This window comes from Streptomyces parvulus (genome assembly GCF_014648855.1).
GTDB classification, from domain to species: Bacteria; Actinomycetota; Actinomycetes; order Streptomycetales; family Streptomycetaceae; genus Streptomyces; species Streptomyces parvulus.
On record NZ_BMRX01000013.1, the window covers coordinates 166,631 to 222,057 of the forward strand.

At 73.7% G+C, this 55,427-nt stretch carries 53 protein-coding genes (2 of these 53 running past the window's edge); 24 read left to right on the forward strand and 29 right to left on the reverse strand.

Annotated features, from left to right (window positions below; genetic code table 11):
- Window positions 1–1,304 carry the 5' portion of a dihydrolipoyl dehydrogenase family protein gene (locus IE108_RS25835; protein ID WP_064731017.1) on the reverse strand. Its footprint begins 133 nt before the window's first position, so the window shows 1,304 of its 1,437 coding nt (coding positions 1–1,304); the start codon lies at window positions 1,302–1,304; its stop codon lies beyond the left edge, outside the window.
- A 119-nt stretch (window positions 1,305–1,423) separates the two neighbouring features.
- On the opposite strand from IE108_RS25835, the gene trxA reads away from it, so the two are divergent.
- Entirely contained in the window at window positions 1,424–1,813 is a 390-nt protein-coding gene (gene trxA, locus IE108_RS25840; RefSeq protein ID WP_064731016.1) for a thioredoxin, read from the forward strand.
- 8 nt (window positions 1,814–1,821) lie between these two features.
- Here the strand turns inward: trxA and IE108_RS25845 are convergent, their stop codons facing one another.
- Both IE108_RS25845 and IE108_RS25850 read right to left on the reverse strand, forming a co-directional pair.
- Window positions 1,822–2,856, reverse strand: a complete 1,035-nt coding sequence (locus IE108_RS25845) for a LacI family DNA-binding transcriptional regulator (RefSeq protein ID WP_079163754.1) — start codon at window positions 2,854–2,856, stop codon at window positions 1,822–1,824.
- Between the two features lie 48 nt (window positions 2,857–2,904).
- Window positions 2,905–3,582 (reverse strand): TetR/AcrR family transcriptional regulator, encoded by a 678-nt coding sequence (locus IE108_RS25850; protein WP_064731014.1) that lies wholly within the window; start codon window positions 3,580–3,582, stop codon window positions 2,905–2,907.
- Between the two features lie 108 nt (window positions 3,583–3,690).
- Here IE108_RS25850 and IE108_RS25855 point away from each other — a divergent pair, with 108 nt between their 5' ends.
- On the forward strand, window positions 3,691–4,254 hold the full coding sequence (locus tag IE108_RS25855; RefSeq protein ID WP_064731013.1) for an NAD(P)H-dependent oxidoreductase: 564 nt from the start codon (window positions 3,691–3,693) through the stop codon (window positions 4,252–4,254).
- 73 nt (window positions 4,255–4,327) lie between these two features.
- Here IE108_RS25855 and IE108_RS25860 read toward each other — a convergent pair whose 3' ends face one another.
- The 5 genes from IE108_RS25860 to IE108_RS25880 form a co-directional block, all read right to left on the reverse strand.
- The gene (locus tag IE108_RS25860) at window positions 4,328–5,278 is read right to left on the reverse strand and encodes a TerC family protein (RefSeq protein WP_064731012.1); all 951 of its coding nucleotides are present in this window, start codon (window positions 5,276–5,278) and stop codon (window positions 4,328–4,330) included.
- A gap of 111 nt (window positions 5,279–5,389) precedes the next feature.
- Window positions 5,390–6,409 (reverse strand): sigma-70 family RNA polymerase sigma factor, encoded by a 1,020-nt coding sequence (locus IE108_RS25865; protein ID WP_064731011.1) that lies wholly within the window; start codon window positions 6,407–6,409, stop codon window positions 5,390–5,392.
- 54 nt (window positions 6,410–6,463) lie between these two features.
- Entirely contained in the window at window positions 6,464–6,889 is a 426-nt protein-coding gene (locus IE108_RS25870) for a CBS domain-containing protein (protein WP_064731010.1), read from the reverse strand.
- On the reverse strand, window positions 6,886–7,359 hold the full coding sequence (locus IE108_RS25875) for a PPC domain-containing DNA-binding protein (protein ID WP_064731009.1): 474 nt from the start codon (window positions 7,357–7,359) through the stop codon (window positions 6,886–6,888). Before IE108_RS25875 ends, IE108_RS25870 begins: the two co-directional genes overlap by 4 nt.
- 116 nt (window positions 7,360–7,475) lie before the next feature.
- A complete protein-coding gene (locus IE108_RS25880) occupies window positions 7,476–9,446 on the reverse strand; it encodes an AfsR/SARP family transcriptional regulator (protein WP_064731008.1) in 1,971 nt (656 codons plus the stop codon).
- Window positions 9,447–9,598: 152 nt separating this feature from the next.
- Between IE108_RS25880 and IE108_RS25885 the strand changes: the two genes are divergently transcribed.
- The 4 genes from IE108_RS25885 (at window position 9,599) to IE108_RS25900 (ending at window position 12,756) form a co-directional block, all read left to right on the forward strand.
- On the forward strand, window positions 9,599–10,477 hold the full coding sequence (locus tag IE108_RS25885) for an alpha/beta fold hydrolase (protein WP_064731007.1): 879 nt from the start codon (window positions 9,599–9,601) through the stop codon (window positions 10,475–10,477).
- A gap of 100 nt (window positions 10,478–10,577) precedes the next feature.
- Entirely contained in the window at window positions 10,578–11,873 is a 1,296-nt protein-coding gene (locus tag IE108_RS25890) for an MFS transporter (protein WP_079163753.1), read from the forward strand.
- Window positions 11,874–12,073: 200 nt separating this feature from the next.
- On the forward strand, window positions 12,074–12,445 hold the full coding sequence (locus IE108_RS25895; protein WP_064731006.1) for an ArsR/SmtB family transcription factor: 372 nt from the start codon (window positions 12,074–12,076) through the stop codon (window positions 12,443–12,445).
- Between the two features lie 38 nt (window positions 12,446–12,483).
- On the forward strand, window positions 12,484–12,756 hold the full coding sequence (locus IE108_RS25900) for a hypothetical protein (protein ID WP_202544660.1): 273 nt from the start codon (window positions 12,484–12,486) through the stop codon (window positions 12,754–12,756).
- Between the two features lie 79 nt (window positions 12,757–12,835).
- Here IE108_RS25900 and IE108_RS25905 read toward each other — a convergent pair whose 3' ends face one another.
- Together IE108_RS25905 and IE108_RS25910 are read right to left on the reverse strand one after the other, a co-directional pair.
- The gene (locus IE108_RS25905; RefSeq protein ID WP_064731004.1) at window positions 12,836–13,261 is read right to left on the reverse strand and encodes a PPOX class F420-dependent oxidoreductase; all 426 of its coding nucleotides are present in this window, start codon (window positions 13,259–13,261) and stop codon (window positions 12,836–12,838) included.
- A gap of 101 nt (window positions 13,262–13,362) precedes the next feature.
- The gene (locus IE108_RS25910) at window positions 13,363–14,253 is read right to left on the reverse strand and encodes an NAD(P)-dependent oxidoreductase (protein ID WP_064731003.1); all 891 of its coding nucleotides are present in this window, start codon (window positions 14,251–14,253) and stop codon (window positions 13,363–13,365) included.
- Window positions 14,254–14,472: 219 nt separating this feature from the next.
- Between IE108_RS25910 and IE108_RS25915 the strand changes: the two genes are divergently transcribed.
- Window positions 14,473–14,937, forward strand: coding sequence for a type II toxin-antitoxin system PemK/MazF family toxin (locus IE108_RS25915; RefSeq protein ID WP_064731002.1), 465 nt, complete (start codon window positions 14,473–14,475; stop codon window positions 14,935–14,937).
- 30 nt (window positions 14,938–14,967) lie between these two features.
- Here IE108_RS25915 and IE108_RS25920 read toward each other — a convergent pair whose 3' ends face one another.
- A complete protein-coding gene (locus tag IE108_RS25920) occupies window positions 14,968–15,795 on the reverse strand; it encodes a TIGR02452 family protein (protein ID WP_064731001.1) in 828 nt (275 codons plus the stop codon).
- 287 nt (window positions 15,796–16,082) lie between these two features.
- On the opposite strand from IE108_RS25920, the gene egtA reads away from it, so the two are divergent.
- From egtA to egtD, 4 genes are read left to right on the forward strand one after another with little or no spacing between them, the layout of a single operon-like run.
- A complete protein-coding gene (egtA, locus tag IE108_RS25925; RefSeq protein WP_064731000.1) occupies window positions 16,083–17,384 on the forward strand; it encodes an ergothioneine biosynthesis glutamate--cysteine ligase EgtA in 1,302 nt (433 codons plus the stop codon).
- On the forward strand, window positions 17,381–18,739 hold the full coding sequence (gene egtB / locus IE108_RS25930) for an ergothioneine biosynthesis protein EgtB (RefSeq protein WP_372462905.1): 1,359 nt from the start codon (window positions 17,381–17,383) through the stop codon (window positions 18,737–18,739). Before egtA ends, egtB begins: the two co-directional genes overlap by 4 nt.
- Entirely contained in the window at window positions 18,739–19,536 is a 798-nt protein-coding gene (egtC, locus tag IE108_RS25935; protein ID WP_064730999.1) for an ergothioneine biosynthesis protein EgtC, read from the forward strand. Before egtB ends, egtC begins: the two co-directional genes overlap by 1 nt.
- Window positions 19,533–20,495 carry an L-histidine N(alpha)-methyltransferase gene (gene egtD, locus IE108_RS25940; protein ID WP_064730998.1) on the forward strand — a complete coding sequence of 321 codons (963 nt, stop codon included), beginning with the start codon at window positions 19,533–19,535 and terminating at the stop codon, window positions 20,493–20,495. The genes egtC and egtD overlap by 4 nt, the downstream gene beginning before the upstream one ends.
- 12 nt (window positions 20,496–20,507) lie before the next feature.
- Here the strand turns inward: egtD and IE108_RS25945 are convergent, their stop codons facing one another.
- Window positions 20,508–21,776 (reverse strand): extracellular solute-binding protein, encoded by a 1,269-nt coding sequence (locus IE108_RS25945; RefSeq protein WP_064730997.1) that lies wholly within the window; start codon window positions 21,774–21,776, stop codon window positions 20,508–20,510.
- Between the two features lie 268 nt (window positions 21,777–22,044).
- Between IE108_RS25945 and IE108_RS25950 the strand changes: the two genes are divergently transcribed.
- Window positions 22,045–22,260 (forward strand): dodecin, encoded by a 216-nt coding sequence (locus IE108_RS25950; protein WP_064730996.1) that lies wholly within the window; start codon window positions 22,045–22,047, stop codon window positions 22,258–22,260.
- 37 nt (window positions 22,261–22,297) lie between these two features.
- Here the strand turns inward: IE108_RS25950 and IE108_RS25955 are convergent, their stop codons facing one another.
- Complete coding sequence (locus IE108_RS25955) at window positions 22,298–22,789, reverse strand: phosphatase domain-containing protein (RefSeq protein ID WP_064730995.1); 492 nt, start codon at window positions 22,787–22,789, stop codon at window positions 22,298–22,300.
- Window positions 22,790–22,847: 58 nt separating this feature from the next.
- Here IE108_RS25955 and IE108_RS25960 point away from each other — a divergent pair, with 58 nt between their 5' ends.
- Entirely contained in the window at window positions 22,848–23,867 is a 1,020-nt protein-coding gene (locus IE108_RS25960) for an LLM class flavin-dependent oxidoreductase (RefSeq protein ID WP_064730994.1), read from the forward strand.
- A gap of 80 nt (window positions 23,868–23,947) precedes the next feature.
- The gene (locus tag IE108_RS25965; RefSeq protein ID WP_064730993.1) at window positions 23,948–26,293 is read left to right on the forward strand and encodes an ATP-binding cassette domain-containing protein; all 2,346 of its coding nucleotides are present in this window, start codon (window positions 23,948–23,950) and stop codon (window positions 26,291–26,293) included.
- A gap of 45 nt (window positions 26,294–26,338) precedes the next feature.
- On the opposite strand, the gene IE108_RS25970 is transcribed toward IE108_RS25965, so the two are convergent.
- The 6 genes from IE108_RS25970 to IE108_RS25995 all read right to left on the reverse strand — a co-directional run bounded on the left by IE108_RS25970 (window position 26,339) and on the right by IE108_RS25995 (window position 32,550).
- The gene (locus IE108_RS25970) at window positions 26,339–27,298 is read right to left on the reverse strand and encodes a DUF2382 domain-containing protein (protein WP_064730992.1); all 960 of its coding nucleotides are present in this window, start codon (window positions 27,296–27,298) and stop codon (window positions 26,339–26,341) included.
- 72 nt (window positions 27,299–27,370) lie between these two features.
- Complete coding sequence (locus tag IE108_RS25975; protein WP_064730991.1) at window positions 27,371–28,216, reverse strand: lysophospholipid acyltransferase family protein; 846 nt, start codon at window positions 28,214–28,216, stop codon at window positions 27,371–27,373.
- On the reverse strand, window positions 28,213–28,986 hold the full coding sequence (locus tag IE108_RS25980; RefSeq protein ID WP_064730990.1) for a GNAT family N-acetyltransferase: 774 nt from the start codon (window positions 28,984–28,986) through the stop codon (window positions 28,213–28,215). Before IE108_RS25980 ends, IE108_RS25975 begins: the two co-directional genes overlap by 4 nt.
- 195 nt (window positions 28,987–29,181) lie before the next feature.
- On the reverse strand, window positions 29,182–29,931 hold the full coding sequence (locus tag IE108_RS25985; RefSeq protein WP_064730989.1) for a succinate dehydrogenase/fumarate reductase iron-sulfur subunit: 750 nt from the start codon (window positions 29,929–29,931) through the stop codon (window positions 29,182–29,184).
- Entirely contained in the window at window positions 29,928–31,877 is a 1,950-nt protein-coding gene (locus IE108_RS25990) for a fumarate reductase/succinate dehydrogenase flavoprotein subunit (RefSeq protein WP_064730988.1), read from the reverse strand. Before IE108_RS25990 ends, IE108_RS25985 begins: the two co-directional genes overlap by 4 nt.
- Window position 31,878: 1 nt before the next feature.
- Entirely contained in the window at window positions 31,879–32,550 is a 672-nt protein-coding gene (locus IE108_RS25995) for a succinate dehydrogenase (protein ID WP_064732067.1), read from the reverse strand.
- 131 nt (window positions 32,551–32,681) lie between these two features.
- Between IE108_RS25995 and IE108_RS26000 the strand changes: the two genes are divergently transcribed.
- On the forward strand, window positions 32,682–33,566 hold the full coding sequence (locus IE108_RS26000; RefSeq protein WP_064730987.1) for a LysR family transcriptional regulator: 885 nt from the start codon (window positions 32,682–32,684) through the stop codon (window positions 33,564–33,566).
- Window positions 33,567–33,665: 99 nt separating this feature from the next.
- On the opposite strand, the gene rmdA is transcribed toward IE108_RS26000, so the two are convergent.
- The 4 genes from rmdA to IE108_RS26020 form a co-directional block, all read right to left on the reverse strand.
- Window positions 33,666–35,810 carry a cyclic Di-GMP phosphodiesterase RmdA gene (rmdA, locus tag IE108_RS26005; RefSeq protein ID WP_064730986.1) on the reverse strand — a complete coding sequence of 715 codons (2,145 nt, stop codon included), beginning with the start codon at window positions 35,808–35,810 and terminating at the stop codon, window positions 33,666–33,668.
- The gene (locus tag IE108_RS26010; protein ID WP_064730985.1) at window positions 35,807–36,619 is read right to left on the reverse strand and encodes an SAM-dependent methyltransferase; all 813 of its coding nucleotides are present in this window, start codon (window positions 36,617–36,619) and stop codon (window positions 35,807–35,809) included. Before IE108_RS26010 ends, rmdA begins: the two co-directional genes overlap by 4 nt.
- A 205-nt stretch (window positions 36,620–36,824) precedes the next feature.
- Window positions 36,825–37,772 (reverse strand): SCO0930 family lipoprotein, encoded by a 948-nt coding sequence (locus IE108_RS26015; protein ID WP_064730984.1) that lies wholly within the window; start codon window positions 37,770–37,772, stop codon window positions 36,825–36,827.
- Window positions 37,773–38,152: 380 nt separating this feature from the next.
- Window positions 38,153–38,494 (reverse strand): hypothetical protein, encoded by a 342-nt coding sequence (locus tag IE108_RS26020; protein WP_064730983.1) that lies wholly within the window; start codon window positions 38,492–38,494, stop codon window positions 38,153–38,155.
- A 176-nt stretch (window positions 38,495–38,670) separates the two neighbouring features.
- Here IE108_RS26020 and IE108_RS26025 point away from each other — a divergent pair, with 176 nt between their 5' ends.
- Together IE108_RS26025 and IE108_RS26030 are read left to right on the forward strand one after the other, a co-directional pair.
- Entirely contained in the window at window positions 38,671–39,435 is a 765-nt protein-coding gene (locus tag IE108_RS26025; protein WP_107420338.1) for a bestrophin-like domain, read from the forward strand.
- Window positions 39,436–39,635: 200 nt separating this feature from the next.
- Window positions 39,636–40,160 carry a hypothetical protein gene (locus IE108_RS26030; RefSeq protein ID WP_064730981.1) on the forward strand — a complete coding sequence of 175 codons (525 nt, stop codon included), beginning with the start codon at window positions 39,636–39,638 and terminating at the stop codon, window positions 40,158–40,160.
- A gap of 94 nt (window positions 40,161–40,254) precedes the next feature.
- Here the strand turns inward: IE108_RS26030 and IE108_RS26035 are convergent, their stop codons facing one another.
- Window positions 40,255–40,749, reverse strand: a complete 495-nt coding sequence (locus IE108_RS26035; RefSeq protein WP_064730980.1) for a hypothetical protein — start codon at window positions 40,747–40,749, stop codon at window positions 40,255–40,257.
- A gap of 332 nt (window positions 40,750–41,081) precedes the next feature.
- Between IE108_RS26035 and IE108_RS26040 the strand changes: the two genes are divergently transcribed.
- Window positions 41,082–41,747: a class F sortase gene (locus IE108_RS26040; protein ID WP_064730979.1), complete on the forward strand. Its 666-nt coding sequence runs from the start codon at window positions 41,082–41,084 to the stop codon at window positions 41,745–41,747.
- Between the two features lie 33 nt (window positions 41,748–41,780).
- Here the strand turns inward: IE108_RS26040 and IE108_RS26045 are convergent, their stop codons facing one another.
- On the reverse strand, window positions 41,781–42,614 hold the full coding sequence (locus IE108_RS26045) for a polysaccharide deacetylase family protein (RefSeq protein WP_064730978.1): 834 nt from the start codon (window positions 42,612–42,614) through the stop codon (window positions 41,781–41,783).
- 110 nt (window positions 42,615–42,724) lie between these two features.
- On the opposite strand from IE108_RS26045, the gene IE108_RS26050 reads away from it, so the two are divergent.
- Entirely contained in the window at window positions 42,725–43,186 is a 462-nt protein-coding gene (locus tag IE108_RS26050) for a universal stress protein (RefSeq protein WP_064730977.1), read from the forward strand.
- 100 nt (window positions 43,187–43,286) lie between these two features.
- Window positions 43,287–44,693 carry an amino acid permease gene (locus tag IE108_RS26055; RefSeq protein ID WP_064730976.1) on the forward strand — a complete coding sequence of 469 codons (1,407 nt, stop codon included), beginning with the start codon at window positions 43,287–43,289 and terminating at the stop codon, window positions 44,691–44,693.
- Between the two features lie 41 nt (window positions 44,694–44,734).
- Here IE108_RS26055 and IE108_RS26060 read toward each other — a convergent pair whose 3' ends face one another.
- Window positions 44,735–45,889, reverse strand: a complete 1,155-nt coding sequence (locus IE108_RS26060; protein WP_064730975.1) for a CapA family protein — start codon at window positions 45,887–45,889, stop codon at window positions 44,735–44,737.
- A gap of 253 nt (window positions 45,890–46,142) precedes the next feature.
- On the opposite strand from IE108_RS26060, the gene IE108_RS26065 reads away from it, so the two are divergent.
- From IE108_RS26065 to IE108_RS26075, 3 genes are all read left to right on the forward strand, one after another.
- Window positions 46,143–46,697 (forward strand): sigma-70 family RNA polymerase sigma factor, encoded by a 555-nt coding sequence (locus IE108_RS26065; protein ID WP_064732066.1) that lies wholly within the window; start codon window positions 46,143–46,145, stop codon window positions 46,695–46,697.
- A gap of 141 nt (window positions 46,698–46,838) precedes the next feature.
- Window positions 46,839–47,354, forward strand: a complete 516-nt coding sequence (locus IE108_RS26070; RefSeq protein ID WP_064730974.1) for a hypothetical protein — start codon at window positions 46,839–46,841, stop codon at window positions 47,352–47,354.
- 170 nt (window positions 47,355–47,524) lie between these two features.
- Entirely contained in the window at window positions 47,525–48,175 is a 651-nt protein-coding gene (locus IE108_RS26075) for a zf-HC2 domain-containing protein (protein ID WP_064730973.1), read from the forward strand.
- A 4-nt stretch (window positions 48,176–48,179) separates the two neighbouring features.
- On the opposite strand, the gene IE108_RS26080 is transcribed toward IE108_RS26075, so the two are convergent.
- Together IE108_RS26080 and IE108_RS26085 are read right to left on the reverse strand one after the other, a co-directional pair.
- On the reverse strand, window positions 48,180–49,043 hold the full coding sequence (locus IE108_RS26080; protein WP_064730972.1) for an Fpg/Nei family DNA glycosylase: 864 nt from the start codon (window positions 49,041–49,043) through the stop codon (window positions 48,180–48,182).
- A gap of 41 nt (window positions 49,044–49,084) precedes the next feature.
- On the reverse strand, window positions 49,085–51,175 hold the full coding sequence (locus IE108_RS26085; protein ID WP_064730971.1) for a SpoIIE family protein phosphatase: 2,091 nt from the start codon (window positions 51,173–51,175) through the stop codon (window positions 49,085–49,087).
- A gap of 93 nt (window positions 51,176–51,268) precedes the next feature.
- Between IE108_RS26085 and IE108_RS26090 the strand changes: the two genes are divergently transcribed.
- Window positions 51,269–52,690: a lipase maturation factor family protein gene (locus IE108_RS26090; protein ID WP_064730970.1), complete on the forward strand. Its 1,422-nt coding sequence runs from the start codon at window positions 51,269–51,271 to the stop codon at window positions 52,688–52,690.
- A gap of 45 nt (window positions 52,691–52,735) precedes the next feature.
- On the opposite strand, the gene IE108_RS26095 is transcribed toward IE108_RS26090, so the two are convergent.
- On the reverse strand, window positions 52,736–55,427 hold the 3' portion of the coding sequence (locus IE108_RS26095) for an alpha-mannosidase (RefSeq protein ID WP_064730969.1). It continues 332 nt past the right edge of the window; only the last 2,692 of its 3,024 coding nucleotides appear in the window; its start codon lies off the right edge, out of view — the gene reads right to left on this strand; it ends in the stop codon at window positions 52,736–52,738.

Genomic DNA, 55,427 nt, shown 5'->3' on the forward strand with positions numbered 1-55,427 from the left:
CCCACTCCGGGACCGACGAAGGTGACGCCGCGGACGATCTCGTCCTCCAGGTCGACGACCATGCGCGCGCGGCCGGTGTAGCCCTCGGCGTAGACGCTCGCCCCCGCCACCGTGCCCAGGTCGATGTCGACGGCGCGGACCCGGTGGCCGGCCCGCTCGGCCTCGGCCAGCGTCAGTCCGGCGGACGCCACCTCGGGGTCGGTGAACACCACCTGGGGCACGGCGCCGTGGTCGGCGGTGGCCGCGTGCGCGCCCCACGGGCCGGCGTCCAGGTCAGGCACCCCGGAGGCGCGGGCCGCGATGGCGGCGCCCGCGATGCGGGCCTGGTACTTGCCCTGGTGGGTGAGGAGGGCGCGGTGGTTGGCGTCCCCGACGGCGTACAGCCAGTCGTGTCCGTCCACCCGGAGGCTGTCGTCGACGGACAGCCAGGAGCCCGGTTCCAGGCCGACCGTGTCCAGGCCGACGTCGCGCGTGCGGGGCACCCGGCCGGTGGCGAAGAGGATCTCGTCGGCCTCGATGCGGTCGCCGGTGTCGGTGACCGCGACGACGGTGCCGTCCTCGCGGGTGACGGACCGGACGGAGGTGCCGGTGCGCAGGTCGACGCCGGCCTCGGTGAGCGCCTGGGCGACCATGTCGCCGGCGAAGGGCTCCATGCGGGCGAGCAGTCCGGCGTCGCCGCGCACCAGGAGCGTGACCTGGGAGCCGAGGGCCTGCCAGGCGGTGGCCATCTCCACGGCGACCACTCCGCCGCCGACCACGATGAGCCGTCCGGGTGCGCTCTCGGCGCTGGTGGCCTCGCGGCTCGTCCAGGGGCGTACGTCGGCGAGTCCGGGCAGGTCCGGCAGGGCGGCGGCGCTGCCGGTGCAGACGGCGACGGCGTGCCGGGCGGTCAGCGTGCGGCGGGTGCCGTCGGGGGCGGTCACCTCGACGGTGCGCGGCCCGGCGAGTCGGCCGTGGCCGCGGTGGAGGTCGGCGCCGATGCCCTCCACCCACTGGACCTGGCCGTCGTCCTTCCAGTGGGAGGTGAATCCGTCGCGGCGGGCGAGGACCGCCGCGGTGTCGAGGGGACCGCGGACCGAGTCGGCGAGACCGGGCAGGCGGCGGGCGTCCGCCTGGGCGAGGACCGGTCGCAGCAGGGCCTTGCTGGGCATGCACGCCCAGTAGGAGCACTCGCCGCCGACCAGTTCGCTCTCCACGATCGCGGTGGACAGTCCGGCCGCCCGGGTGCGGTCGGCGACGTTCTCCCCCACGGGGCCCGCGCCGATCACGACGACGTCGTACGCGTTGGAATCCGATTGCGTCATGGGGTCAGTCTGGTGGGTGGTGTGCGACGTGGCCACATGGGTACGTGCGCGGAATACCCACCAGGTCGGCAGCGTTGTGCCGATGGCTCGACCCCCCGAACGAGAAGAGGGATCACCTCATGACCAGCACCGTGGAACTCACCAAGGAGAACTTCGACCAGACGGTCACGGACAACGAGTTCGTGTTGATCGACTTCTGGGCCTCGTGGTGCGGTCCGTGCCGGCAGTTCGCCCCCGTCTACGAGAAGGCGGCCGAGGCCAATCCGGACCTGGTGTTCGGCAAGGTGGACACCGAGGCGCAGCCCGAGCTGGCGCAGGCCTTCGGCATCCAGTCGATCCCGACGCTGATGATCGTCCGCGACCAGGTCGCCGTGTTCGCGCAGCCGGGCGCGCTGCCCGAGGAGGCCCTGACGGACGTCATCGGCCAGGCCCGGAAGCTGGACATGGACGAGGTGCGCAAGGCGGTCGCCGAGCAGCAGGCGCAGGCCGAGGGCGAGAACGGCCAGTAGGCCCCCGGTCAGCTCGACTCGCGGTGGACCACCGTCGCGCCCAGCACCTTGCGGCGTTCGGGCGCGGCGCCGGGGTCGCGCACCGCGCGGTCGACGAGGGCGGCCAGCTCGCGGCCGGCGGGCAGCTCCAGGTGGACGGTGCTGAGCCGGGGCCGGAGCAGGCGCCCCAGCATCAGGTCGTCGGCGCCGATCACGGCGGCGTCGGCGGGGATGTCCAGGCCCGCGTCCTGCAGGGCCCTCATCAGCAGCATCGCGTACTCGTCGTTGTACGCGAACACCGCGTCCAGGCCGAGTGAGCCCCAGCGGGCGGCCAGCCGGGCGGCCTCCCGCTCGTCGTAGGCGAGGGGCAGCGCGGTGACGGTGGCGCCGGTGTCGCGCACGGCGCGGTGGGCGCCGGCCAGGCGGGGCGCGGAGAAGACGTCGAGGCCCCCTTCCGCGGGCACGACCACGCCGATGGCACGCCGGCCCCGGTCGTAGAGGTGGCGGGCGGCCCCGTGACCGACGCCCTCCTGGTCCGTGAGCAGGGCGTGCGCCCCCTCGACGGCCTCGGGACCGAGCGTGACGACGGCGCGGGCCCCGGAGCGCTTGAGCACCTCCACGCCCTGCGGGTCCAGGTCCGCGCCGGGGACGAGGACGGCGACCGGGCGCAGCTCGGCCCAGGCGCGGGCGGCCTCGTAGCCGCGCAGCCCGACGCTGCCGTACTGCACCACGGTGTAGTCGAGGCGGGCCAGGGCCCACTGGAGGTCGCTGAGGAAGCGGCTGTAGAGGGGGCCCGCGGGGAAGGACGGCGCGGGCATCAGGACCATCCGGCTGTGGCCGGCGCGCAGCGAGCGGGCGGCGGCGTGCGGGACGTATCCCAGCTCCCTGGCAGCGTCGCGGACCCGGCGGCGGGTGGGTTCGCTGATCCGGACGGAGCCGGAGTCGTTCAGGACGTAGGAGACGGTCGCGCGCGAGACGCCGGCCAGCCGGGCCACATCGGCGCTCGTGGGCACGGAGCGCGGGGCGGGGGGTTCGGCGGCGGGCGGTTTCGGTATCTGCACCATGACGTACGGCATCCTGGCAGAAGCCGGAGACGGTCCCCCGGCCGGGGCTCAGGCGGCCGGCGGCTCGGTGCGGGTGACGCGCGCGACCAGGTCGAGCCAGCCTTCGCGCAGCCGCTCGGCGGGCATCCCGCACTGCTCGGTGAGGTGGTGCAGAAGGGCCACGTCGAGGTAGGCCATCAAGGTGTGGGAGAGCAGTTCGCTGTCCCCCTCCGGCACCGCCTGGCGCAGCAGCAGGGCCAGGTGGCCGCGGAGGAAGCGGCGCGGCGCGAAGGTGTGCCGTCGGTCCGCGCTCGGCTCCGCGGCGAGCTGGAGGTCCAGCTCGTCGATGGAGCGGCGTAGCATCGCGCAGCCGAAGGCCCGCAGCCGCTCGACGGGCGGTGCGCCCGGGCCCAGCGGTGGCGGGCCGCTGAGCAGGGCGGCCTGGAACTTGCGCTCGGAGTGGTCGAGGAGGGCCGCGAGCAGGCCGGTGCGGTCACCGAAGCGGCGGAAGACCGTCCCCTTGCCCACACAGGCCGCCGCGGCCACCGCCTCCATGGTGACGCCGGCCGCGCCGTGCTCGGCCACCAGCCGTTCCGCGGCCTCCAGCAGCCGGGCGCGGTTGCGGGCGGCGTCGGCGCGCAGGCAGGGCTCGTCCACGACCGGTCCCGTGTCGAGCTGCAACAGCTCCAACTCACTCTGACCGACGGCGTCTTCGGGTCTCGGGAGGGGCGGCGGGGCGGTGGACATGAACCCAGCGTAAAGCATGGGAAGAAAACTGGACCGCGGTCCGTTTGGGATGCTAGAACTTAAACGGACCCCGGTCCGGATACATCGGTTTCGTCAGTGGGAGTACTCATGTCTGTCCGCATCCTTGCGCTCGTCGGCAGCCTGCGCGCCGGTTCGCACAACCGCCAGCTCGCCCAGGCGGCCGTCAAGCTCGCGCCGGAGGGCGCCGAGGTGCAGCTGTTCGAAGGGCTCGCCGACATCCCCTTCTACAACGAGGACATCGACGTGGAGGGCAGCGTCCCGGCCGCCGCCGCGGCGCTGCGCGAGGCCGCCCAGGCCTCCGACGCCTTCCTGCTCTTCTCCCCCGAGTACAACGGCACCATCCCGGCCGTCCTGAAGAACGCCATCGACTGGCTGTCCCGCCCCTTCGGCGCGGGCGGCTTCGCCGGCAAGCCGGTCGCCGTGGTCGGCACCGCCTTCGGCCAGTACGGCGGCGTGTGGGCCCAGGACGAGGCCCGCAAGGCCGTGGGCATCGCCGGCGGCAAGGTGATCGAGGACCTCAAGCTGTCCATCCCCGGTTCGATGACCCGCTTCGCGGAGACCCACCCGTCGGACGACGCCGAGGTGGCGGCCCAGCTGACGGAGGTCGTCGCCCGTCTGCACGGCCACGCCGACGAGGCCGTCGCCGCCTGAGCGGTTCCCGCAGCGCCGTACGGACCCGTGGCTCCCCCGAGCCGCGGGTCCGTACGGCGTTCCGGGGCGGCCGTCACTCCCGCTCCTGCCGCCGCGCCGACCACAGGCTCGTGGCGGTGGTGACGGCGAGGACGAGCACGATGAAGCCCAGCGAGAACGGGATGCCGATCTCGGGGACGTGCACCCCGGACTCGTGCAGGGCGTGCAGCACCAGCTTCACGCCGATGAAGCCGAGGATGACCGACAGGCCGTAGGACAGGTGGACCAGCTTCTTCAGCAGGCCGCCGATGAGGAAGTACAGCTGCCGCAGACCCATCAGGGCGAACGCGTTGGCCGTGAACACGATGTACGGGTCCTGGGTCAGTCCGTAGATCGCGGGGATGGAGTCCAGCGCGAACAGGATGTCGGTGAACCCGATGGCGAGCATCACGACCAGCATCGGCGTCATGACCCGGCGGCCGTTCTCCTCCACCCAGAGCCTGGTGCCGTGGTAGCGGTCGGCGACGCCGAAGCGCCGCTCGATCGACTTCAGCAGCTTGTTCTCCTCGTACTCCTCGTCGTGTCCCCCCTTGCGGGCGTCCTGGATCAGCTTCCAGGCGGTCCAGATGAGGAAGGCGCCGAAGATGTAGAAGACCCAGGAGAAGGCGGAGATGATCGCGGCGCCGGCCGCGATGAAGGCGGCGCGCAGGACGAGCGCCACGATGACGCCGACCATCAGCACGCGCTGCTGGTACTGCGAGGGGACCGCGAACTTCGCCATGATCAGGACGAAGACGAAGAGGTTGTCCACGCTGAGCGACTTCTCGGTGATGTAACCGGCGAAGAACTCGCCGCCGGGACCGCCGCCGCCGACCAGGATCAGCCCCACGCCGAACAGACAGGCCAGGATCACCCAGACGGCGGTCCAGACGCCCGCCTCGCGGATCGACACGTCGTGCGGCTTGCGGCCGATGAAGAAGTCGGCGGCGACCAGGACGCACAGGCCCGCGACGGTCAGCAGCCAGACGCTGAGGGAGACGTTCACCGGTGCTCCTGTGGCGGGCGGGAGGGGACGCGTACGGGTTCTCCGCCAGGGTGTTTCCGGCAGGCGCCCCGGGCAACCGCGGCCGCGCGTCCGGCCCGCACACCGGCGCGGTCAGCTCGCCCAGTCCAGCAGGCGGTCCCGCGTCTCCGGGGCGCGCAGCCGGTCCAGCGAGGCCTTCTCCAGCTGGCGCACGCGTTCCCGGGTGAGCCCGACGTGCTGGGCCACCTGGTGCAGGGTGCGGGGGCGGCCGTCGTGCAGGCCGTAGCGGAGGCTGAGGATCAGGGCCTCGCGGGGTGCGAGGGTGCCGACCGCCTCCCGCAGCTCGGCCGCCAGGGCCTGGAACTCGGCGACCTCGGGGGCCCGCAGCACCTCGGTGTCCGGGATGAGGTCGCCGACCACGGTCTCGCCGGTCTCGTCCACCGGGGTGTCCAGGCTGACCGCGTCGCGGCCGACCCGGCGCAGCCAGACGACCTTGTCGGCGTCGACGCCGCTCTCGGCGGCGACCTCCTCGGTGGTCGGCTCGCGGTCGAGCCCCGCGCGCAGCTTGCGTTCGACCTTGGCGAGCTTCTGGAGCTGTTCCACGACGTGGACCGGCAGCCGGACCGTGCGCGCGTGCGTGGCCAGGCCGCGTTCGATGGCCTGGCGAATCCACCAGGTGGCGTACGTGGAGAACTTGAAGCCCTTGGTGTGGTCGAACTTCTCCACGGCCCGGATCAGGCCGAGGTTGCCCTCCTGGATGACGTCCAGCAGCGGCAGACCGCGGTGGGCGTGGCGCTTGGCCATCGAGACGACCAGCCGCAGGTTGGCCCGCACCATGTGGTCCTTGGCCGCCCGGCCGTCGTGGACGGCCTCCTCCAGGGCGCGGCGCACGCCGGGCGCGGGGGCAGGCTCGCCGGTGTCGGCCGCCTCCAGTTCCTCCCGGGCGCGGACGCCGGACTCGATGCGCACGGCCAGCCGCACCTCGTCCTCGGCGGTCAGCAGCGGGGTGGCGCCGATCTGGGTGAGGTACTGGCCGAGCAGGTCGGGTTCCTCGTCGGGTTCCGGGATCCGGCTGCGCAGCCGCGCGGTGCGGGCGGGGGCGCGGCGGTCCTCCCCCGTGCCGGTCGCGGGGCTTCCTGCCAGGGGGGCCATGTCTTCCTCCGTCCCTGCCCGGGCGGACCGCGTCGGTCGCGGCGCCCGGTGGAGTCAGTGGTCGGGTGCGGCGCGGCTGATGTCGGCCTGCGCGGAGTGCGGGTCGTCGGCGACGGCGAGGTCGCCGAGGGTGACCACGCCGACCGGGACACCGCCGTGCTCGACGACGGGCAGCCGGCGCACCGCGTGGTGCCGCATCAGTTCGGCGGCGTGGTCGGTGGTGTCGTCGGGGTCCAGCGTGACGACGGGCGGGGGTGTGCAGACGGCGCCGACGGTGGTGGCGTCCGGGTCCCGGCCGTCGGCGACGCCGCGGACGACGATGTCGCGGTCGGTGAGGATGCCGAACAGGTCGCAGTCGTAGGTGACCAGGACGTCGCCGACGTTCTCCTCCCGCATCAGCCGGGCCGCCCGCGCGACCGTGGTCATGGGTTCGACGGCCACCGCGGCCGGTGACATCACGTCTCGGATGCGCCGTGTCATGATCGCGCCTCCCGGGTGTCGGTACGGGGCTCCCCGCGGGCCGGGTCGATCAGGGCCAGGCCGATGTCGGGGCGGTGGGTCTTGGCCAGTTCGGCCGGGCTGTCCCGGACGACGACCTCCAGCGTCGGCCAGACCCGGCCGGACAGCAGGTGCCCTCCGCGGGTGGAACCGTCGCTGAGCCCGAGGACGGCGTGCAGGTGCGGGGTGGGGCCGTCGTCGGCGACGGCGACGTCGCCGATCAGGGAGAGCACCTCGCACTGCTCGTCCACCGGGATGCGCCGGTAGTCCCTCGCCCGCCGGTCGAACCAGCCGACGACCGCCTCGGAGAAGGCGCCGACGGCGGTCACCTGCGAGGCCCGGAGCGACCGCTCGCGGGCGAAGGCGGCGAGTTCGGCGACGGCGTCCTCGCCCTCGTCGAGCACCACCACGTACACCGCCGACGGCCCCTCCTGCACCTGCTGCCACTTCATGCGCTCCGGGTACCCGGGGCGCATCTGGGCAACCGGCCGCGCGGTCGGCCGCGGAGGGCCCCCGGACCGCGCGGTCGGGCGGCCCGGAGCGTCGGACGGTCGGGCGGTCGGTCTGCTCAGGGGTCCAGGGCCCGCCCGATCGTCGTGAGCCAGTCGTCGACCGGTCCGAAGGTGAGCAGTCCGCTGCCCGCGCCCGCGAGTTCACCGGCCGCGGGCAGCAGCCGCTCGCGGGCCCGCTCCAGGGCCAGCCGGTCGCCGAGCCGGAGGGCGAGGGCTGCCTCGGCGCAGCACAGCGCCTCGTACAGCAGGTCGGGCGGCGGCTGCGGCAGGGCGGCGAGTGCCGTCCCGGCCTCGGTGGCGCGCCCGTCGGCGAGGAGGGCGAACGGCTCCGCCCACGGGCGGTACGGGCCCCAGTCCTCGCCCGGATCGACGTCGGCGGGGCGGCCGTGGGCCAGGCGCAGGCCGAGCAGGGCGAGGGGCAGCAGTCCGCGTTCGAGGCCGGGCATGCCCGCGCCGTCGAGCCGGGCGGCGGCCGAGCGGTAGGCGGCCGCCGCGGTGTCGTAGGGACTGCCCGTGACGGCCAGGCGCAGCGCCCGGTACCAGTCGGTGAAGACGGCCACCAGCGGCCGGTCGTGCCGTGCGGCCAGGCGTTCCGCGGCCGCCGCGTGCTCGTCGGCCGCGTCGAGGTCGGCGAGGGCCGAGCGGGCCTGGAGGCGGACGAGGTGGCCCAGGACGGCGTGGTTGACCAGGCCGTTGCGGGTGCCGAGGGCGACGAGTTCGGCGCCCAGGACGTCACGGCGCGGGGCCAGCCCGGCTCGGGTGCAGGACTGCATGAAGACGCCGTTGAGGGCGAAGGCGAGCAGCGCGGGGTCGTCGAGGCGGCGGGCGATGCGCTCGGCCTCGGCCGCCGCCCGCGGACCCCGCTCGGAGCGTACGCCCCGGGACTCCACGGCGACGGTGGCCAGCAGCCGGCAGCGCGCGGCGTCCGCACCGGCGTCCGGGGGCAGGGCGGCGAGCGTGCGTTCGGCCGCCTCGACGATCCGGCGGGCGGCCTCGGGGTCGTCGCCGCGGGTCCAGTTGGCGGGGACGTCGTAGGCGCCGATCACCCGGGCGGTCAGCTCGGCGTCGCCCGTCTCCTCGGCCGCCTCGACCGCCGTCGTGCGGTGTTCCCGAGCGGCTTCGAGCCCGTCGCCGCCGGTGACCGCGAGGCCGCGCAGCAGGCCGACGGCGGACTCCAGCCGGGCGTGCGCACCGGCGGCGACGGCGCGGTCGTACGCCTCGGTGGCCGAGGCCCACAGCCGGGCCGCCGCGTCGGCCGGTGCGCCGGGCGGGTCCAGTGCCGGGTCCTGGGCGAGGATGCCGGCCTCCAGGCGGCGCAGCCGGGGGCCGGGGTCGAGGCCGAGATGTCCGGCCAGCCGGGCACGGGCCCGGCGCAGCACGGCCAGGGCGTCCCCCTGGCGGCCGGTCCGGTACAGGGCCAGGGCGAGCAGGCGCCAGGCCTCCTCGCGCCAGGGGTGGCCGGTGAGGTGGGCGTCCAGGTCGGGGACGGCCTCGGCGGCCCGGCCCAGGTCCACGAGCAGTTCCGCCCGGCGTTCCACGGCGCGCAGCCGCAGTTCGGTGAGCCGGGTGCGCTCGCCGCGGGCCCAGCGCGCCGCGCCGAACTCGGCGTAGGCGGGGCCCCGCCATTCCTCCAGGGCCGCCCGGAGCCGGTCGGGCGCCCGGCCGGCGGGTCCGCGGTCGGCTTCGGCGACGGCCGTCTCGAAGCGCCACGCGTCCACGGCGTCGGCGGCGGCCCGCAGGGCGTACCCGGGGCCCTCGGTGACGAGCAGCCGGGCGGGGGCGCGCGGCGCGCGGTCGGGTTCCAGGGCGCGGCGCAGGTCCCCGACGAAGGTGCGCACCGCTCCCACGGCCCGCGGCGGGGGCGTCTCCCACAGGTCCTCGACGAGCCGGGCGACGGGGACGGTCCGCCGCCGGGCCAGCACCAGCCGGGCCAGCACGGCGCGGTGCCGGGGGCCCTTGAGGGCGAGCGGGTCGCCGCCGCGCTCGGCCGTGACCGGTCCGAGCACACCGAACGTGACCGCGTCCATGTTCCGTCCGTTCCGATCCGCCCCGCGCGTGCGAGGTCCACCGTACGCGTGCTGATCGGTTGCTGATCCGGGCCCGGCAGGCTCGGAGGCGGTCACCGGCACGACGTACGGCACGTGACGCGCCGTACGGCACGAGAAAGGCGAGACACCCCATGACACCGACCATCCCCGGCTTCACCCACGACCGTGTGACGGTCGCCGACGGCGTCGCGCTGCACGTGGCCGTCGGCGGCTCCGGCAGCCCCGTCGTCCTGCTGCACGGCTTCCCGCAGACCCACCTGATGTGGCGGCACGTCGCCGCCGACCTCGCGGCCGAGCACACCGTCATCTGCCCCGACCTGCGCGGCTACGGCGCCAGCGACAAGCCGGCCGATCCCGACGGCACCGGTTACGCCAAGCGGACCATGGCCGCCGACGTCGTCGCGCTCGCGCGGGCGCTCGGGCACGAGCGGTTCGCGCTGGCCGGGCACGACCGGGGCGCGCTGGTCGCGGTGCGGGCCGGGCTCGACCACCCGGACGCGGTGACACATCTGGCGGCGCTCGACGTGCTGCCGACCCTCGACATGTGGGACGTCCTGCACGGCACGTCGGCCGCCGTCGGGTTCCACCTGTACCTGATGGCGCAGCCGCCGGGGCTTCCGGAGCAGCTCATCGGGGCCGCGCCGGACGCGTTCTTCGGTCACTTCCTCGACGTCTGGACCCGCGACCCGGCCGCCCTGCCCGCCGACGTCCGCGCCGCCTATCTCCGGGCGTCCCGGGAGGCGGTGCCGTCCATCGTGGCCGACTACCGGGCCTCGGCCGGCGTCGACGTCGAGCACGACCGGGCCGACCGCGAGCGGGGCCGGCGGCTGCGGATGCCGGTGACCGTGCTCCAGCAGGACTGGGGCGCGGCCCTCGGGTACGACGCCGCCGCGTTGTGGCGGGCCTGGGCTCCGGATCTGCGGCACGAGACGGTCGGCTGCGGGCACTTCATGGCGGAGGAGGCTCCGGACGAGGTCGCGGCCGCACTGCGGAAGCTGCTGACGCGGTAGCCGGCGGGCCGGGTGTCCGACTCCCGATGCCGATGTACAACAGCTGGTTGTACGAGGTCCACGGTCGGTTGTTTGCTCCCCGAGGCCTGTCCTGGCTTGGATGGCCGCCGTGACGGAATCGGGTGCGGTGGGAGCGGGGGCCGCGGAGTCGGCGGTGGCGGAACGTGCCGGGGCGGGCCGCGGGTCGCTCGGGCGGCGGTTCGGGTGGCTGTGGGCGTCGTACGCCGTGAGCACCTTCGGCACCCGGCTCGCCTTCGACGCCTTCCCGCTGATCGCGGTCGTGGTGCTGGCGGCGGGCCCGGCACAGGTGTCGGCGCTGGCGGCGGCCGGGCTCGCGGTGGGGGCGGTGGCGGCGGTGCCGCTGGGTCCGTGGGTGGAGTTCCGGCGCAAGCGGCCGGTCATGATCGCGACGGACCTGATCCGGTGCGCGGTGCTGCTGACCGTGCCGCTCGCGTACGCCTTCGGGCGGCTCGGCTACGTCCATTTGCTGCTGGTGTCCGTCGTCGTCGCCGCGGCCGACATCACGTTCAGGGCGGCCGCCGGGTCCTGCCTCAAGTCGCTGGTGCGGCCCGCGGACCTGCTGGCCGCGAACGGGCGGTTCGAGGCGACGTCGTGGACCGCGACGATGCTCGGGCCGCCGGTCGGCGGGGCGGCGGTCGGTGCCTTCGGGCCCGTGGTGACGGTCGCGGTCGACGCGGTCAGCTATCTGCTGTCGGCGCTGGGCATCCGCGCGATCGGCGGCGGGGAACCGCGTCCGGACCGCCCCGGCCCGGTCCGGACGCGGCCCCGGGACCTGCTGGAGGGCTGGCGGTTCGTCCTCGCCTCGCCGGGCCTGCGGCCGCTGTTCCTCAACACGGTCCTGGTCAACGGCCTCATCATGGCGACCGCGCCGCTCCTCGCCGTCCTCATGCTGGGCGTTCTGGGCTTCGCGCCCTGGCAGTACGGGCTCGCCTTCGCGGTGCCGTGCGCCGGCGGTCTGGTCGGCTCGCGGCTGGCCGGTCCGCTCGTGGCGCGGTTCGGGGAGCACCGGGTGCTGGTCACCAGCGGGGTGCTGCGCGTGTGCTGGCCGGTCGGGCTGGCCTTCGTCGGCCCCGGAGTGCCCGGTCTGATCCTGGTGATGGCCGTCGAGTTCGCGCTGATCACCTCGGTGGGGGTGTACAACCCGGTGTCCGCCACCCGCCGGCTGCAGCTCACCCCCTTGGACCGGGTCGCTCGCACGCTGACAGCCTGGACGGTCAGCGGCAAGCTGACGACGGCGGCGCTCACCGCCCTGTGGGGCCTGCTGGCCACCCTGGCCGGACTGCGCACGGCGGTCGCCCTGGCGGGCGTCCTGCTCCTGGCGACCCCGCTGCTGCTGCCGCGCCGGGGGGCGGGGGACGCTCCCGCAGCTCGGTGACGCGTGGCCACTGCCCCAGCGGGGCAGCCCGCCCGAGCCCCGGGGACTCACGCCGCACAAGGGCGAACAACACACCGTTCCCGCCCCCGAGTCACCCCTGATCCGTCCCCCATCTCACCCTGAGATGTGCGCGAAGTCTTTGACCCTCCTTCCCGCCACCTGTCAGCCTTCTCTGACAGGTACGACGGAAAGGGGCGGCGATGCCCGGGGTCCCGCCTTCGGCACCGACCGGCGACGACCTGCTCAAGGTGCTCTCCGCGCTCGGCAATCCACACCGCATGCGGATCGTGGCGGCGCTGCTGGAGCGCCGGAACTACGTCAGCGAGCTGGCCCGGCTGATCGGCATGGGCCGCCCGCTGCTGCACATGCACCTGCAACGGCTGGAGGCGGCCGGGCTGGTCGTCGGCACGCTGGAGGTAGGGGAGGACGGCAAGTCGATGAAGTACTACGACGTCACGCCGTTCCTCTACGAACTCACCCCGCGCACGGTCGCCGAGGCAGCCGCGACGCTCACCAGGACCACCGATCCCGACCCGGCCGCCGGGCGGACCGCGAAAGAGGAAGCGAAGTGAACGAGGACGTGGTGCATCTCGCCGCAGGAGCCGAGGAGATGGGGGTACTGGTCGGCGCCGTGGGCGCGGCCGGGTTCTTCTGTCTGATGATCGTGATCGTCTGGCAGGTCGCGGCGACCTGGCGGGCCCGGATGCTGGCGGCGCGCGAGGAGCAGTACAAGGAACTCGCCACGAGGTACGCGCGACTCCTGGAGGACACCGTGGAGTTGCAGCGCCGCACGGCGGAGGAGCAGCGGCAGACGCTCGACGAGCTGACGCGGACCCGGCTGTCGGTCGGCTCGATGGAGAAGATGATGCGGGAGATCGAGTAGCCGTCGTGGGCGTGCGGCCGGGAGCGGCGAGCCCCGGCCGCACGCCCACGACGGGCCGTCCGGACCGTCCGGCGCCGGGTCAGGTCGAGGGCTGGTCGCTGTCCTTCATCGAACCCCAGCCGTGCCAGCGCTCCACCTCGATCCAGGCGCTGACCCGGGGACGCTCGCGGTCCGGGTAGGGCTTGCCCGTGTACTGCGTGGAGAGCCGGTCGATGCCGGCGAGGTCCTCGTCGTCGAGCATCTCGGTGACGCGGCCGATGAGGGTGACGTGCGTGTACCAGTCGTCCTCCGCGAGGACGGTGAGGGTCACGCGCGGGTCGCGGCGCAGGTGTCCCAGGCGCACCCGGCCGGAGTCGAGGTTGACCAGCACGCGGCCGTCGTCCTCCCACAGGTACCAGGTGGCCGTGGAGACGGGGGCGCCGTCCGAGCGGAGGGTCGCCATGACGGCCGGGTTGGGACGGCGCAGCATTGCGACGGCCTCGGACGGCAGCGGTGGCTTGGACATGGGGGGGCTCCTTCTCGTCCTCGTGCGCGCCGGGAACGGGCTCGGCGTCGCGGTCTCACGTTCCTCCGGTACCCCGGGTGTTCACCCGGTACCCCGGACGGTCAGGAGGCCGACTTCTCCTCGAAACTGGCGTAGTAGGCGGCCGCCATGTCCTCGTCGCCGTGCCCCTGGGCGGCGGCGCGGGCGAGGCGGTCCGCGCCGGCGGCGGCGAGGTCCAGGCGGACGCCGTTGGCCTCGCCGGCCTCGACGATCAGCCGGGCGTCCTTCTCGGCCGTGCCGACCGCGAACTGGGCCGGGGTCAGGGCCCCGTCGCGGATCAGGCCCGCCTTGGCGCGCAGGTAGCCCATGTCGAGGGGGCCGCCGGCGATGGCGCCGAGGAAGGCGTCCGGGTCCACGCCCAGGGCCTTGGCGAGCGACAGGCTCTCCCCCGCCGCGTTGTTGACGGCCAGCACCCAGCTGTTGGCGACCAGTTTCAGCCGGGTGGCGGTGCCCGCCGCGCCGTCCTCGCCGGTCCACACGGTGCGGGCGCCCACGGCGTCGAACACGGGCCCCAGCCGGTCCCTGGCCGCGGCGGGACCCGCGGCCAGCACCAGCAGCTCGCCGGCCTCGGCGGGCTGACGGGTGCCCAGCACGGGCGCGTCGACGAAGAGGAGGCCGTGCTCCTCGGCGAAGGCCGCGAGGTCGGCGACCGCGTCGACGCCCGCGGTGGTGGACTGCGCCCACACGGCGCCGGTCCGCAGGCCGGGCACGGCGCGCCGCATGACGTCCAGTGCGGCCGGGCCGTCGTACAGCATGGTCAGGACGACGTCCGCGCCGCGGACGGCCTCCTCGGGGTCGCCGGCGACGAACGCTCCCTCGGCGGCCAGCGGCTCGGCCTTGTCGCGGCTGCGGTTCCAGACCCGGACGGCGAGTCCGGCGCGGGCGAGGTTGCGGGCCATCGCGGCACCCATGATGCCGGTGCCGAGGACGGTCACGGTGAGCTGGTCGGTCATGGCGTCGCTTTCTGGCTCGTACGGTCGCGGCCGCGCCCCGGGGTGGCGGGAGTCGGGGCCCGGTGATCAGCCTGCCACCCGAACCCGGCCCGCGCCGCCCCGAGGCGGGCAGGACGGGCGGCGGGCGGCGGACGGCCGGGCCGCCGCGGAGGCCCCTGCCGACGCCGTCCCGCGGGGCCCGTGCGAGGGCGTGCCGGGGTGTCCCGTACGGTACGGGCCGTGAGCGCCTCCATCGACGATCTCGGCGGCGACGGCGGCACCGTCCCCGGCCGCCGCGGCCCCTTCGCGACCACCGAGGCCGACCCCGCGCGGGTGGGCCGGGTGCGTACCGAGTACTCCCCCGCGCACGACGGCGACCCGGATCCCGGCGAGATCGTCTGGACGTGGGTGCCCTACGAGGAGAACGACGGACGCGGCAAGGACCGGCCCGTGCTCGTCGTCGCGCGCGAGGCGGCCGGGACCGTGCTGGCCGTTCAGCTGTCCAGCAGGCGGCACGACGGGGACCGGGAGTGGGTGCCGATCGGGAGCGGGCCCTGGGACCGCTCGGGGCGGGACTCGTGGGTCGACGTGGACCGGGTGCTCAGGCTGCACGACGCCGGGATGCGCCGCGAGGCGTGCGCCCTGGACCGGATGCGGTTCAACCTCGTACGACAGCGGCTGCGGGAGCGCCACGGCTGGAGCTGACGCGCCCCCGGACCGCGTCCCGTCCGCCGGTCACCGCGCTTCGGTCACCGCTTCGGGGAAGGCCACGGCGAACGCGTCCCGGACCGTGGCGCCCGGCGTGCGGTCCAGGATGCCGAACGCCACCCGTTCGAACGCGGAGGCGAATCGCCCGCCGGGGCCGAGCAGCGCCCGGAACGCCCCCGCGACCTGGGCGGGGTCGTTGCGGAAGACCCCGCACCCCCAGGCGCCGAGCACCAGGCGCCGGTACCCGTGGGTCGCGGCCGTCTCCAGCACCCGCTCGGCGCGCCCGGCCAGAGCGGCGGGCAGCTCGGCGGCCCGCTCCGGGGCGGTGCGCAGCACCACGCCCGCGTTCGGCGCGGCCGAGGTGAGGAAACCCGCGGTGAAGGGCTCGTCCAGCAGGCGGCCGCGGTCGTCCCGGAAGACGGGCACGGCCGGCGAGTGGATGACCCGGTCCGTGTAGAACGGGTCGCGGTGGGCGCGGTGGTGGTCGTAGAAGCCGGGCGCCCGCAGCAGGCAGGTGTGGAGCGCGGAGGCCCGGCACAGGGCCTCCTCCTGGGCCTGGGCGCCGTTGAGATAACCGCCGCCGGGATTGCGGGCGGAGGCGAAGTTGAGCACGCCGACCTCGCCGCCGAGGCGTCGGGCGGCCTCCAGGCTGCTCTCGCCGGTGACCTCGAAGACCGTCCGCACCGGGGTGAACGCGCCCGGCGGCACCGGCTCCGGACCGAGGATCCGCGTCCCCTCGCGCGCCCGTTCCACCGCCGCGCCGAGCCGCACCTCGCGGCCGTCGGCCGTGCGGTAGCCCCCGGCGGCCACGATCTGCTCCGTCTGCTGTGCGAGGCCCCGCAGGCGCGCGCTCACGGCGCCACCCCCGTGGACGCCCTGACCACGCGCCGCGCGGTCTCCCCCGTCGTGCTCATGGGGGAATCCTGGGTGATGCTGGTGATGCGTCGCAACGGAGTTTTGCTGTCGGCAGACGCCGGGGAAAGCCCCCGGAAACAACCGGGTCGCGGAGATTACCGATCTGGAACGTCCCGAAATGCATCCTTGTGCCGAGCGGCACGAGGTACTTGGGTGGGACGAGTGTGCCGACCCGGCCCACCTGTTCATGGGTCGGCGGCATGGTGGAATCTCAGGAGGATCCCGACATGTCAGATTCGGTTGGTGGCTGTATCCGGCCACGTACCGCCGTCAGTGAGGCGGAGGTCGAGGCACTGGTCCACGGCATCTGCTTCAAGACCGGCCCGCCCCGGCTCCTCGGTGTCGAGGTGGAATGGCTGGTCCACGAGCTGCGCGACCCGCGGCTCCCCGTATCACCCGAACGGCTCCGGGCCGTCTACGCCGCGTTGCGGACGGTGCCGCTGAGGTCGGCGCTGACCGTCGAACCCGGTGGCCAGCTGGAGCTGAGTTCGCTCCCCGCGACCTCCCTCACGGAGTGCGTCCGCACCGTCTCCGCCGACCTGGACGCCGTCCGCGCGGTCCTTCGCGAGGACGGCCTCGCCCTCGTCGGCCTCGGCCACGATCCCTGGCAGGAGCCCCGCCGCTATCTGCGGCAGCCGCGCTACGACGCCATGGAGGCCTGTCTCGACCGCACCGGCCCCGCCGGGCGCTTCATGATGTGCACCTCGGCCTCGGTGCAGGTGTGCGTGGACGCCGGGCAGGAGGAGCCGGGCCCGCTCGGGCACGTGCGCCGCTGGTGGCTGGCGCACCAGCTGGGCGCGGTCCTGGTGGCCGCGTTCGCCAACTCCCCGCTGTCCGGGGGCCGGCCCACGGGCTGGCGGTCCACCCGGCAGCTGCGCTGGGCGCAGATCGGCCCCGGCCGGGCGGGCGGGCCCGTGCTGGACTCCGACCCGCGCGGCGCGTGGACCCGGCACGTCCTGGACGCACCGGTGATGTGCGTACGCGGCGAGGAGGGCCCCTGGGACGTCCCGGACGGCATGACCTTCCGGGAGTGGACCCGGAGCCGGACCCCGAGGCCGCCCACCCGGGAGGACCTCGACTACCACCTGACCACGCTGTTCCCGCCGGTGCGCCCGCGCGGGCACCTGGAGCTGCGGATGATCGACGCGCAGCCCGGGGACGACGGCTGGATCGTGCCGCTGGCGGTGACGGCGGCGCTCTTCGACGACCCGGAGGCCACGGAGACCGCCTACCGGGCCGTGAAGCCGCTCGCCGAGCGCAGCCTGGGCCTGCCCGGCCCGCACAACCCGCTCTACGAGGCCGCGGCGCGCGACGCCCTGACCGACCCGGAGCTGCGGGAGGCGGCCGTCACCTGCTTCACCGCCGCGCTCGCGGCGCTGCCCCGGCTGGGCGCGACGGCCGGGATCACCGACGCCGTGGCCGGGTACCTGGAGCGCTACGTCCTGCGGGGCCGCTGCCCCGCCGACGACCTGCTGGAGATGCCGGGCGGCGCGAGCCCTGGCCCGTACGGGAGGGAGACCCGCTCATGACCGACCCCGCCATGGACCCCGCCGACGGCACCCCCGCCGCCGCCGACTCCGGCGACCCGGGCGCCCTGCGCGAGCGGGCCCTGGACACCCTCGTCCGTGCCCGCGCCCGCACCACCCTGCTGACCAGCTGCGTGGAGGGCCCCGACCTCACCGGCCAGGTGTCGCCGCTGATGTCCCCGCTCGTCTGGGACCTGGCGCACATCGGCAACCAGGAGGAGCAGTGGCTGCTGCGCGCGGTGGGCGGGCAGGAGGCGATACGGCCGGAGATAGACAGCCTGTACGACGCCTTCGAGCATCCGCGTGCCGAGCGGCCCCGGCTGCCGCTGCTCTCGCCCGCCGAGGCCCGCGGGTACGCCGCGGACGTGCGCGGCCGGGCACTGGACGTGCTGGAGGGCGCCGCGTTCCACGGCACCCGGCTCACCGAGGCGGGCTTCGCCTTCGGCATGATCGCCCAGCACGAGCAGCAGCACGACGAGACCATGCTGATCACCCACCAACTGCGCAAGGGCCCGCAGGCCCTGACCGCGCCCGACCCCGAACCCGTGCCCTGGTTCACCGGACCGGCCGAGGTCCTGGTCCCGGGCGGCCCGTTCACCATGGGCACCTCCACCGAGCCGTGGGCGCTGGACAACGAACGGCCCGCGCACCGGCGGGAGGTGGCCCCGTTCTTCCTCGACACCACCCCGGTCACCAACGGCGCCTACCGGGCCTTCATGGACGACGGCGGCTACGACGACCCGCGCTGGTGGACCCGGGAGGGCTGGGAGCACATCCGCCGGCACTCCATCACCGCCCCGCTGTTCTGGCGCCGCGACGGCGGCCAGTGGCTGCGGCGGCGTTTCGGCGTCACCGAGGTGGTGCCGGCGGACGAGCCGGTGCTGCACGTGTGCTGGTACGAGGCCGACGCCTACGCCCGCTGGGCCGGGCGCCGGCTGCCCACCGAGGCCGAGTGGGAGAAGGCGGCCCGGCACGATCCCGCCGGGGACCGCACGGCCCGCTACCCGTGGGGCGACGCCGATCCGGGACCGGAGCACGCCAACCTCGGCCAGCGGCACCTGCGCCCCGCGCCCGCCGGCAGCTACCCGGCCGGCGAGTCCCCGCTGGGCGTGCGGCAGCTGATCGGCGACGTGTGGGAGTGGACGTCGAGCGACTTCGCCCCCTACCCGGGGTTCAAGGCGTTCCCGTACAAGGAGTACTCCGAGGTGTTCTTCGGGCCCGAGTACAAGGTGCTGCGGGGCGGTTCGTTCGCCGTGGACGCGGTCGCCTGCCGGGGCACGTTCCGCAACTGGGACTACCCGATCCGGCGGCAGATCTTCTCCGGATTCCGCACCGCCCGCTCGGCGGAGGCCGCCTGATGTGCCGCCACCTCGCGTACCTCGGCCCGTCCGAGCCGCTCGGCCGGCTCCTGGTCGCGCCGCCGCACGGCCTGTACCGCCAGTCGTGGGCGCCCCGCCGCCAGCGGCACGGCACGGTCAACGCCGACGGGTTCGGCGTCGGCTGGTACGCCGGGGACGACCCGGTGCCGGCCCGCTACCGCCGGGCCGGGCCGATCTGGGCGGACCAGTCCTTCGCCGACCTCGCCCGGGTGGTGCGGTCCGGCGCGTTCCTCGCCGCCGTACGGGACGCGACGCTCGCGGGCGCCGACGCGGAGGCCGCGGCCGCTCCCTTCGCGGCGGGCGCCCGGCTGTTCAGCCACAACGGAGCCGTGACCGGCTGGCCCGGCTCCCTGGCCGGGCCAGCCGGGACGCTGCCGCCCGAAGAGCTGCTTTCGCTGGAGGCCCGCAACGACTCGGCCCTCGTGTGGGCGCTGGTGCTGGCCCGGCTGCGGGCCGGGGACGACGACGGGCGGGCGCTGGCCGAGACGGTGCTGGAGGTCGCCGCGGCGGCCCCCGGCTCGCGCCTCAACCTGCTGCTCACCGACGGCGCCACCGTCACGGCGACCACCTGGGGCGACACCCTCTGGTACCTGACCCTTCCCGGCGGCGGCACCGTCGTCGCCTCGGAGCCCTACGACGACGACCCGCGCTGGCGGGAGGTCCCCGACCGCACCCTGCTCGTGGCCGACCGCGCCGAGGTGCGGCTCACCCCGCTGAAGGAACCGGGCGACACCGCCACGCAAGCCTTCGTCTCTCCCAAGGAGCCCCGCACGTGAGCCAGTTCCGAGTGACCCGCACCCTGCCCGAGGACGCCACCGGCGCCGCGCTGCGCGCCGACGTCCTGGCGGGCCTGACGAGCACGCCCAAGTGGCTGGCGCCCAAGTGGTTCTACGACGCCCGCGGCAGCGAGCTGTTCGAGGAGATCACGGCGCTGCCCGAGTACTACCCCACCCGGGCCGAGCGGGAGATCCTCGCCGACCGGGCCGGTTCGATCGCCGCCGCGACCGGCGCCCGGACCCTGGTGGAGCTGGGTTCCGGTTCCTCGGAGAAGACCCGGATCCTGCTGGACGCGCTGACCGGCCTGCGCGCCTACGTGCCCGTCGACGTCAGCGAGAGCGCCCTCACCCAGGCCGGGGAGGCCATCGTCGCCGAGCGCCCCGGCCTCCAGGTGCACGCGCTGATCGCCGACTTCACCGGCGGGCTGACCCTGCCCGAGACGCCGGGTCCCCGGCTGGTGGCGTTCCTGGGCGGCACGATCGGCAACCTGCTGCCGGACGAGCGCGCCGCGTTCCTGGCCGCCGTACGCGCCCTGCTCTCGCCGGGCGACGCCCTGCTCCTGGGCACCGACCTGGTCAAGGACGAGGAGCTGCTGGTCCGGGCGTACGACGACGCGGCCGGGGTGACCGCGCAGTTCAACAAGAACGTGCTGTCCGTGATCAACCGGGAGCTGGAGGCCGACTTCGCGCCCGCCGCGTTCGAGCACGTGGCGCTGTGGAACCCGGAGCGGGAGTGGATCGAGATGCGGCTGCGGTCCCGCGCCGCGCAGACGGTCAAGGTCCAGGCGCTGGACCTGGCCGTGGACTTCGCGGACGGCGAGGAGCTGCGCACCGAGGTGTCCGCGAAGTTCCGGCGGGAGGGTGTGCGGGCCGAACTCGCCGCCGCCGGTCTCGAGCTGGCCCACTGGTGGACGGACGGCGAGCGGCGCTTCGCGCTCTCGCTGAGCGTCGCGGGCTGAACTCGGCGGACGTCAGCGGGCGTTGACGTCCAGTAGCTCGGTGACGCGGTCGGAGGCCCGGCGGGCCTCCGACTTCGCGTCGCCGCCGGTGAGCACCTTCGTCATGTAGTCCTTGATCGGGTTGGCCGCCTCGACGGCACCCCACCGGGGCGTTCCGGGGGTCGCCCGGCCCTGTGCGGCGCCGGCCGCCATGGCCTCGGCGCCCTCCTCGCCCGCGACGGCCTTGGCGAGCGACGCCTTGTTGGGGACGTAGTTCATGGTGCGGGCCAGGTCGGTGTTCCACTTGGCGCCGGCCAGCGCGTCGACCACGGCGAGCGCGCCCTCGCGTGCGTCCGCGTTCTTCGGGACCACCAGGTCGGAGCCGCCGGTGAAGACCGCGCCGGGCTTGCCGGCGCTCTTGCCGGGCACCGGGAAGAAGCCCAGCTCGCCCTTGAGTTCGGGGTTCTCCCGGACGATGGACTGGGCGAGGCCGGGCACGGCGACGATCTGCGCGACCTCGCCCTTGGCGAACACCTCGCCCTGCGGGGGGTGTTCCTCGTCGGCGTCGACCGGACCGTCGCCGAGGGCCTGCAGCTCCTGGTAGAAGTCCATGCCGCGCAGCGCGGCGGCGGAGTCCAGGGCGCCGGTCCAGGTGCCGCCGTCGCCGGCCTGCTCGGCCAGTTCGCCGCCCTCGTCCCAGATGAAGCCGGAGAGCGTGTACCAGTCCTGGCCGGCCAGGTAGATGCCCTGGCGGCCGTCGGCGTCGAGCTTCTCGGTCGCGGTGATCCACTCCTCGCGGGTGCGGGGCGGCTCGGCGACTCCGGCCTGCTCGAAGAGGTCCTTGCGGTAGATGACGACGCGGTTGGCGGCGTACCAGGGGATGCCGAACTGCTGGGACATGTACTGGCCGGGCTCGGCGAGGCCCGGCAGCCAGTCGCGGATGCCCCAGTCGCGCATCGACTCCAGAGTGAGGTCCTGGAGCCGCCCGCCCTCCGCGTACTGCGGCACCTGGGTGTTGCCGACCTCGATGACGTCGGGGCCGTCCGTGCCGTCGCCCTTGAGGGCGGCCTGCACCTTGTCGCCGATCCCGGTCCACTCCTGGATGCGGATGTCGAGGTCCAGGTCGGGGTGGTCCTTCTCGAAGTCCTCGGTGAAGCGCTGCAGGAAGTCCTGGGAGGCGCTGTCCTTCATCAGCCACACCGTGACGGTGTGCCGCTCGCTCCCGCCGTCCTGCGAGATCAGTCCGCAGCCGCTGAGCAGGGAGGCGGACACACAGACAAGGGCGAGGGGGCGTCGTCTCACGAGGGGTCCTTCTGTCTGACGGACAGGGGGCGGAGGCGGACAGGGGTGTCCTGCGCACGCGAAGGGAGACCCGACATGGGGGGCGAGCCCGAAGCTCGAACGGGTGTCTGGGATTTTGGTATGTACCAATGGGAGGGGTCAAGGGGGTGACGCAGGGTTACCCGCCCGGAGACCGACACCTCGCGCTCCGCGGCGACTTGGGGCACGGTGGAGTGACGTATGGAGTGACGCACCGCACACCGCCGCCCGCGCGGAAGGGAGCACCCGCATGTCGAACCACACCTACCGGGTCACGGAGATCGTCGGCACCTCGCCCGACGGCGTCGACCAGGCCGTCCGCAACGGCATCCGGCGCGCCCACCGGACGCTGCGCAACCTGGACTGGTTCGAGGTGACCCAGGTGCGCGGCCAGATCGAGGAGGGCGAGGTCGCGCACTGGCAGGTCGGCCTGAAGGTCGGCTTCCGCCTGGAGGAGTCGGACTGACCCCCGGAGCGGCGCCCGGCGCGAGCCGTCCGCACGCTCAGGTGCGGCCCTCGCGCTCCTGCGCCGCCCGCAGCTCGGCCGACCGGTCCGCCCAGCGCGCCCGGACCACGGCGAAGCCGGCCCGTTCGGCGTCGTCGCAGACCAGCTCGTCGTCGTCGACCAGGACCCGGACCTCGCGGCCGCGGGCGAGCCGCCGCAGGGTCTCCAGCTTGGTGCGCCGGGCGGGCCGCCGGTCGGCGTTGCCGCGCATGTGCAGCGGTCCCTCGGGCAGGCCGTGCGCGGCGAGCCAGTCGAGCGTGTCGCGCCGGCAGCGCTCGGGCCGCCCGGTCAGGTAGACGATCTCGCAGTCGGCGGCGTGCTCCCGCGCCAGCGCGACGCCCTCGGGGAGCGGCGGGTCGTGCGGGGCGGCGGCGAAGAAGGCGTCCCAGTCGCGCGGCCGGCGCTCCAGGAAGCGCTGCCGGTGCGCGGTGTCGGCGAGGGTGTTGTCCAGGTCGAACACGGCCACCGGGGGCCTGCTGCTGTCGGTCACCCGGCCACAGTAGAACGCGGGCCGGGAATCTGTGCGCGCCGGGAACGTTGAAGGGGAGGTGACCCCGACGATCGCCCGCACCCGCTTCTCCGTCCTCGACCGCTCCCGCATCCGGGCCGGCGGGACCGCGGCGCGTGCGCTGCGGGACACCGTGGAGCTGGCGCGGGAGGCGGAGCGGCTGGGCTACCACCGGTTCTGGGTGTCGGAGCACCACGGCGTGCCCGGCGTGGCGGGCTCGGCGCCGACCGTGCTGGCCGCCGCGGTGGCCGCCGCCACGAGCCGGGTGCGCGTGGGCACCGGCGGCGTGATGCTGCCCAACCACCGCCCCCTGGTCGTCGCCGAGCAGTTCGGCGTCCTGGAGTCGCTCTTCCCCGGCCGGATCGACATGGGCCTGGGCCGGTCGGTGGGCTTCACCGACGGCGTCCGCCGCGCCCTGGGCCGGGACAAGGACGACGCCGACGACTTCGAGGCGCAACTGGCCGAGCTGCTGGGCTGGTTCCGCGGCACCTCCCCGACCGGCGTCCACGCCCGCCCCGCCGAGGGGCTGACCGTGCCGCCCTTCGTGCTGGCCATGGGCGAGGGCGCGGACGTGGCCGCCCGCGCGGGCCTGCCGATGGTCATCGGGGACCTGCGCGACCGCGACCGCATGCGGCGCGGCGTCGACCGCTACCGCGCCGGTTTCCGCCCCTCGCGGTGGAGCCCCGAGCCGTACGTCGTCGTCTCCGGCACGATCGCCGTGGCCGGCACCCCGGAGGCGGCCCGGCGGCTGCTGGTCCCGGAGGCCTGGTCCATGACGCACGCGCGCACCCGTGGCTCCTTCCCGCCGCTGCCCCCGGCCGAGGAGGTCGAGGCCCGGACGATGACCGCCCGGGAGCGGGAGCTGTACGAGGCCGGGCTCGCCGGGCACATCGCGGGCACCGAGGAGCAGGTGGCCGCGGAACTGGAGAGGCTGGTGGCGCAGACCGGCGCACAGGAGGTCCTGGTGACCACCAGTACGTACGACCGGGAGGCGCTGCTGGACTCCTACCGGCGGCTCGCCCGCGTCGTCGGAGCGGGCACGGCCGCCACCCCGGCGTAGAATCGCGGGGTTTGTCCCCGCTTCCCCGCCGTGGCCGACCGTTCCCCGCCGCGACCGAAGACCGTACGGAGTTCCCCGCGATGCACAGCCCCCACGATCCCTACGTCCGGGTGCGCGACGCCCGCGAGCACAACCTCAAGGGCGTGGACGTGGACGTCCCCCGGGACGTGGTCGCCGTCTTCACCGGCGTCTCCGGCTCCGGAAAGTCGTCGCTGGCGTTCGGAACGGTCTACGCGGAGGCGCAGCGCCGCTACTTCGAGTCCGTCGCGCCCTACGCGCGCCGGCTGATCCACCAGGTCGGCGCGCCGAAGGTCGGCGAGATCACGGGGCTGCCTCCCGCGGTGTCGCTCCAGCAGCGCCGCGCCGCACCGACCTCCCGCTCCTCGGTGGGCACCGTCACGAACCTCTCCAACTCCCTGCGGATGCTCTTCTCGCGGGCGGGCGACTACCCGCCGGGCGCCAGGCGACTGGACTCCGACGCCTTCTCGCCCAACACGGCGGCCGGGGCCTGCCCCGAGTGCCACGGGCTCGGCCGGGTGCACCGCACGACCGAGGAGCTGCTGGTGCCCGATCCGGCGCTGTCGATCAGGGACGGCGCGATCGCCGCGTGGCCGGGCGCCTGGCAGGGCAAGAACCTGCGGGACGTCCTCGACGCGCTCGGCCACGACGTGGACCGGCCCTGGCGCGAGCTGCCGGCCGCCGAGCGGGAGTGGATCCTGTTCACCGACGAGCAACCGGTGGTCACGGTGCACCCGGTGCGCGACGCGGGCCGCATCCAGCGGCCGTACCAGGGCACGTACACGAGTGCGCGGCGGTACGTGATGAAGACCTTCTCCGACTCCAGGAGCGCGACGCTGCGCGCGAAGGCGGAGCGCTTCCTCACCAGTGCTCCCTGCCCCGTCTGCGGCGGCGGCAGGCTGCGCCCCGAGTCCCTTGCGGTGACGGTCGGCGGCCGGACCATCGCCGAACTGGCCGCGCTGCCGCTCACCGAGCTGGCCGGGCTGCTGCCGGCCGACGGCGAGACGGCGAAGGTGCTCACCGGGGACCTCGTCTCCCGCATCACGCCCGTCGTCGAACTGGGCCTCGGCTATCTGAGCCTGGACCGCTCCACGCCCACCCTGTCGGCGGGCGAGCTGCAGCGGCTGCGGTTGGCGACGCAGCTGCGCTCCGGGCTGTTCGGGGTGGTGTACGTCCTCGACGAGCCCTCGGCGGGACTGCACCCGGCGGACACCGAGGCGCTGCTGACGGTGCTGGCGCGGCTGAAGGCGGCCGGCAACTCGGTGTTCGTGGTCGAGCACCACCTGGAGGTGATGCGCGGCGCCGACTGGATCGTCGACGTCGGCCCGCTGGCCGGCGAGCACGGCGGGCGCGTGCTGTACAGCGGCCCGGTGGCCGGCCTCGCCGAGGTCGCCGGCTCCGCGACCGCCCGCCACCTCTTCGACCGCTCCCCCGCCCCCGCGCGCCGGGTCAGGACTCCCCGCGACCGGGTGACGGTCGGTCCGGTGTCCCGGCACAACCTGCGCGGGGTGCGCGCGGAGTTCCCGCTCGGGGTGCTCACGGCGGTGACGGGCGTCTCCGGGTCGGGGAAGTCGACGCTCGTGGGCGAGATCACCGGGGACCTGCCCGGAGTGGGGCGGCTGGTCTCCGTCGACCAGCGGCCCATCGGGCGCACCCCGCGCTCCAATCTGGCGACCTACACGGGCCTGTTCGACGTCGTGCGCAAGGTCTTCGCCGCCACGGACGAGGCCCGCGAGCGCGGGTACGGCGTCGGCCGCTTCTCCTTCAACGTGCCCGGCGGTCGCTGCGAGACCTGCCAGGGCGAGGGGTTCGTCAGCGTCGAGCTGCTGTTCCTGCCGAGCACCTACGCGCCGTGCCCCGACTGCGGCGGGGCGCGCTACAACCCCGGGACGCTCGAAGTGGCGTACCGGGGACGGAACATCGCCGGGGTCCTCGACCTCACGGTGGAGGAGGCCGCGGAGTTCTTCGCGGACACGCCCGCGGTGGCGCGCAGCCTGGCGGCCCTCCTCGACGTGGGGCTCGGGTACCTGCGGCTCGGGCAGCCGGCCACCGAGCTGTCCGGCGGGGAGGCGCAGCGCATCAAGCTCGCGAGCGAACTCCAGCGGGGCCGCCGCAGCCACACCCTGTACCTCCTCGACGAGCCCACGACCGGGCTGCATCCGGCCGATGTCGAGGTGTTGATGCGCCAGTTGCACGGCCTGGTGGACGCCGGGCACACGGTGGTCGTCGTCGAGCACGACATGTCCGTGGTGGCCGGCGCCGACCACGTGATCGACCTCGGTCCGGGCGGCGGTGACGCCGGCGGGCGGATCGTCGCCGCGGGCCCGCCGGGGGAGGTGGCGCGTGCGAGCGGAAGCGCCACCGCGCCCTATCTGGAACGGGCCCTGGGCGGCGGGACGCGCCGGTGAGACGTCCTCACCGGCGCTCGGTCCCGCGGTGACGGCGGGACGCGGTCACTCGCGTCCCCGGGGCGGGAGGTCGTCCTCGTCGAAGGACTCGGTCTCGGCCTCGATGCGCTCCTTGCGGACCTGGCCGCGCACCGTCTCGTTCTCGGTGTGCTCCTCCATGGTCATCCGGACGCGCTCGACCGGCACCGTCTCGGTCTCCACGACGGGGCGTTCGGCGTGCAGCGTGATCTCGTGCTCGGCCTCGCTGATCTCCGGCCCGGAGAGCGCGTCGCCGCGGTTCGCGTCCGTGATCGGCTCGCGCACCACGCGGACCTCCTCGTGCTTGACGGGGACGGTCTGCTGCACCTCCTCGGTGACCACGTACTTGCGCAGCCTGGCGCGGCCCGACTCACGCCGTTCGACGCCGACGTGCATCTGCTCCTCGGAGCGGGTCATGGCCTCGTCCTCGCGCAGGCCCATGCGGTCCGGGGCGTCCTGACGCCCGGCCATTCCGCCCGCACCGGTGCGCATGTCGGTTCCGGTGCCCAGGGCCGTGTCCCGGTCCATGTCCGTGTCGCGGTCCATGTCCCTGTCACCGGCCGTACCGGCCAGGCCCGCGGCGCCCCCCGCGCCGGCCGTGCCCGCCGGTCCGGGGCCGGCCGCCCAGCGGCCGTCGTCGGTCCGCTCGGCCTCCGAGAGCACGCTGTCCCAGTTGATGCCGTAGTAGTCGTAGAGCCGGTGTTCCTCGGTCTCCGACAGATGGCCGCCCGCGTCGACGTCGACACTGGGCGCGCCCTTGACCTGGTCCTTGCCGTAGGGAACCTCGAGGTGGTCCTGCACCAGCGCGGCGTCGCGAATGGGCACGAAGGACTCGCCGGAGCCGAACATGCCCGTCTTGACGCTCACCCACTCGGGACGCCCCGTCATGTCGTCGAAGAAGACATGCTTGGCATCGCCGATCTTGTTGCCGTCCCCGTCGTAGACCGGTTGGTCCAGGACGTTGGCGATCTCTTCACGGGTGATCATCTGCCATCACCCTCCTTTCGAGTGCCTGCCTTCCGGTTGTCCGCATCCAGCGGTACGGAAACGGCGCATACCTCACAAAACACACATACTTTTCGAAGGTGCTTTCCCCTGGTGACCGTGCGGAACCCCGGGCGGCGGCGTCCAGCGGGCCGCCTCGGCCGCCTCCGCCAGGGAACGGCGGTCGGGGTGGCGGCCCGCGGGGACGACGGGGCACACCTCCACCTCGGCGGTCAGCCCGCGCGCCGAGGCCACCCGCCACACCGAGGCGAGCAGGGTGTCGGCGCCGACGAACGCCGCCGCCGTGCTCACCTCCCGCTCCCGCGCCCGGTACCGCAGGCGCACCGGCTGGACCGGCACCTCCGCGTCGAGCGCCGCCTGGAAGACTGCCCGGCGGTAGGCGCCGTGGGCTCGTCCGCACCAGGTGCTGCCCTCCGGGAACGCGGCGACGGCGGCACCGGTGCGCAGGGCCAGCGCGAGGGCGGCGACCGTGTCGGGCAGCGCCCGCAGCCGGTCGCGCTCGATGAACAGCACGCCGCCCCGCGCGGCCAGCGCGCCCGCGACCGGCCAGTGCCGTATCTCCTTCTTGGCGAGCATCCTGGCGGGGCGCACGGCGGCCAGCAGCGGGATGTCCAGCCAGGAGACGTGGTTGGCGACGAGGAGCAGACCGCCGGCGGGCGGGGCGGCGCCGGTGACCCGCACCCGGACCCCCGCGGCCCGCACGACCCACCGGGACCAGTGGGCCACGACGGCGGCCGGCACCCTCCGGCGGACCGGCGTCAGCACGACCGCGACCGCCGCGAGGAGCAGGACGGCCACCGCCGCGAGCCGGAGCACGGCGCGGGGCGCCGCCACCGCGGCCCGGGACGGCTCCACGCAGGTCGCGGGCGTGCAGGGCGCGACCGGCAGCCAGGCGCTCACCGGGCGGGGACGAGCGAGAGGAAGTGCCGCAGATAGCGCGGGTCGACCCGGCTCATCGGCAGCAGCACGTACAGGTCGGCGACGCCGAAGTCCACGTCGTGCGCGGGCTCCCCGCAGACCCAGGCGCCCAGGCGCAGGTAGCCCCGCAGCAGCGCGGGCAGCTCGGTGCGGCCGGCGGGCGCCGCCGCGCGCGGGATCCACGGCAGCAGCGGCCGCACCCGGTACTCCTCGGGCGCCAGGTGCTTGCCGCGCACCCGGTCCCAGGTGCCGGCGGCGAGCGCGCCGCCGTCGGCGAGGGGGAGTGAGCAGCAGCCCGCCAGCCACTCGTGGCCCCGGTCGGTCATGTAGCGGGCTATGCCGGCCCAGATGAGGCCGATGACGGCGCCGTCCCGGTGCGCGGGGTGCACGCAGGAGCGGCCGACCTCGACCAGCGAGGGGCGGATCGCGTCGAGCGCCGTGAGGTCGAACTCGCCCTCGGCGTACAGCCGTCCGGCGACCGCCGCGCGCTCCGGGGGCAGCAGCCGGTAGGTGCCGACGACCTGCCCGGTCGTCTCCTCGCGCACGAGCAGGTGGTCGCAGTACGCGTCGAAGGGGTCGACGTCGTACCCGGGCTGCGGGCTCGCCAGCAGCGCGCCCATCTCCCCGGCGAAGACATCGTGCCGCAGCCGCTGCGCGGCCCGTACGTCGTCCTCGTCGCGGGCGAGGGACACCGTGTAGCGGTGGGGTGCGGCGGGCTTGGGAGGACGGTCTGCGGTCAGTACGCCGGTCATGGGTGCTCTCCTGTCGCGGTGCGGGTCCGCCACAGTTCTTCCGACGCCGGCTGTACTGCGCGTGACAAGTGCCGGGAGAGCGGATGTGCGCTTGCTGAATGCCGGGCGCCCAGCGAGACGGGGCCGGAGGGAGCACCTCCCCCGGCCCCGCCCGTCCGCACCTGACGGCGAACGTTCGTCGGGCTAGGGCCAGCCCTAGCGCCTGCCCGCCTTGCGGGTGGCCCGCAGCCACTCCTTGTTCATGCTGGTGATGGACATCAGCGGGATGCCCTTGGGGCAGGCGGTGGCGCACTCGCCGGCGAGCGTGCACCCGCCGAAGCCCTCCTCGTCCATCTGCCCGACCATGTCCAGCACCCGCGTCTCCCGCTCGGGCGCCCCCTGCGGCAGCACGTTCAGGTGGTTCACCTTCGCGGACGTGAACAGCATCGCCGCTCCGTTGGGGCACGCCGCGACGCACGCGCCGCACCCGATGCACTCGGCGTGCTCGAAGGCGAGGTCGGCGTCCGGCTTGGGCACCGGAGCGGCATGGGCCTCCGGGGCGGCCCCGGTCGGCGCGGTGATGTAGCCCCCGGCCTGGATGATCCGGTCGAAGGCGGACCGGTCGACGACCAGGTCCTTGACGACGGGGAAGGCGGACGCCCGCCACGGCTCGATGTCGATCGTGTCGCCGTCGCGGAAGGACCGCATGTGCAGCTGGCAGGTGGTGGTGCGCTCCGGTCCGTGCGCGTCGCCGTTGATGACCAGCGAGCAGGCGCCGCAGATGCCCTCGCGGCAGTCGTGGTCGAAGGCGACGGGGTCCTCACCCTTGAGGATCAGCTCCTCGTTGAGGGTGTCGAGCATCTCCAGGAAGGACATGTCGCGGGAGATCCCGTCCACCTCGTAGGTGGACATGGCGCCGTCGGCGTCGGCGTTCTTCTGCCGCCAGACGCGCAGGGTGAGCCTCATGCGTAGCTCCGCTGGGTGGGGTGGACGTACTCGAAGACCAGGTCTTCCTTGTGCAGGGTGGGCGCGTCGCCGGTGCCGGTGAACTCCCAGGCGGCGGCGTAGCCGAACTCGTCGTCCCGGCGGGCCGCCTCGCCGTCGGGGGTCTGGGACTCCTCGCGGAAGTGGCCGCCGCAGGACTCGGAGCGGTGCAGCGCGTCGAGGCACATCAGCTCGGCGAGCTCAAGGTAGTCGACGACCCGGTTGGCCTTCTCCAGGGACTGGTTGAACTCCTCGCCGGTGCCCGGGACCTTGATCCGCCGCCAGAACTCCTCGCGGATCTGCGGGATGCGCTCCAGCGCCTTGCGCAGTCCGGAGTCGGTGCGGGCCATGCCGCAGAACTCCCACATCAGCTCGCCCAGTTCGCGGTGGAAGGAGTCCGGGGTGCGGTCGCCGTCCACCGACAGGAGCAGGTTCAGCCGGTCCTCGGTCTCGGCGACCACCTCCTGCACGGCCGGGTGGTCGTCGTCCACCTCGTCCTTGTGCGGGTTGCGGGCGAGGTAGTCGTTGATGGTGGCCGGGAGGACGAAGTAGCCGTCCGCCAGGCCCTGCATGAGCGCGGAGGCGCCGAGCCGGTTGGCCCCGTGGTCGGAGAAGTTCGCCTCGCCGATCGCGAACAGGCCCGGGACGGTGGTCTGGAGGTCGTAGTCCACCCACAGACCGCCCATCGTGTAGTGCACCGCGGGGTAGATCCGCATCGGCACCCGGTACGGGTCCTCGTCGGTGATCCGCTGGTACATGTCGAAGAGGTTGCCGTACTTGGCCTCGACCGCCTTGCGCCCCATCCGCTCGATCGCGTCCGCGAAGTCCAGGTACACGCCCTGGCCGCCGGGGCCGACGCCCCTGCCCTCGTCGCAGACGTTCTTCGCGGCGCGGGAGGCGATGTCGCGGGGGACGAGGTTGCCGAAGGAGGGGTAGATGCGCTCCAGGTAGTAGTCGCGCTCGCCCTCGGGGATCTCGTTCGGCGGCCGGTCGTCGCCCTTGGCCTTCGGCACCCAGATCCGGCCGTCGTTGCGCAGCGACTCGCTCATCAGCGTCAGCTTGGACTGGTGGTCGCCGGTGCGCGGGATGCAGGTGGGGTGGATCTGGGTGAAGCACGGGTTGGCGAACCAGGCGCCGCGCCGGTGCGCCCGCCACACGGCGGTGGCGTTGGAGTTCATGGCGTTGGTCGACAGGTAGAAGACGTTCCCGTAGCCGCCGGTGGCCAGGACGACGGCGTCCGCGAAGTAGGTGTCGATCTTCCCGGTGATCAGGTCGCGGGCGACGATGCCGCGCGCCCGGCCGTCCACGACGACCAGGTCGAGCATCTCGGTGCGCGGGTGCATCTCGATGTTGCCGGCCGCGATCTGCCTGCTGAGCGCCTGGTAGGCGCCGAGCAGCAGCTGCTGGCCGGTCTGGCCGCGCGCGTAGAAGGTGCGGGAGACCTGGACGCCGCCGAAGGAGCGGGTGTCGAGGAGGCCGCCGTACTCGCGGGCGAACGGCACGCCCTGGGCCACGCACTGGTCGATGATCTCGACGGAGATCTGCGCCAGCCGGTGCACGTTGGACTCGCGGGAGCGGAAGTCGCCGCCCTTGACGGTGTCGTAGAACAGCCGGTGGACGGAGTCGCCGTCGTTGCGGTAGTTCTTCGCGGCGTTGATGCCGCCCTGCGCGGCGATGGAGTGCGCCCGGCGCGGGGAGTCCTGGTAGCAGAACTGCACGACGCGGTAGCCCTGTTCGGCGAGGGTCGCCCCGGCGGAGCCGCCCGCGAGGCCGGTGCCCACGACGATGACGGTCTGCTTGCGCCGGTTGGCCGGGTTGACGAGCTTCGCCTCGAAGCGGCGCGTGTCCCAGCGCTCGTTGACCGGCCCGGACGGGGCCTTGGTGTCGGCGACCGGATCGCCGGTCGTGTAGTCGGCGTAGGTTGTCATGTCAGCTCACCACTCCGGTCATGACGCCCACGGGTACGGCGACGAAGCCGGCCGTGAGCAGCAGCGCGAGGACGTTCGCGACGGTCTTCAGGGCGCGGTCGCGGCTGCGGCTGCCGACGCCGAGGGTCTGGGCGGCGCTCCACAGGCCGTGCCGGACGTGGAAGCCGAGGGCGACCACGGCGACGATGTAGACGACGTTGCCGTACCAGGTGGAGAACGTGTCGATGATGTTCTGGTACGGGTGCAGGTGCTCGTAGCCGCCCGGGTGCACGGTGCCGGTCGTCAGGTCCAGGATGTGCCAGACGATGAAGAGGCCGAGGATGACGCCGCCCCAGCGCATCGTGCGGGTGGCGAAACTCCGGCCCGCCTTCCTGTTCGCGTACTTGGTGGGGCGCGCCCTGATGTCGCGGCGGCTCAGCTGGTAGGCGGAGGTCGCGTGGGCGACGACGGCGACCACGAGGACGACGCGGATCAGCCAGAGCGTCCACTCGTAGTGCATGAACGGTTCGCCCACCGTGCGCAGCCAGTGCGCGTAGTGGTTGATCTCCTCGGGGCCGAAGAAGATCTTCAGGTTCCCGATCATGTGGGCGACCAGGTAGAGCAGCATGACGAAACCGCTGACCGCCATCACTGTCTTCTTGCCGACGGTCGAGTCCCACACGGTGCGCGCCAGGGACGGCCGTCGGTCCGTCCGCGTTGCCAGAGCCATGTCACAGGACGTTACGGGGAGCGCCGCCCATCGGTCCAAGACATGGTGTGCCTGGTTTCCATAGGGCACGCCTATCGACGACGTATGCTCGCCGTATGCAGTTGCAACAGCTCCGGTACTTCGTGGCGGTCGCGGAGACGCGGCACTTCACGCGCGCCGCGGAGGAGGTCCACGTGGCACAGCCGTCGCTGTCCCAGCAGATCAAGGCGCTGGAGCGGGAGCTGGGCGCGGACCTGTTCCTGCGGGCCCGCGGCAACATCAGCCTCACCGACGCCGGGGAGGCGCTGCTGCCGCTGGCGCGCCGGATCCTGGCGGACGCGGATACCGCGCGGCACGAGGTGCTGGAGCTGGTGCAGCTGCGTCGCGGCCGGGTCCGGCTGGGCGCCACGCCGAGCCTGTGCACGGGCCTGCTCCCCGACGTGCTCCGCGCCTTCCACGACCGCTATCCCGGCATCCAGCTGCTGATCGAGGAGGGCGGCTCGCACGACCTGGTCCGCGAGCTGGCACGCGGGGCGCTCGACCTCGCGCTGGTCGTCCTGCCGCTGCCCACCGCGTCGCCGTCGCTGACCACGGTCGAGCTGCTGCGGGAGGACCTGGTCGTGGTGTCGTCCCCGGAGTCCGCCCGGCCGGGCGGCGGACGCCGGACCGTGGACATCGCCGACCTGGAGGGCGAGCGCCTGGTCATGTTCCGGCACGGCTACGACCTGCGGGAGCTGACGGTGGCCGCGTGCCGCTCCGCCGGGTTCGAACCGGACTTCGCGGTGGAGGGCGGGGAGATGGACGCGGTGCTGGGCTTCGTCCGGGCCGGGCTGGGGATGGCGGTGGTGCCCCGGATGGTGGCGGCCCGCTCCGGCCGCGGGCTGCGGGTGACGCCGCTGGCCCGGCCCGGCCTGCACCGGACCATCGCGCTGGCGCACCGCAGCGATGTGGCTCCGCCGCGGGCGGCCCGGGAGTTGCAGCGGATGCTGCTCGAACGGTGAGCGCGGGGCCGGCCCCGGGGCGCCGTTGGTGGTCGGCGCCGTCCGGGGCTGCGGGTGCGTTGTGGCTGGTCGCGCAGTTCCCCGCGCCCCTTCGGGGCGCTAGGCCGTCGCGTCCACCAGGGCCAGGTCGTGCAATCGGTCCGGGGGGCCGGGGCGGGCGTAGTACCAGCCCTGGGCCGTGTCGCAGCCCAGTATCCGCAGCTGCTCCGCCTGGGCGCCGGTCTCCACGCCCTCCACGGTGACCGCGAGGTCGAGGCTGTGGGCCAGGGCCACGATGCCCTCGACGATCTTGAGGTCGACGGGGTCGGCGGGGAACCGCTGCATGCTCTGGGTGAACGAGCGGTCCAGCTTGAGGACGCTGACCGGCAGCCGGCGCAGGTTGGCGAGGTTGGAGTAGCCGGTGCCGAAGTCGTCCAGGGCGATGTCGACGCCCATCTCGGCCAGCCGGCGCAGCGGCTTGAGCAGGTCGTCGTCGGCTCCGATGAGCGCCGACTCCGTCACCTCCAGGCACAGCGCGTCGGGCGCGACCCCGGCCCGCTCCAGAATCTCGACGGTGTCCTGCACCAGGCCCGGGTGGGTGAGCTGGCAGGGCGAGAGGTTGACGTTGATGCGCAGCGGGCCGGCCGCGGTCGTCTCGCCGTACCGCTCCCGCCAGGCGCGGGCCTGGCGTACGGACTGCTCCAGGACCCAGCGGCCCAGCGGGACGATGAGCCCGGTGTGCTCGGCGAGCGGGATGAAGCGGTCCGGGCCGAGCACCCCGTGCTGCGGGTGCAGCCAGCGCACCAGCGCCTCGGCGCCGCGCACGCTGCCGTCGCCGAGGTGGACGAGCGGCTGGTACTCGATGAAGAACTCGCCGCGCTCCAGGGCGGCCGGCAGCGCGGTGGTCAGCCCGTGCCGGGTGATGACGCGCGCGTCGGCCTCCGGGTCGGCCAGCTCGAAGCGGTTGCCGCCCGCCGACTTCGCCCGGTACATCGTGATGTCGGCACTGCGCAGCACTTCCGCGGGGCTGCGTTCGCCGGCCGGGCCCTCGACGATGCCGATGCTGCCGCGCACGGTCAGCTCCCGGCCGTCGACGCTGATCGGGGCGAGCAGCGCGTTCATGATGCGGCCGGCCAGTTCGTCGACCTCGTGCCGGGTGTCCGGGCCGGTGGTCAGGGCGACGAACTCGTCGCCGCCCAGCCGGGCGACCATCTCGCCCGGCGCCGTGGCGCAGGCCTGGAGCCGGTCGGCGACCTCCACCAGGAGCCGGTCGCCGGCCGCGTGGCCGAGGCTGTCGTTGACGGTCTTGAACCCGTCGAGGTCGAGATAGCACAGGCCGAAGCGCTGCCCGGGCCCCGCGTTCAGGGCCTTCTCCAGCCGTTCGAAGAAGAAGCTCCGGTTGGGCAGGCCGGTGAGCGCGTCGTGCGTGGCCTCGTAGCGCAGCCGCAGGTTGAGCAGCCGGCGCTCCGTGGTGTCCTCCATCAGCGCCAGCTGGTACTGCGGGGTGCCGTCGGCGTCCCGCAGCAGCGAGACGGTCAGGTTGGTCCACAGGACGGTGCCGTCCGGCCGGTAGAAGGCCTTCTCCACGTGGTAGTGCTCGCGCTCGCCGCGCACCAGCTCGTCGTAGAGGCGCCAGGTCTGCGGCGCGTCGTCGGGGTGCGTCCACTCGGTCGCCCTGCGGCCCCCGAGCGTCGGGTCGGCGATGCCGAACATGCGCATCAGCGCGTCGTTGACCTGGAGGACGTTGCCCTCCAGGTCGGCGATGCCGATGCCTATGGCGGCGCCCTCGAAGACCGCGCGGAAGCGGGCCTCGCTGGCGTGCAGCGCCTCGGCCACCACGCCCTGCGCCTTGAGGGCGGCCTGCGCGATGGCCTCCTGCTCGGCCAGGGTCCGGGCCCGCAGCGCGCCGGCGTACCCGGCGGCCATCGCGTGCTGGAGCCGCGCCGACCGGGCCCGCAGGCCCTCGGGGTCGCCGTCCTCGCCGCAGTAGAGCACGAGGTAGGCGTCGACGCAGTCGAGCGTCCGGGCGAGCGCCTCGGGGTCGGTGCAGTGGGCGTCGACGAGCGCGGCGCCGACCGCCCGGGCCTCGGCGGCGTCGAAGGCGCGGGCGCGCAGCAGCTCGCTCAGCCGGCGGGCCAGCGGCAGCAGTTGGGCCTCGAACTCGGGCCGGGTGGACGACGTCGAGGTCACCGGGAAGACGGCCCGGCTCCAGATGGTCGCGAACCGGCGCAGTCTGTCCTCCGGCCCGTCCGGCTCCGCCCTCACGCCGTACGTCCCACGCCGGCGAACCCGGAGAACGCGTACGGGTCCTCGTCCTCCGGCGAGCCCTCCGGCCGCCAGCGCGGCATCGGGACCAGTCCGGGTTCCACCATGTCGTACCCCTTGAAGAACCGCGCGATGTCCTCGCGCGAACGCATGATCAGCGGATTGCGGATGTCCCGGTACACGTCCACCGCTCCCCCGGCCCGCTCGGCGGGCAGCGGGATTCCCTCGTACGAGGCGTGCGTGAGCACCAGCAGGCTGCCGGGCGCGAGCGCGTCGCTCAGCTCGGCCACCGCCGCGTACGGGTCGTCCGCGTCTTCCACGAAGTGCAGTATGGCAACCAGCAGGAGCGCGACCGGTCGATTCAGGTCGATCAACCGCCGTACCTGGGGACTGGCCAGGATCTCCCGCGGCTTGAGGAGGTCCGCGGCCACCACGGCGGCGTCGTCGTCACCGGCCAGGACCGCCTCGCTGTGGGCGACCGCCACCGGGTCGTGGTCGACGTACACGACGCGGGAGCCGGGGCGGGCGCCGCGGGCCACCTCGTGGACGTTGCCGAAGGTCGGGATGCCGGAGCCGATGTCCAGGAACTGGTCGACGCCCTCCGCGGCCGCGAAGCGCACCGCGCGGCGCATGAACGCGCGGTTCGCCTGCATGACCTTGGGGAGCCCCGGCATGAACTCCATGGCGCGGCGCGCCGCTTCCCGGTCCACCTCGAAGTTGTGCGAACCGCCCAGGTAGAAGTCGTAGATCCGGGACACGCTGGGCACCGAGATGTCGATGCTGCGAGGTGCCCAGGCGGGACGCTCCATCCAGTTCTCCCACGCGTAGCCGGTCCGGTGTTCGAGCAGAGGCTACTGATCGTCCGCCAAAGGAGCGAGCCCAAACGGAAATTGACCGTCCGTTCCCGGTCACTGCCTGCGGCACATGCTCGGCACCAAGGCACATCAAAGCGCACGAACAGGACCGTCCCCTCCGCCTGGGTACGGAGGGGACGGTCCGCTGTGCGCGCGCCAGCTACTTCTTCGGCGCGCCGACCGGCTTCCCGTCGGGCTTGACGGCGTACCAGGTGCCGCCGACACCCTGGCCGTTGGTGTCGCCGGCCTCCTTGTCGCCGGCGAAGGTGTAGATCGGCCAGCAGTCGATGGTCTGCTGGGCGGCGCCGTCGGGCCGGGTGAAGCTCATCAGGCCCTTCTTCTCGACGCCCTTGGTGTCGTCGGCCTCGACGGGTGCCACGACCGGCCACTTCTCCAGGCAGTCGCCGGTGCAGGCCGACACGGGCTTGGGCCAGGCCTCGTCCTTCATGAAGCGGTAGACGGTCATGCCGTTCTTGTCGACGACGATCTCGCCGAGCTTCGGGTCCTCGCGGGTGGACAGCCCGGCGAGGTCGGCCGCCTTGGCCTTCTTGCCGTCGGCGGCGAGCGCGAACCACTTGCCGCCCACGCCCTGGCCCTTGGCGTCCCCGGCGGCGGTGTCCTTGGCGTAGCGGTAGGCGGGCCAGCCGCCGATCGTCAGCTGCTTGGTGCCGTCGGGGCGGGTGACCTCGCCGAGCAGGGACTTGTCGATGCCCTCGCCGGCGAGGGCGTCGTCGGCGGCCACGGGCGGCCAGGCGGTGGCGCAGTCGTTCTCGCAGGTCGTCTTGGGCGGCTTGGCGGTGTCGGCGTCGAAGCGGTACAGGGTGTGGCCCGCGCCGTCGGTGACCACCTCGCCGATCTCGGCGTTCGCGGTCACGGACAGCTTGCCCGCGGGCTCCGGCGCGCTCGCCGAACCCTGGGGCGCGGCCGAACCGTTGCCGATGCCGTCGCCGGCCCCCGCACCGATGTCGCCGACGTCGCCGGGCGCGGCCGTGGCTCCCACGTTCTGGCTGCCGGTGGGGGCGCCGCCGTCCTGGCCGCACGCCGTCGTCAGCGCCAGCACCACCGCAGCGCTCGCCACGAGTGAGGCGCTCCGCCAGGAGGTCTTCATCGTCAATCCCCGATCATCGCGAAGGTGTTGCGGCCCCCTTCTGGGCCGCCGCACGACACTGGGTACGCACGGGGGTGCCGGTTGTGTTCAACGCGGCGCGGGATTCTTTGCGGCCGCCGCCGTCCGCGGCGTCGTACACGGGTGCGGGGTTGCGCGCGGGCGGTCCGGCGGCGGTCAAACCGCTGGTCGGCCGGTGTCCCTCCTTCGGGGCAATCGCGGCGCACTCGGGCGTGGCCCGCCCCGCCAGGCTTCATGATCTGCGTCGTGCATGGACCCGAACCGACCCGATCCGCCGCAGGCGGACGGGTGTTGGCCCTGGTGACGCTGACGTTCACGCTCGTCGGCGTGCCCGTCGGCACGGCGCGGGCGGACGCCTGCGCCTACGCGTCGACCGGACCGGACGGCACGCACGCGGTGGCGGTGGCCGGGAGCAGTGCCTCCTGGCCCAGCTTCCCGCCGTGCCCCAAGCCCTCGCCGCCGCCGAAGCCGACACCGCCGCCGACGCCCACGCCGACCCCCGAGCCGCCGCCCCCGAAGCCGACTCCTCCGCCGCCTCCCGCGCCGAAGCCACCGCCGCCACCGCCGGCGCCGAGACCGGAACCGCCGCCGCCACCCCCGCCGCAGCCGGCCCCCGTACGTCCGGTGCCGACGCCGACACCCGCACCCACGCCCAGCCCCGTCCCGAGACCGGCCCCTCCCCCGGCGCCCGCGCCGTCGGCCACGCCCGCGCCGCGTCCGTCGCTGAGCCCGGTGCACTATCCGCGCCACCGCGCGGCCCGGCCGGCCCCGCGGTCCACGCGCGGGGCCACGTCGCCGCTCGTCTTCGTCCTGCTCATCACGGTGCCCGCGGTGGTCGCCGTCGCCGCGCTCCGTGCGCGCTGAATCCTGGAGGCCTCTCTTGCCGGAATGGCTTGTTCTCACCCTCGCGATGCTGGCCGCCTGCGTCGTGGTGGTCATCGTCACGCTCCTGCGGCACCGCGCGGCCTCCGACGACGAGGACATCACCGAGACCCCGGACGTCATCGAGTACATGACGATGTGGATCGGAGTGGTGTACGCCATCGTCCTGGGCCTGGCCATCGCCGGTGTCTGGGAGGCGCGCAGCGCGGCCCAGGACCACGTGCAGACGGAGGCCGTCGCGCTGCACGAGATCTCGGAACGCGTCCGGGCCTACCCTCCGGACGTCCGTGACCGCATCCGGGAGGATGTCAACGCCTATGTCGGACACGTCGTCACTACGGAGTGGAAGTCCATGGCCGACAGGGGCGAGGTGACCGAGCGCGGGACCGAACTGCTCGACCGGGTCCGCGCCGACGTCACCGACTACGAGCCGCGGTCCGACTTCGAGGCCCAGGCGTACCAGCCGCTTGTGGACCAGGTGGCCGCGGCGGACCAGGCCCGCAGCAACCGTGCGCAGTCGACGGGCGCGACGATGCCGGGGGTGGTCTGGTTCGGGCTGATCGCGGGCGGGGTCATCACGATCGGGATGGTGTTCGCCCTGCAGATCCGGCGCACGACGCGCGAGCTGGTCCTCGCCGGCATCTTCTCCGCGCTGATCGCCTTCCTGCTCTTCCTCATCTGGGACTTCGACGCCCCCTTCAGCCGGGGGGTCGCCGCGTCCACCGATCCGTTCCTGAGCCTCTTCCCCGACGTCAAGGGCTGAGCCGGGAGCGGGGACGGTGACGGCGCGGGCGTGGACGACACGCCGTCGCCGTCCCCTGAGCGGCCCACACGATTGCCCCATTCGCGCGACTGCGATCGCGTCCGCGCACGCCGTTTCCTAGCGTTTCGGACATCGAGGTGCGTTTCTGGCGCGAGCGGAACAGATCCGCCGCCGCTCCTCGGGGACCCGGAGGATTCACGATGCGCGCGATACCCGTCGCCTCGGTCGCACTGCTGGGGGTCGCCGCCCTCTCCGCCTGCGTGCCGGCCGGGGCAGCCGTCGGCGGCCACGGCTCGACGTTCGGCTTCACCGTCACCCCGTCGACCGTCGCTCCCGGCGGCGAGGTCACGCTGGGGGTGGGCCGCACCGACGCGGGCTGCCGAGGACGGGTGACGGTCACCTCGCCGGTGTTCGACACGGTCACGATCCCCCGGGACGACTACTCGGCGACGGCGCGGGTCGACCGCGAGGCCCGGCGCGGGGCGGTCTACCAGGTGACGTTCGCCTGCAAGAACAGGACCGGCACCGCGGACCTGACCATCGCGGGCGGTTCGCACCACGAGCGCCCCGAGACGCACCACCCGAAGGGCGTGCACGCCGGTGAGGGCGGCAGCATCGCGGGGCTGGACGTGAAGCAGATCGGGCTCGGCGCCGCGCTCGTCGTGGGCTCGGTGGGCGTCGCCCACCACCTCGCGCGCCGCCGCTCGGGCGAGGACGGCGCCTGACCCCCTCCCCACGCGATCCTCACCGTGCGCACATTCGCCCCGGATCCTCCTCGGATCCGGGGCGAAACGCCGTGCGCGTACGGACGGGAACGCGTCAGACGCGCCGCTCGGAGCGGCGGCGCAGCCAGAACAGGCCGCCGCCGGCGACGGCCGCCGCGACGAGCCCGCCGCCGATGGCGATGTCCGTCGAGGTGGCCCCGTCGGAGCTGCTGCCGCCGATGCCGCCGCGGACACCGCCGATGACGGTGAAGGCGGCCGGGCGGGTGAGCCGCCTGCCCGAGCAGTTCACGGTGATGTCGTAGGAGCCGGGGCGGGCGTCCTCCCTGATGGTGGCGGTGCCCCTGGACGTCTCGTTGGCCCCCCTGACCGGGGTCAGGTGGGTGGTCCGGAACGCGTCCGAGGTCATCGTGCCGCCCTGCGGGCAGCCGTCGACCGTGACGGTCATCTGGCCGCCGCGGGCGATGACGCTGGGCAGGGCGACGATGTTGCTGGGCTGGTTGTGGTCGCCGCCGGCGGTGGCCGTGGGGGCGGCCAGTCCGAGGACAGCGACGGCGGCGCCGGCTGCCGCGAGGGCACGAGTGTTACGCATGTGATCCTCCGCGGAAGACGCCCCGGGTCCCGTTCCCGGTCGATCGGCGAGAAAGCGCCTCCCAGAAAGACCCTCAGTTGCCGTGCGCGGGGCCGCATTTCGGGAATGGTCCGTACCGGTGACGGGGCGGGACGGGCCGGTACCGCGCCGGTGGATATCGCCGCAGGTCACGCACCGTCAGAAATTTCCGCCCGGCCGCATCCCGGATGGCTCACGCCGGGGGCCGCCCGCCACCCGTTCGCCGCCGCCCCGTCGCCGGTCCCGGGCACGGCGCTTAGCGTGCTGGTATGCGCGGATGACCGGGCGACGGCCGGGTCGAGAGGGGATGGCGAATGTACGACTCCGAGTTGGCCGAAGAGGAGGAGCGGCACAGGAGGCGCGCTCCCTGGGGTGTCATAGCGCTGGTCCTGCTGACCGGGCTGGCGCTCATCCGCAACGGCTCGGGGGAGTTCGACGTGGGCCCGCCGCAGCCGGCGTCCGCCGCCGCCTCGGACACCCGCACGGCCGGCGGGAACGGCGCGGCCAAGGGCCTGGCCCCGCTGGCGTACTCGGTGCCGGACCGGGTCGCGATCCCCGGCATCCAGGTCGACGCACCGGTCATGCCGGTCGGTCTGGACGCGGACGGCTGGGTGGACGCGCCGCCGCCCGAGGACCCCAACCTGGCCGGCTGGTTCACCGGCGCGGTCGCCCCCGGCGAGAAGGGCACCGCGGTCGTCGTCGGCCACGTGGACAACCAGCAGGGCCCGGCCGTGTTCTACGGGCTCGGGGCGCTGAAGAAGGGGAACAGGGTCGAGGTGCACCGCCAGGACGGGAAGACGGCGGTGTTCGAGATCTACGGCATCGAGGTGTTCGAGAAGAACAACTTCCCGGGCGACCGGGTCTACGCCTCGAAGGGGAGTCCGGAACTGCGGGTCATCACCTGCGGCGGCGGATTCTCCAAGCAGAACGGCTACGACGGGAACGTCGTCGCCTTCGCCCGCCTGGCCGAGGTCCGCTGAGCGCGGTCCCCGGCCCGGCGGGCCCGGCGGGGGTCAGACGTGGCTCCGCCGCGGGACGGTGAGGTGGTAGCCGTCGTCCAGCAGCCGGGGCAGGTAGCGGCGCAGGGCGCGCACGCTCTGCGACCGGTCGCCCCCGGCGTCGTGCGAGAGCACCACGACGCCGGGGGCGGCGCCGTCCTCGACCCGGTCGACGATGGTGCGGGTGCCGGGGGTGGTCCAGTCGAGGGTGTCCACGGTCCAGGCCAGCGGTTCCATGCCCAGGTCGGCGCCGATCCGGAAGGCGTTGCGGTTCCACGCGCCGTAGGGTGCCCGGAACCAGCGGGGCGGCTCGCCGCAGGCCTTGTCGACGACCTCGCTGGTGCGCTCCATCTCGGAGCGGATGCGGCGCCGGGAGAGGCTGGTCAGCAGGGGGTGGGACCAGGTGTGGTTGCCGACCACGTGTCCCTCGTCGGCCATCCGGGAGATCAGGTCGCGGTTGAAGTCGGCCATCTCCCCGCACACGAAGAACGTCGCGCGCACGTCGTACTCGGCGAGGGTGTCCAGGATGTCCGGCGTGTAGTCGGGGTGGGGCCCGTCGTCGAAGGTGAGGAGCATGGTGCGGCCCCGGCCGGTCATGCGCAGGATCGGCTCGCTGCGGACCGGTGGCCGCCCGGGTGCGGCGCCCGGCGCGCCGTATCCGGTCAGGGGCTGCAGACGGTAGGCGGAGGGCTTGAGCGGGCTGCGCCCCGGGGCTCCGGGAGCGGGGGCGGCCGGCCGGGCGGGGCCGTCCGGGAGGCCCACGGCGAGTGCGCCGGCGGTACCGGCCGCGGCCGCGCAGGCGGCGCCGGCGAGCAGCCCCCGGCGCGAGAGCAACTGATCCTTCTTCATGACTCATCACTCGCCCGGCCACGTGCCGCCGCACCTGAACAACACCGGTGCGGCCGTACGGAACCACCCGCCCGGCCCAAGATCGTCCAGGACTCCGATAGCCTCGCCGCGTGACGGAACAGCACTCCCATCAGTTCGAACGGGGCACGGACGGGCCGAAGGTCATCGTCGCCGGTGTCGACGGCTCCGACTCCTCGCTGAGGGCGGCCGCCTACGCCGGCGGCCTGGCCCGGCGCCAGGGTGCGCTGCTCGCGGTGGTGTACGTGCAGCCGATGCTGGCCGGGGGCGCGGCGCTCGGCGCGCCGGTGGCGGAGACCACGGACGAGATCGCCGAGGAGCTCGTGGCCCAGATCCGGGACGCGACCGAGCGGGTCAAGGGGATATTCGACGTCCGCTGGGAGTTCCACACGTTCCGCGGCGACCCCTACAACGGCCTGGTGGCGACCGCCGACCAGCTGAAGGCGGACGCGGTGGTGGTGGGCGCCTCCGAGCAGGCGGGCCACCGTTTCGTCGGCTCCGTCGCGGTGCGGCTGGTGAAGGCGGGGCGCTGGCCGGTGACCGTGGTGCCGTAGCGGCTGCCGACGCGGCGTGCGTCGCGGCTTCCGCAGCGGACGGGTGTGCGCCATCATGATCCACCGTCAGCCGTTTGCCGTTCACGAAGAGGTGAGGCGCATGGCCCGGTTCCGCATGGGCGAGGGTGTTCTCCGCCGCAAACCCATCGAGTACATCGAGGAGACGGAGAGCGGCGGGGGCCTGGTGCGCTCGCTGGGCTTGTGGCAGCTGACCGCGATCGGCGTGGGCGGCATCATCGGGGCCGGCATCTTCACGCTGGCCGGCACGGTCGCCAACGGCACGGCGGGCCCCGCGGTCCTGGTGTCCTTCCTCATCGCGGGCGTCGCGAGCGCGGCGGCCGCGCTGTCGTACGCCGAGTTCGCCGGGCTGATCCCGAAGGCGGGCTCCGCCTACACCTACGGGTACGCCGTCCTCGGGGAGCTGGTGGGCTGGTTCATCGGCTGGGACCTGCTGCTGGAGTACACGGCGATCGTGGCGGTGGTCGCGATCGGCATCTCCGGATACTTCAGCTTCCTGGTCGGCGAGATGGGCGCGGACCTGCCGAACTGGATGCTGGGCGCGCCCGGTACCGGCGACGGCCACAAGGTCGACCTGTTCGCGGCCGCACTGTGCCTGCTGATCGCCTACCTGCTCACCCTGGGCATCCGGAACGCGGCCCGGTTCGAGATGGTCGTCGTGGTGCTGAAGGTGCTGGTGGTGCTGCTGGTGATCGCGGTCGGCGTCTTCCACATCGACACCTCGAACTACAACCCGTTCTTCCCGTACGGGGTCGGCGGGGCGTTCACCGGTGCGGCGACGGTGTTCTTCGCCGTCTTCGGCTACGACGCGATGTCGACGGCGGCCGAGGAGTCCAAGGACGCCCAGCGCCACATGCCGAAGGCGATCATCTACTCCCTGGTGATCTCGATGGTGCTGTACGTGGGGGCCTGCCTGGTCCTGACCGGCATGCAGAACTACAAGGACATCGACCCGGAGAGCGGCTTCTCGACGGCCTTCAAGTCGGTGGGGCTCGGCGGGCTGGCGGACGTGATCGCGGTGGGCGCCATCATCGGCATCCTCACCGTGATGTTCACGTTCATGCTGGGCGTCACCCGCGTCTGGTTCTCCATGTCGCGGGACGGCCTGCTGCCCAAGTGGTTCGCCAAGACGCACCCGACGCGGCACGTGCCGACCCGGGTCACCTGGATCGTCGGTGTCGCGTCGGCGGCGATCGCCGGGTTCCTGCCGATCGGCGAGGCGGCGGAGCTGACCAACATCGGCATCCTGCTGGCGTTCGTGGTGGTGTGCGCGGCGGTGATCGTTCTGCGCTACCGGCAGCCGGACCTGCCGCGCACCTTCCGTACCCCGTGGATGCCGTTCGTGCCGGCGCTGGGCATCGTGTTCTCGATCTGGCTGATCACGTTCCTCCAGTGGCAGACCTGGGCGCGCTTCGCCGTGTGGTTCCTGGCCGGGCTGGTGGTCTACTTCGGCTACTCGTACCGCAGGTCGGAGCTGGCGCGCCGGTAGAGGCCGGGCGGGTGGCCGGTGGCGATCCCGCCGCCGGCCGGCTACCTGCCCATCACGAGCCCGTCCTCGGCCGCGCCGCGGCTCAGGACGACCTCGCGGATGCGGTCGCGCACCGCGCGCACCTCGGCGCCCTGCTCCAGCGCCCGGTTGAGGTCGACGACCCGCCCGGCGTCGACGTCGAACAGCTGCGGAAGGAACTCCGCCTTCGTCACCCGCCAGCGTTCGCCGTCCCGGGCGGGCGGGGCGAAGGTGAAGCGGCCGATGGTCGACTGGTTGCCGCGCGGGTCGCGGGCCCCCTCGTCGTTGATCATCTCGCCGGCGATCTGGTCGCCCATGCCGTAGACCACCCAGGTGCCGTTGACCTTCTCGTACGCCTGCGGGACGTGGGCGTGGGTGCCGAGGATCAGGTCGACGTCGGGGCGGTCGCCGGTGCGTGCCGCGGTGAGGCTCTCGGCCAGGGCCAACTGGTCGCCGTCGGGCTCGTCCTGCCACTCCGTGCCCCAGTGCACGGACACCACGACGACGTCCGCGCCGGCCTTCCGGGCGGCCCGCGCGTCGGCGAGGATCCGCTCCTCGTCGATCATGCCGACGGCCCAGGGCTGCCCGTCGGGCAGGGGGTGGCCGTTGGTGTGCAGGGTGTACGCGAGGTGGGCGACGTCGGCGCGGCCCGCGCGCAGGACCGTGGTGGTGCGGGACTCGGCCTCGCTGCGTGCCGTGCCCGCGTGCCGCACCCCGGCCCGGTCGAGGGCGTCCAGGGTCCGGCGGATGCCCTCGGCGCCGTCGTCGACGCTGTGGTTGGAGGCGGTGGAGCAGCCGTCGTAGCCGGTCGCGGCCAGCGCCTTGGCCACCTCGGGCGGGGACTTGAAGAGGGGGTAGCCGCTGTAGTCGCCGTTCGCGCCGTACACCGTCTCCATGTGGCACAGGGCCAGGCCGGCCCGCGCGACGACGGGGCGGGCGCCGGCCAGCATGGGGCCGAAGTCGTGGCCGGTGCCGCCGGCGTCGAAGCGCGCCCGCTCGATGATCGAGTCGTGCGGCAGGACGTCGCCGGAGGCGACCAGCGTGAAGGCCCCGGTGTCCGCGGCGGACGGAGCCGGCGCCGGTCGCTTCGGCGGTTCGTGGTCGCGGGCCTGGCAGGCCGCGCCCGCGGTGAGCAGGGCGGTCAGGGCCAGGGCCACCTGACGACTGCGTGTGATCATCCGTCCACTCCGCTGGGTCGCACACACCGAGGAATAGTCACATTTACCTACAAATAGGTAAGGAGGCTCACGGCGTCCCACGCGGCTCCGACACGCCCATTAGCCCGTCCGGCGTGCGCGAACGGGGTGTGCGGGCCGGTCCGGCCGGATGCCGCGACCGTTCGTCGAACCGTTCGTCGACGCGATCGACCGTCCGTCGCACACCCGTGCGCGCGCCCTGTCCCCCGGCGGCGCCCTGCGATGCCATACGGCCATGACGGCCGGAATCACCCTGACGGACAGGACGAACGGGACGACCGCCGAGCACGAGCTCGCCGCACTGCAGCGCGAGCACGGCCGGCCGCTCTTCGCGCTGCTGCTGCGGCTCAGCGACGGCGACCGGCAGCGCGCCGAGGACCTGGTCCAGGAGACCCTGGTCCGCGCCTGGCAGCACCCCGAGGCCCTGCGCGCCGAGGACTTCGACTCCGTACGGCCCTGGCTGCTCACCGTGGCCCGGCGGCTCGCGATCGACGCGCGCCGGGCCCGCCAGGCGCGTCCGGCCGAGGTCGGCGACGCCGTGCTGGAGAACGCGCGGGTCTGCGCCGATCACGCCGAACGGGCCGCCGCCGCCCTCGACGTGCGGGAGGCTGTGAAGACACTCACTCCGGAGCACCGTGAAGTCCTGGTGCTCGTGTACTTCCAGGGGGCCAGTGTGGCGGAAGCCGCGACGGCCCTCGGCATCCCGCCCGGTACCGTGAAGTCCCGCGCGTACTACGCGTTGCGCGCCCTGCGCAGGGTGCTACCGGGTTACGCCGCCGACCTGCGGTGAAACCGGCCGAATGGTCAAGCCTCCGTAAAGCGCCTTGCCCGGGACCCCGGTTGGGTAATCGGCTGTCCTCATCCGTGTTCCGGACGGGGGCCCTTGACCCGGGTCGGGCGACGCGCACGCACCGGAGGAAGGCAGGAAGGGATGCTGCACAGAGGGCAAGAGAGCACGGGCGGCACCGGTGGGGGCGAACCGACCGTCCCCATGGCGTGGTTCTACGCCGAGTACATCGCCGACGAACTGCTGCGGACCGGCGACCTGATGCCGCCCACGTCCTTCGAGTTCCGCGCCGGGCGCGACGCGCTGGCGCTGACGGTCTTCCTCTCCGACACCGAGAACGAGCTGAGCGGCATCCGGGTCGTCACGCACCTGGAGACGTGGCTGTCCCTGACCGCCTACGACCAGCCCTGGCAGGAGTGGGTGCGCGAGAGGCTGGACGAGGTCACGGCCGACGCGGTCGCCGCGGGCCGGTACTCGCCCGACCTGGAGCTCGCCCGCGCGGCCTGGCGGTGGCTCCAGGAGACCGAACTCCTCGCCCCGGACCTGAACGCGGTGCCCGGCGGCCCCGCGGCGGGCGGGGAGGACGAGGGCCCCAAGGTGTGGACCCCGGCCTGGCAGTTGGGGCTGCCCCTCGGCCATCTCGCCATCCATCTGTTCTAGCCGTCCGGCCGCCTCGCGAAACTTCTCCGGGAGCGGACCAATCCGCGCCCGGAGCGGCTCCGAACACCTTGGTTGCGATTGTGTCGTGGCTTGAGTGATTCGGCGGTCCGGTGCGTACGGGTGGGAGCAAGGAGTAACCCCACCCGCACCCAACGGTACGAGGATTCGGCATGAGGTCCCTGGAAAGGCATCGTGACGTCGGCGCCTACGCGCTCGGCGTGCTGGACGAGGCGGAGGCCTTCCGCTTCGAGGACCACCTCATGGAGTGCCCGCGGTGCGCGACCCAGGTGACCGAATTCGGCCCCGCGGCGCGCCAGTTGATGCTCTACCGCCGGGCGACGCCACGCCTCGTCCACCCCCTGACCAGGCCCGGACCGCGGCTCCTGGACCGGCTGCTGTCCGAGGTGGCGGCCCGGCACCGGGCCGGCCGCAGGCGGGTGCTGTACGCCGTGGCCGCCGCGGTGGTGTGCGCCGTGGCCGCGCCCGGCGCCGTGCTCTACGCGAGCCAGGGCGAGCGGGCGGTGCCGCTCAGCGCGACCGACGAGCGGTCCGGGGTGTGGGCGCGGATCACCGCCGAGGACGAGGCCTGGGGCACCGATGTCGTCCTCGAGGTCAAGGACGGGTCGGGGCCCCGGCCGTGCCGGCTGGTCGCCGTCGGCCGCGACGGCACCGAGCAGACGATCACCAGCTGGAACGTCCCGGGGCACGGCGACGCGCCGAACACCATGCGGGGCGGTGCCGCCCTGCACCCCGACCAGATCGCCCGCTACGAGGTGCGGACCGCGCACGGAGAGCACCTGGTGACCCTGCCGGCCGGCTGAACCGTCACTTCAGCAGCCGCGACATCCTCCGGTCGGCCAAGGGCTTGCCGCCGGTCTGGCAGGTCGGGCAGTACTGGAGCGCGGAGTCGCTGAACGACACCTCGCGGATGGTGTCGCCGCACACGGGGCAGGGCTCGCCGGCGCGGCCGTGTACCCTCAGCCCGCTCTTCTTCTCGGCCTTCAGGCGCCCGGCCGCGATGCCGCGGGAGCGTTCGACGGCCTCGGTGAGCGTGCCCCGCAGGGCCGCGTACAGCCGCGCGGTCTCCTCGTCGGTGAGCGAGGCCGCCAGTTTGAACGGCGACATCTTCGCGGCGTGCAGGATCTCGTCGCTGTACGCGTTGCCCACGCCCGCGATCAGGCTCTGGTCGCGCAGGGCGCCCTTCAGCTGCCGCCGCTCGTCGCGGAGCAGTCCGGCCAGGCGCGCCTCGTCGAAGTCGTCGGCGAGCGGGTCGGGGCCGAGCCGGGCCACCCCCGGCACGTCCCGCGGGTCGGCGACGACGTACACCGCGAGCCGCTTCTGCGTGCCGGCCTCCGTCAGGTCGAAGCCGGCCCCGGTCTCCAGGGCGACGCGCAGTGCGAGCGGGCCCTTGCCCGGCCTCGGCATGCCGCTGGGCAGGCTGTCCCTCCAGTGCAGCCACCCGGCGCGGGCCAGGTGGGTCACCAGGTGCGGGCCGCCGTCGGTCGCGATGTCGAGGAACTTGCCGTAGCGGCGCACCGCGGCGACCGGCCGGCCCTCCAGGGCGGTCGGCGGGGGGTCGTACGTCTTCAGGACGCTGATCGCCACCGGCAGCACCCGGACGATCTCGCGGCCGGCGAGGTGCTCGGTGAGGAAGTCCCTGAGCGCCTCGACCTCGGGCAGTTCTGGCATACGTCAAGAGTGCCACCGGCGTCCGGGAACGCCATCGGGGCTCAGCCCGCCGTGCGCGAGACCAGGAACTCGGACCACACGCACTTGCCGCCGCCGCGCGCCTCCACGCCCCACGCGTCCGCCAGCGCCTCGACCAGGAGCAGGCCCCGACCCGAGACCCCGTCGTCCCCGGCGTCCCGGCGGCGCGGCAGGGCGCTGGAGGAGTCCTCGACCTCGACCCGCAGCCGCCGGTCGGTGCCGGTGAGCAGCCGCAGGGTGACGATCGCGGAGCCCTCGGTGTGCATCAGGGCGTTCGTCATCAGCTCGTCGGCGACCAGTTCGATCTCGTCGCTCTGGCCGCCGGCACCCCACGACCGCACCGCGGCGCGGATCATGTGCCGGGCCTCCGTCAGGCCCTCGGGGTCGCCCGGGGACACGTGCTGCTGGACCCGGCCGAAGGTGCGGGGCGCGCCGGGCCCGTGGCGGCGCAGCACGAGCAAGGCCACGTCGTCGTCGCCGCGGCGCTCGTCGACCACGTCGATGAGCCGGTCGGCGAGGTCGCGCACGTCCCGCGGTCCGGCGGTGATCAGGGCCGACAGGACGTGCATCCCGTCGTCGAGGTCGGCGCCGGGCTGCTCGACCAGCCCGTCGGTGCACAGCACCAGGGTGTTGCCGGGGTCCAGCTCGAAGGTGGCGACGGGGTAGGCGAGGCGGCCGAACTCGGCGGACAGGCCGAGGGGCAGCCCGCCCTCGACGGGCACGTGACGGCAGCTGCCGTCGCCGTACCGCACCAGGGGGTCGAGGTGCCCGGCGCGCACCACCTGGACCACGCCGGTGCCCAGGTCGGCCTCGGCGTACAGGCAGGTCGCGAAGCGGTCGGTGTCCAGTTCGTGGAGGAAGACGGAGGCCCGGGCCATCACCGTGGCCGGCGGGTGGCCCTCGGCGGCGTAGGCGCGCAGCACGATGCGCAGCTGGCCCATGACGGCGGCCGCGTGCGTGTCGTGGCCCTGCACGTCGCCGATGACGGCGCCGACCCGCCCGCCGGGCAGCGGGATCAGGTCGTACCAGTCGCCGCCGATGTCCCGTCCGAGGGCGCCGCCGATGGAGGCGGCGCGGTAGCGGACGGCCACGTCGCAGCCGGGGACGCTGGGGATGGTGCGCGGCAGCATGGCCTGCTGGAGGCCCTCGGCGAGGTCCATCTCCTGCTCGTAGAGCATGGCCCGCTGGAGGCTCTGCGCGATGCCGCTGCCGAGCGCGACCAGCACGTTGCGGTCCTCCGGGGAGAAGCCGCGCCGGTCGCTGTAGAGCAGTCCGAACGCCCCGATCGGGCGGCCCTGGGCGATCAGCGGCAGGTAGGCGGCCGCGGTGATGTCGAGGTGGGTGATCTCCTTCCACAGCAGGGGGTAGCGCTCCGCGAAGTCCTCCGGGGACTCGATGAAGCGGGGGCTGAGGGTCCGTACCGCCTCGCTCATCGGGTACGGCTCGTCGATCCGGGTGATCCGGGTGCCGGGGACGAAGTCGTTCTGGGGGCCGTCGGCGACCAGCCGGATCCGGCCGGCCTCGACCAGGCCCATTACCAGGCTGGTGGCGCCGAGCCGGGTGAGGCCGTGGGTGTCCCGCAGGACCTCGATGACCTCGTCCACCGTGCGGGCGTGGGCCAGCGCCGCCGTGGCGAGCTGGACGACGTTGGTGAGCCTGCGGCGGGCCTCGTCCTGCTCGGCCTGCGCGCGGCCGGCGTCCATGTCGCCGATCTCCTGGGTGGCGTCCCGCACGATGCCGATGATCCGGCGGGGGCGGCCGGTCTCGTCGCGGCGGATGTAGCCCTGGGTACGGGTCCAGCGCAGCGTGCCGTCGCGGCGGCGCAGGCGGAAGTACGTCCCGTAGTTCTCGCTGCCGTCCTTCATGGCCCGGGCCACGACGGCGTCGAGGCGGCTGCCCTCCGCGGCGGGGACGCGCGACGCCAGCGACTCCGGACGCCCGTCGAACTCGTCCGGGCGCACGTCGAACACCTCGTGGGCCTGGGCGTCCATGTGGAACAGTCCCGTGTCCAGGTCCCAGTCGAAGCTGCCCATGCGGTTGAGCGCCAGGATCGGGTCCGGGTGTGCGGGCCAGTCGTCCGGGACTGACAGGGCGCTCGCTCCCCGATCGGCCATGGACCCCACCTTGCCAGGATTCGTCCGATTCTTCGACTCCTGTTCCCCCGGCCCGGCGGGGTACACGGAGCGTGGACGAGAGGAGCCCGCCCCGTGGAGTGGTTCACCGCACCCGACTACTGGCTGAGCCGGCTGGTCTTCCAGCGGGCGCTGGCCGTGGTCTACCTGGTCGCCTTCCTGACGGCGGCCCTCCAGTTCCGGGCGCTGATCGGTGAGCGGGGCATGCTGCCCGTGTCCCGGTTCGTCGAGCGGGTGCCGTTCCGGCGGGCGCCGAGCCTGTTCCAGCTGCGCTACTCGGACCGGCTCTTCGCGGGCTGCGCCTGGGCGGGGTGCGCGGTCTCCGCGGCGCTGGTGGCGGGGCTGGACTCACTGCTGCCGCTGTGGGGCGCGATGCTGCTGTGGCTGGTGCCGTGGGTCCTGTACCTGTCGATCGTCAACGTGGGGCAGACCTGGTACTCGTTCGGCTGGGAGTCACTGCTGCTGGAGACGGGCTTCGTCGCCGTGTTCCTCGGCAACGACGAGGTGGCGCCCCCGGTCGTGGTGCTGTTCCTGCTGCGCTGGCTGCTGTTCCGGGTCGAGTTCGGGGCCGGGCTGATCAAGATGCGCGGCGACGCGTGCTGGCGGAAGCTGACCTGCCTCGACCACCACCACGAGACCCAGCCGATGCCGGGTCCGCTGAGCTGGTTCTTCCACCACCTCCCCCGGCCCCTGCACCGCGTCGAGGTGGCCGCGAACCACGTCACGCAGCTCCTGGTGCCGTTCCTGCTCTTCACCCCGCAGCCCGTCGCGACGGTGGCCGCCGCGCTGATGATCGCGACCCAGCTGTGGCTGGTGCTGTCCGGCAACTTCTCCTGGCTGAACTGGATCACCGTCGTGCTGGCCCTGTCGGTGGTGCGGTACCCCGGCGACGCCCCGTCGGCGGCGGCCGCGCCGCTCTGGTACGAGGTCGTGGTCCTCGCGGTGGCGGCGCTGCTGGTCTTCCTCAGCCACCGTCCGGTGCGCAACATGATCTCCCGCCGCCAGGTGATGAACCGCTCCTTCGACTCGCTGCACCTGGTCAACACCTACGGCGCCTTCGGAACCGTGAGCCGGATCCGCTACGAGGTGGTGGTGGAGGGCACGGCCGACGAGACGCCCCGGGAGGACTCGGACTGGCGGGAGTACGAGTTCAGGGGCAAGCCCGGGGACCCGCGCCGGTGGCCGCGCCAGTTCGCGCCGTACCACCTGCGGCTGGACTGGCTGATGTGGTTCGCGGCGCTGTCGCCCTCGTACGCGGGGCCGTGGTTCGGCGCCTTCGTGGAGCGGCTGCTGGAGGACGACCGGGCCACCCTGAGGCTGCTGCGCCGCTCCCCGTTCCCGCCCGGCGCGCCACCCCGCTTCGTGCGCGCCCGGCTGTTCCGCTACCGGTACACGACCTGGCGCGAGCTGCGGGAGACGGGCGCGTGCTGGGAGCGGACGTACGTGCGCGAGTACCTGCCGCCGACGCGGCTGACCGGGGTGTCCGAGCGAAGTTAGCGGTGCGGGCCCGGCCCCGGGGGTGGACCGGGCCCGCACCGGGCGTCAGGCGCGCTTCAGCCGCAGCGTCATCAGCTGGAACGGGCGCAGCCGTACGGCGATCCGGTCGCCGTCCGCCACCACGGCGTCCTCCGCCTCGGCGAGCGGGCGCTCCAGCAGGTCGGTGACCTCCACCCCGGCGACCGGGAAACCGGCCGTCAGGGTGGCCAGGACCCGGCCGCCGTGCGCCTCGTGGAAGCGGACCACGACGTCGCCGCTGCCGTCGTCGGCGAGCTTGACGGCGGTGACGACGACCGCGTCCCGGTCGGCCGACACCAGCGGCGCGACCTCCCCGGCGCCGGTGACCCGCCGCTCGGGCAGGTTGATCCGCCAGCCCTCGCGCACCGCGTCGCCGATGTCCGCGCCCGGTACCAGGGCGTGCCGGAAGCGGTGGACGCCCTGGTCGGTCTCGGGGTCCGGGAAGCGCGGGGCGCGCAGCAGGGAAACCCGCACGGTGGTGGTCGTACCGGCGTCGCCCTCGGTGCGGACGGTGCGGGTCACGTCGTGGCCGTAGGTCGAGTCGTTGACGACGGCCACGCCCCACCCGGGCTCCGCCAGGTGGACGAAGCGGTGGTTGCAGGCCTCGAACTTGGCCGCCTCCCAGCTGGTGTTGGTGTGGGTGGGCCGGTGGAAGTGCCCGAACTGGGTCTCCGACGCGTACCGTTCGGCGTGCACGTCGACCGGGAAGGCCAGCTTGAGGAACTTCTCCGTCTCGTGCCAGTCGACCTCGGTGTCCACTTCCAGGCGGCGCTCCCCCGGCGCCAGGGTCAGCACCTGGGTGACGCGGGAGGAGCCGAAGGAGCGGACGACCCGCACCGAGGCGCCGTCGTCGGCGGCGACGACCTCGTCGGCGTCGGTGAGGTCGGTGACGGTGTTGCGGTAGAACTCGTCGACGTCCCAGGCGTCCCACATGTTGGGGAAGTCCGGGTGCAGCTGGAGCAGGTTGCCCGCGGCGCCGGGCGCGATGGTCTCGCGGTCGGCGGCGATGTCGTACGCCGACACCACCAGGCCCCGGCCGTCGATCTCCACCCGGAGCAGGCCGTTGTCCAGGACGTGTCCGCCGCCGGCGCGTGGGGTGACCTCGGTGCGGCCGTCGGTGGCGGGTGCCGCGGCGGCGCCGGCCCGTACACCGGCCCGGGTGTGCGGGGCGGCGTTGAAGACCAGCGGGGTGTCGCCCTCGCCGGCCAGGGCGCGCTGGGCGGCGTCGACGATGCCGTTCAGCTCGGCGGCCACGCGGTCGTAGGTGGCGCGGGCCTCGCGGTGCACCCAGGCGATGGAGGAGCCGGGCAGGATGTCGTGGAACTGGTGGAGCAGCACCGTCTTCCAGATGCGGTCCAGGTCGTCGTACGGGTAGGGGAAGCCGGCCCGTACGGCCGCGGTCGCCGCCCACAGCTCGGCCTCGCGCAGGAGGTGCTCGCTGCGCCGGTTGCCCTGCTTGGTCTTGGCCTGGCTGGTGAGGGTGGCGCGGTGCAGCTCCAGGTACAGCTCGCCGACCCAGACGGGCGGCTGCGGGTTCTCCGCCTCGGCCTTCTCGAAGAACGCCCGCGGGGTCTCCCAGGTGACCGTCGCCGAGCCTTCGAGGTCGCGCAGGCGGGCCGCCTTGGCGATCATCTCGCGGGTGGTGCCGCCGCCGCCGTCGCCCCAGCCGGTCGGGGCGAGGGAGTGCCGCGCGACGCCCTTGTCCTTGAAGTTGCGGGCCGCGTGCGCGATCTCGCTGCCCTTCATGGAGCAGTTGTAGGTGTCGACGGGCGGGAAGTGCGTGAAGATCCGGGTGCCGTCGATGCCCTCCCAGCGGAAGGTGTGGTGCGGGAACTTGTTCGTCTGCGACCAGGAGATCTTCTGGGTCAGCAGGTACTTGGCGCCCGCCGCCTTGATGATCTGCGGGAGTCCGGCCGCGAAGCCGAAGGTGTCGGGCAGCCACGCCTCGTCGTTCTCGACGCCGAACTCGTCGAGGAAGAACCGCTTGCCGTGCACGAACTGCCGGGCCATCGCCTCGGAGCCCGGCATGTTGGTGTCCGACTCCACCCACATGCCGCCGGCCGGCACGAACCGGCCGTCGGCGACCGCCTTCTTGACCCGGGCCCAGACCTCGGGCCGGTGGTCGCGCACCCACGCCCACTGCTGGGCCTGCGACATGGCGAAGACGAAGTCCGGCTCGTCCTCCAGGAGGGCGGTCATGTTGGAGGTGGTGCGGGCGACCTTGCGCACGGTCTCGCGCAGCGGCCACAGCCACGCGGAGTCGATGTGCGCGTGGCCGACGGCGCTGATGCGGTGCGCGGACGGCACGGCGGGCGCGGACAGCACCTCCGTGAGGCGGGAACGCGCGGCCTGCGCGGTGCCGCCCACGTCCTGGAGGTCGATGGCGTCCAGCGCCGCGTCGACGGCGCGCAGGATCTCCCAGCGGCGCGGCGAGTCCACCGGCAGCTCGGCCATCAGCTCCCCCACGACCTCCAGGTCGAGCACCAGGTTCCACACCGTCTCGTCGAGGACGGCGAGGTCCATGCGGGCCAGCCGGTACTGCGGTTCGCTGCCCGCGGTGTCCTGGTCGCCGAGGTGCGTGGGCACGAAGGGGTGGTAGTCGAGGATGACGGGGTTGGAGGCGGCCTCGACGTGCAGGCGGACCTCCTCGCCGCCCGCCACGGGTGCGCCGATCCGCACCCACTGGTTGCGCGGGTTGAGGCCCTTCACGGGGGTGCCG

Excerpts from the sequence above, each read along its gene's own strand:
- IE108_RS25855 (WP_064731013.1), top strand. The coding sequence starts at position 3,691 with ATGTCTGTCCGCATCCTTGCGCTCGTCGGCAGCCTGCGCGCCGGTTCG.
- IE108_RS25985 (WP_064730989.1), bottom strand. The coding sequence starts at position 29,931 with ATGAGGCTCACCCTGCGCGTCTGGCGGCAGAAGAACGCCGACGCCGAC.
- IE108_RS26000 (WP_064730987.1), top strand. The coding sequence starts at position 32,682 with ATGCAGTTGCAACAGCTCCGGTACTTCGTGGCGGTCGCGGAGACGCGG.
- IE108_RS26065 (WP_064732066.1), top strand. The coding sequence starts at position 46,143 with ATGACGGCCGGAATCACCCTGACGGACAGGACGAACGGGACGACCGCC.
- IE108_RS25950 (WP_064730996.1), top strand. The coding sequence starts at position 22,045 with ATGTCGAACCACACCTACCGGGTCACGGAGATCGTCGGCACCTCGCCC.
- IE108_RS26030 (WP_064730981.1), top strand. The coding sequence starts at position 39,636 with ATGCGCGCGATACCCGTCGCCTCGGTCGCACTGCTGGGGGTCGCCGCC.
- IE108_RS26040 (WP_064730979.1), top strand. The coding sequence starts at position 41,082 with ATGTACGACTCCGAGTTGGCCGAAGAGGAGGAGCGGCACAGGAGGCGC.
- IE108_RS26010 (WP_064730985.1), bottom strand. The coding sequence starts at position 36,619 with ATGGAGCGTCCCGCCTGGGCACCTCGCAGCATCGACATCTCGGTGCCC.
- IE108_RS25965 (WP_064730993.1), top strand. The coding sequence starts at position 23,948 with ATGCACAGCCCCCACGATCCCTACGTCCGGGTGCGCGACGCCCGCGAG.
- IE108_RS25880 (WP_064731008.1), bottom strand. The coding sequence starts at position 9,446 with ATGGACGCGGTCACGTTCGGTGTGCTCGGACCGGTCACGGCCGAGCGC.
- IE108_RS26085 (WP_064730971.1), bottom strand. The coding sequence starts at position 51,175 with ATGGCCGATCGGGGAGCGAGCGCCCTGTCAGTCCCGGACGACTGGCCC.
- IE108_RS26015 (WP_064730984.1), bottom strand. The coding sequence starts at position 37,772 with ATGAAGACCTCCTGGCGGAGCGCCTCACTCGTGGCGAGCGCTGCGGTG.
- IE108_RS25890 (WP_079163753.1), top strand. The coding sequence starts at position 10,578 with ATGGCCGCCGTGACGGAATCGGGTGCGGTGGGAGCGGGGGCCGCGGAG.
- IE108_RS26060 (WP_064730975.1), bottom strand. The coding sequence starts at position 45,889 with ATGATCACACGCAGTCGTCAGGTGGCCCTGGCCCTGACCGCCCTGCTC.
- egtC (WP_064730999.1), top strand. The coding sequence starts at position 18,739 with ATGTGCCGCCACCTCGCGTACCTCGGCCCGTCCGAGCCGCTCGGCCGG.
- trxA (WP_064731016.1), top strand. The coding sequence starts at position 1,424 with ATGACCAGCACCGTGGAACTCACCAAGGAGAACTTCGACCAGACGGTC.
- IE108_RS25885 (WP_064731007.1), top strand. The coding sequence starts at position 9,599 with ATGACACCGACCATCCCCGGCTTCACCCACGACCGTGTGACGGTCGCC.
- IE108_RS26080 (WP_064730972.1), bottom strand. The coding sequence starts at position 49,043 with ATGCCAGAACTGCCCGAGGTCGAGGCGCTCAGGGACTTCCTCACCGAG.
- IE108_RS25895 (WP_064731006.1), top strand. The coding sequence starts at position 12,074 with ATGCCCGGGGTCCCGCCTTCGGCACCGACCGGCGACGACCTGCTCAAG.
- IE108_RS25980 (WP_064730990.1), bottom strand. The coding sequence starts at position 28,986 with ATGACCGGCGTACTGACCGCAGACCGTCCTCCCAAGCCCGCCGCACCC.
- IE108_RS25870 (WP_064731010.1), bottom strand. The coding sequence starts at position 6,889 with ATGACACGGCGCATCCGAGACGTGATGTCACCGGCCGCGGTGGCCGTC.
- IE108_RS25865 (WP_064731011.1), bottom strand. The coding sequence starts at position 6,409 with ATGGCCCCCCTGGCAGGAAGCCCCGCGACCGGCACGGGGGAGGACCGC.
- egtA (WP_064731000.1), top strand. The coding sequence starts at position 16,083 with ATGTCAGATTCGGTTGGTGGCTGTATCCGGCCACGTACCGCCGTCAGT.
- IE108_RS25900 (WP_202544660.1), top strand. The coding sequence starts at position 12,484 with ATGGGGGTACTGGTCGGCGCCGTGGGCGCGGCCGGGTTCTTCTGTCTG.
- IE108_RS25990 (WP_064730988.1), bottom strand. The coding sequence starts at position 31,877 with ATGACAACCTACGCCGACTACACGACCGGCGATCCGGTCGCCGACACC.
- IE108_RS26055 (WP_064730976.1), top strand. The coding sequence starts at position 43,287 with ATGGCCCGGTTCCGCATGGGCGAGGGTGTTCTCCGCCGCAAACCCATC.
- IE108_RS25845 (WP_079163754.1), bottom strand. The coding sequence starts at position 2,856 with ATGGTGCAGATACCGAAACCGCCCGCCGCCGAACCCCCCGCCCCGCGC.
- egtB (WP_372462905.1), top strand. The coding sequence starts at position 17,381 with ATGACCGACCCCGCCATGGACCCCGCCGACGGCACCCCCGCCGCCGCC.
- IE108_RS25970 (WP_064730992.1), bottom strand. The coding sequence starts at position 27,298 with ATGATCACCCGTGAAGAGATCGCCAACGTCCTGGACCAACCGGTCTAC.
- IE108_RS26045 (WP_064730978.1), bottom strand. The coding sequence starts at position 42,614 with ATGAAGAAGGATCAGTTGCTCTCGCGCCGGGGGCTGCTCGCCGGCGCC.
- IE108_RS26075 (WP_064730973.1), top strand. The coding sequence starts at position 47,525 with ATGAGGTCCCTGGAAAGGCATCGTGACGTCGGCGCCTACGCGCTCGGC.
- IE108_RS25910 (WP_064731003.1), bottom strand. The coding sequence starts at position 14,253 with ATGACCGACCAGCTCACCGTGACCGTCCTCGGCACCGGCATCATGGGT.
- IE108_RS26070 (WP_064730974.1), top strand. The coding sequence starts at position 46,839 with ATGCTGCACAGAGGGCAAGAGAGCACGGGCGGCACCGGTGGGGGCGAA.
- IE108_RS25905 (WP_064731004.1), bottom strand. The coding sequence starts at position 13,261 with ATGTCCAAGCCACCGCTGCCGTCCGAGGCCGTCGCAATGCTGCGCCGT.
- IE108_RS25850 (WP_064731014.1), bottom strand. The coding sequence starts at position 3,582 with ATGTCCACCGCCCCGCCGCCCCTCCCGAGACCCGAAGACGCCGTCGGT.
- IE108_RS25875 (WP_064731009.1), bottom strand. The coding sequence starts at position 7,359 with ATGAAGTGGCAGCAGGTGCAGGAGGGGCCGTCGGCGGTGTACGTGGTG.
- IE108_RS26035 (WP_064730980.1), bottom strand. The coding sequence starts at position 40,749 with ATGCGTAACACTCGTGCCCTCGCGGCAGCCGGCGCCGCCGTCGCTGTC.